The organism is Microbacterium sp. (assembly GCF_047606385.1).
Taxonomy (GTDB): Bacteria; Actinomycetota; Actinomycetes; order Actinomycetales; family Microbacteriaceae; genus Microbacterium.
Genome location: NZ_JASGEL010000126.1, coordinates 1 through 42,393 on the forward strand (window position 1 = coordinate 1; position 42,393 = coordinate 42,393).

The window sequence follows — 42,393 nt, forward strand, 5'->3', positions numbered from 1 at the left end:
AGTAAGGTGGGGCAACGTCGAGGTCTTCCGTCGGACGGTCGTGTAGGAACTTCCATCCTGGAAGACCTCGACCCCTACCCGACGTCGCCCGACCGCCCCACGACTACACCCCTAAATGCGAAGAGCCAGATTCGGTCCTCACCGTCGGGCTGGCCAGAACCCCGTCAGCCGTGCCGGTCCTCGTCGAAAGCGGCGACAGCCGTGTGCCGATTTTCGCGCCCTGACACCAGCTTCGCGCGCAACTCACCGAAGCGATATAGACCCATCATTCGAAGAAAATACCAGGCCCTTATCCATACTTTTTTTTGAGCATAGAATCGAATGCGGAAGATCTGCTGCCGAAGAATGCGAACATCCTCGGCCGTAAGCGAAGGCAAATGCTTCTTGAGGTATTTCTCCGTGCCGGCGGCTCTTTTTTCGGTTCTCGCCGTGAGTTGACCTGACTGGTGCTTTCGCTGCAGCACCAAAGCGTTTTTCACAGTGCCATAACGCACTCCGCTGCGCAGCACTCGATAGAGGAAGTCCGTATCGTTCTTGACTTTGAGCTCCTCGTCGAAGCCGCCGACTGCGCTCCAAGATGTTGCACGTATGACCATGTTGCTGCCAGTCGCACCGGGATTGATCGACGCAACCTCTTGCGCTCGCATTCCATCCGGCATCCGTGGGCCACCTCGTAAATCATCTCCTAGGAACTCGGTAATCCAAGTGACCACCAGATCGAGATTTCGCTCCTCCACGAGATCGGCCACGGCAGACAGATAGGTCTGTGCCCACAGGTCATCGTCGTCGAGAAAAGCTAGATAGTCTCCCGAAGCCGCCTCGGCTCCGCGATTTCGTGAAGATGAGGCGCCACCGCGACCATCGAGATTCTCGATATAGTTCAAAGGAATCGGCGAGACACGCGTCAAATCTGCGCATACCTCTTGGGCAGCCGGATCCACACAATCACTCACGACAATTATCTCGATCGGCGCATAGTCCTGTTCGAGGACGGACTTCAGCGCGAGCGATAGAAATTCACTTCGACGGTGGGTCGGGACGACACACGTGAATGTGACCATCAGGTCTTCCTCCTTGCCAACGCCAATCGCATGAATTGCAGCAAACTACCAGCGTCGTTTCGCACCCAGGGGAAAAGCCCCCACGCCACGGCCAACCATGCGGCAGCGCAGACCAAACCAGCCCCTACCTGAGCGAGATTTCCGAACGATGCGACAGCGTTAGATCCGAGAAACGACACGACCGCGATCGGAACGCCGAGCAAGCCAACCGCCCTTAGAGCATCAAGATACAACACGCCCAATTTGAGCTTCGATACCCTCATGGCCCACGCCAGCGACGCCGCCCATAGAGCCGCGTACCCGATCGATTGAGCCGCGGCGACGCCGACCGCGCCCCACGGCAAGCCGGCGAGAATGACAACGATCAATGCGGGCTGAGCAACCAGATAGAAGCGGAGCTGGGCGGAAGCGAGGCCTCTTGACATGTAGACCCAGAAGACGATCTGCACTAGTGAGCGAAACACTCCGCTGATCGCGAGCACGCTGAGCAACACGCCGGAGAACTCCCACTCCTCGCCCAATACCAGGACAACCAAGGGCGTGGCCAACGCGGCGAGCAAGCAAAACAACGTCGATGTGACATACAGCGCGACCAGTTGCGCACGCCGTAGATAGGCTACGTATTGCGCTGGCTCATCAACTTTCCGCGACAAAACCGGCACCGCCACTCGCGAAAGCGGTGTATTGATCTGGTTAATCGGCAACCCTAGAAGGCTGAATGCGCGATCATAATATCCGAGAGCGACGTTACCCCAAACACGTCCGATCGAGATGCTATCGACATTACGGGTGGCATATGCAACTAACTGTGTTGCCGCGAAACTCACGCCGAATGACAACAATCCACGCATCGGAACGCGATGAGGGAGACCAGGCCACCAGCGACTTAAAATGACGGAAAGCGCGAGGGTCATCAGGGCGATGACCAATTGTTGCGCAACTAGCGCCCAGTATGTATGCAATGTAAACGCGATACCGGCAGCGATGAGAAAACCTAGGAAATATGGCAGCAGATCTATGACGGAAAGTGCCGTAAATCTTAATTCACGGTTTATCGATACCTTGAATTGCGTACTTAAGCCGTTAAGAAAGAACGTGACAGCTAGGGCCTGCGTGATCTGCACGACTTCCGGCTGCCCATAGAAAGCGGCGATTAGGTAGGAGCCTGCAAAGAAGACAATCGCCAGAACCGCACCGACTCCGGCATTGATCCAGAACAGATTGCTCTGCTGATGGCGCGTAAGTTCTTTCGCCTGCAAAGCTGCCATGGAGAGACCGAAGTCGCGGAATATCTCTCCTACGCCGACGATGGCCACGACCATCGCAACCAGACCATAGTCGTGTGGTGACAGTAGTCTGGCGAGCAGCACGGTCGAGAGCAGCATGATGCCGATCTTGATCAGCTGGGCTGTGATGGTGATCGCTCCACCCCGTGCAGCGCGGGACGCGAGGCTCATAGGCCTACCTCTCGACAATCTGGCGGACCATGACATCTGACAGATCGTCGAGCCTCCGATGCGCCTGTTCGACGATCTGCAAGACACGCCCCGCGATAGCTGCCGGTTCCGAGATCCCGACGTACGAGAGCTCGTCATATCCGGTCAGGAAGTCGACGACTCCAATCGGATCAAGCGTGCGTCTCAACTTCGGGGACATGGCAGGAGGCGCTCCAAGCGGACCTGCTCCCTCTGTTGCTCCGATAACCAGTGCATGCAGTCTGTCGCTGACCACGTAGAGCGAACGTCTGAACTCGCGACGAACGATGCGCTCTTGCGCCGCATGCGGCACACCCGGTTGCCACGGCACAAGCTCTGCGCTCAGCCGTGCGGCGAGCTCCTCGGCTCGCTGGCTGTCCCGGCGAACCTGGACGACGATGATCGGCGTTAACCTCCGTTCCTCCGCAAAGCGACGGATCGCGTCTATCCAGCTCTGACTCGGCGCAGGCCGATCTCCACGCAAGCTAATGGCGATCCTAGATCGCGGCTCGGGATCGATTTCAACACTTGATCGGGCGCTCGTGGAGATGGCCCAGTCGGGCGACACCTCACCGACACCAGCATGCGCACGACTGTCAGCATCTCGCCACGTGACGACATCGAAGAAGCGAAGTGCGCTCATTTTGCCGGCTCCGCTGCGTTCGACATGCCGAACGCCTACTCCCGACTGCAGAAGCGCGCCGCCTCGCATCCGCACGCTTGCGAGCGCCCGAAGCTGCGCCGCGCCGAGGTGCCGCATTCCTCGTACCTGGGCGATCTCACCTGCATTGGCAAGAAAAGAGGTGACGCCGCGACCGCGGTTTAGCCGCATGCTCGACAGCCATTGCGCGCGATCGCGATAAACGACGTCCTGCGCTCCTAGACCCACGTTTTGGACATAATCGTCGGAGTTTGCGCCGATGTAAGCGTGCAATTGAATCGGCGGTCGATGAACAGATGTGATCAACCCGCGCCGTAGGACCGAATCACCAATGTTGTCGTTCTGGCCGACCACCGACACGAACAAACTCTTCATGACACCACTCTCAGGTTGTTCGGTCTCATGCCGTAACTGACGAGCTCAGACCACGCGGCGCAGGGGCACGTCCCGATATTCGATCGCCGGCGCGCCGTAGCGGGCGTGGAACATCCAAGACGCCGACAGCCAGCCCGATCAGCATCCAATAGTGAATCTCGTTGTAAAAGGCCGAGGTCAGCGCAAAGGTCCACACCAGCAGCATGACGCCGACCGCGACCGGCTTGAGCGGGCCGAGGCCACGCCAGAACATCGACGCCAAAACTAGACCCGTGATGATCAAGAACACGACGAACAGCACGATGCCACCTTGATACCAGGCCCTGATCAACATATCGTGCACAACCACGGAGCCATATACCGCCTGATTCGTCCCGTCCATGCCCCACCCGATGATGGGCGACAACTGAATCCTCGCCCATCCTTCCGCCCATGTGGCTTGCCGGATTTCCCATGACGCCACACCGTCGCCTTGACCGGTGACGTCGAGCACACGGGCTTGAGTATCGTCAAACAGCGCGGTCAAATCGACACCAAGAAAAGCCGCCACTACTGTCACGACAAAGATCAAACACACCAGGCCGACGAAGACCTTCCACATCGCGGGACTCAACAGTAGAAGCGCCACCAAGCCGACCGCGAGGACGAGGAGCGCACTCAGGCTTCCTGAAGCGATCAGCGCGAGGAAATTCACGACGATCACAGCGAGGATAACGACACGTGACGCGAGCCTGTGAACTCGTGAAAGTGCCCACGCGAGCACGACGATCACAACAGTCGACATCAGCGCGAGTACGTTCGGATGCCCCGCGAGACCGTTGGCCCGACCGTCGCGCGCCATATTTCCCGCGACCTCGATTCCGAGGTAGCTCTGTGCGAGCCCTGCGAGCGCAGACGCCGTCTGCACCGAGACGAATCCCCAAACACCGATATACAGCGATCGCGAGTGAAATTCACGAAGAAACCGCATCACGTAGGGCAGAAGGGCGACAAGGAGCGCGAGACCGATCGCTGTGCGGAAACTCGCGGACACGGAAGTTGCAGTTCCCGAGACAAGGCCAGCAATAAGCGTCAGCACACCCGCGACAAGCCAAAGAGGCCCCCCGAACGGCCGGCGCACCATTCCGAGCAATGCGGTGACCACCAACAGTATTTGAAAACCCAGTGTCAGCCTGGTACCTAGTTCATTGCCGAGCGTACGCCACAGCGGAACAAGAATGATACATAGCGTCCATACAGCCGCGACGATCTGCCGCAGATGTGTACCGACCCCACTACTCGCCGAGGATCGCGCCAGTTGATTGCTCACTGGCTTAGTTCCGGTTCCAGGGTCGGGATGCCAGTGTCTTGAATGAAGCAGTTGGATTGCGTAGCATCCACTGGCCGAGCGTAATTGCTGCCCGCACACGGCTGCCACTCGACCATTGGGCCCGCGCGGTCCGAACCAATGCTGCTCTCGCAACATCGTTATGACTCATCAGATCAATCGAGAGACCACAAAAGTCTGCGTAGTAGGCGCGGATGTTTTCCTTACTCATAATGGCACTGTCGGCTGCTCTCGCGGATTTCCCTCCAACGAGCCGATACTTCGCCGCAGGAGTCTCGTGCACCTTTATACCCCCGACTATGGACAGCCGAATGAGCAACTCGTAGTCCTCAGCGTATCGGGGTGACAGCGGAGGGGGCGCCATCTGAAGCGTCGCCTCGTAGGCTGCGCGTCGCAGCACTGCGGCCGCCGGCGGCCAGGGACCATACCCCTCACGTAGCAGAGTCTCTGTGGTTACCGGGCTGTACCTAATTGGAAAGGCAACCTCGCGGTGAGAGCCGACACCGATGATTGTGCCCGCGCATACCGCCAACGATGGCTCACGCACAAGTTGCGTCACCGATTCGCGCACGCCATTGGGAACGAGTTCGTCATCTGCGTCGAGAAATACAAGATATTCACCGGTAGCGGCTTCAGCTCCGACACGCCGAGCAGCAGAAGCACCGCTATTCTCCTGACGAATAATCACCGCACCGAGCGCAATCGACACTTCCGCTGTAGCGTCCGTAGAGCCGTCATCCACCACGATGACTTCCGAAGCTCCCGACGATACAGCAGAACGCACTGCTGCCTCGATCGTTGACTCCGAGTTATACGCGGGAATTACCACTGAAAACACGCCACTACCTCTCGCCCGATGGCAGGAAAATTTGTCTAACCTAATCCTCTTTCATCACGACTCGACCGGGTCACGTGAGTGTAGATGATGTTCGGGGCTTCACATGAGTGCCCCGGGCGAGATCCACGCGTGTTCGCAACCATTCCTTTGCAAACCACGTGTTTCTGATCCAAAAAAGAGGGAGCTCCCAAAATGCACTCTTAATCTTTCTCAGAAACGACGCGTCGGACCCTAAGTCGACATCGATTGAGAAGTTTTCGGCGACGACTGCCTTTCGCGTCACCGGTCCCCGGATGCCATTCATCATATTTCCGTCATGAATGACCTGCGCCCACATCGGCGCATCTATGATCTGGAGGATGTCGGCATGTTTTCGAATCTGAGTGTGCTTCATGTGGAATACCGTGGCAGGGACACCGCCCTGCGGTATACGCTCGATTAGAGAGACAAACGGATTAGAATTGGCGTCGTACCGATAGACCTGGCCGCCCGGCACAATCTGAATACCACGGACAAAGTTGAGGTACAGCAGGTCCTGACGAGCAAATCTTGACTGCACGGCCTGAATGTAGTCTCGACTCAACGCGTCATCGTTGTCCACGCGGGAGGTGATTATGAAATCACTATCAGTCAGTGGCGCTATACAACGCGACACAAGCTCACCATCGAAGAATTCGTTAATCCATACGGGCTCGAAGTGGGCGCGTGATGCGAGACCTTCGACGCGCTGTCGAAAATCGTCGCTGACATCGTCTTGGAAGAAGACCAACCATCGAAAGCGCTTACTCGTCTGAGAATTGAGCGACGGAACAGCGGTCCGGCTGAACAAATCAAGCCTACGGTCAAGCCATTCGGACGACGGTCGCGCGACCTGACTGCGAGCGAATCGCACGTTAAACCGCGTAATAACGAAGTGACTGAATTCTTCCGCCACTGCTCTCCCTCACGGCTCGTCGTAACAACCCGACAGCAGCCCGGGGTCTACCTGCCGAGCCGCTGGCTAAGGGCGGCATCGAAGGCACCCACGATGACATAGTGACGGCGAGGGGCTGCGCTCGTCAATCTGAGCTCGTCGTCTCGCACAGATGAGCGGGCTATTCACAGCGTCGACGACCAGGCAGCGTCACAGGATCGACGACCGGCAGCGCTAGGTTCGGAATCTCGATCGTTAAGCGGCCTAGCAGGCCCCAAGAATCGGTTCCGCCCGAGAACCCCGCTGCTGCGCCACCGGCCGGCCGAACCCCCGGCCAGACCTTGCGCCCTCGCGTTGGCGGCGTCTGCTGGGCCCTGCGCCTTCTGAACGGCCGCGCCCCGAGCCTTCGAGCGATATCGCGGTCGCAACGCTCGCCGCCGGCGGTCCGCAGTCTGAAGCCACGACCTCGTTTACAGGACGGATACGTATGTCTGGTAGGAACGTTTAGACCTCAAGAGCGGTCATTCAGAGGTTTGCGTCTACGGGGAGATCCATGAAGCTTTCGGTCATCGGTTGCGGTTACCTGGGGGCCGTGCATGCGGCGGCGATGGCGTCGATCGGCCACGAGGTGGTCGGAATCGACGTGGACCAGCGCAAGATCGACGCGCTGTCCAAGGGCGAGGCGCCGTTCTTCGAGCCGGGGCTGCAGGAGATCCTCACCGCGGGCATCGAATCGGGCAACCTGCGGTTCACGACCGACCTCTCGGCCGCCGCCGGAGCGAAGGTGCACTTCATCGGCGTAGGCACTCCGCAGCAGAAGGACGGCTATGCAGCCGATCTCACCTACGTCAACGCGGCCGTCGACGGGCTGCTGCCGTTCCTGGCCGAGGGCGACATCGTCGCGGGCAAGTCGACTGTGCCGGTCGGCACGGCCGCCGTGCTCGCCGAGCGCGTCACCCCGACCGGAGCGACCCTGGTGTGGAACCCGGAGTTCCTCCGCGAGGGCTTCGCCGTGCAGGACACCGTCGACCCGGACCGGCTGGTCGCGGGCGTTCCGGCCGGCGACGAGGGCGAGCAGGCCGCATCCATCCTCCGGGAGGTGTACCACCCGTCAGTCGCGAAGGGCACCCCGTTCATCGTCACCGACTATGCGACAGCCGAGCTGGTGAAGGTGTCGGCGAACGCGTTCCTGGCGACGAAGATCTCGTTCATCAACGCGATGGCCGAGATCGCGGAGGTCACCGGGGCCGATGTCACCCAGCTCGCGGACGCGATCGGGTACGACGCCCGCATCGGACGCCGCTTCCTCGGCGCCGGCATCGGGTTCGGCGGTGGCTGCCTGCCGAAGGACATCCGGGCGTTCTCGGCACGCGCGGAGGAGCTCGGGCGCGGAGAGTCCGTCGCCTTCCTGCGCGAGATCGACGAGATCAACCTCCGTCGCCGCGACCGGGCCGTGCAGCTCGTGGTCGACGGGCTCGGCGGATCGGTCTTCAAGAAGAACGTCACCGTGCTCGGCGCCGCGTTCAAGCCCCATTCCGACGACATCCGTGACTCCCCCGCGCTCGACGTCGCCGTGCGCCTGCACGGCCTCGGCGCCTGGGTCACCGTCACCGACCCCGCCGCGATCGAGAACGCCCGCCGCATCCACCCCCAGCTGAACTATGTCGAGGACCGCGACGAAGCCCTGCGCGGCGCGGACGCCGTCATCGTCGTCACCGAATGGGATGAGTACCGGCGCGAGCTCGACCCCGCCTATGCCGCATCCCTGACCGCCGGCAGCGTGATCGTCGACGGCCGCAACTGCCTCGACGCGACCGCGTGGCGCGCTGCGGGATGGGACTACTACGGCATGGGGCGGCCGTAACGGCACACGTCGTCACCGTGGCGGCGCCTGACGAGTGTTCCAACAAGGGTGGCTTTCTTCCATTCGGGCTACCATGAACCCGTGACCCTCAACATCAAAGATGCGGAAGCCGACCGACTCGCCCGCGAGCTCGCCGCGGCGACCGGCGAAAGCATCACGGTGGCAGCACGCACGGCGCTCGCGGAGCGCCTCCAACGCGTGCGAGGACGCGCCGTCGCTGCAGACACCTTGACCGACCTGGAAGCCATCGTCGCGCGCGCGCGCAAGCGCGCCACCATCGACGCCCGCCCCGTCGACGAGCTCCTCGGCTACGACGAGCAGGGGCTGCCGTCCTGATGCCCGTGGTCATCGACACCTCCGCGCTCATGTCGATCGTCCTGGGCGAGGACGACGCGCCGGCCTTCGCACGCGCTATCGCCGCACATGTCGGCGACCTGAGCATCAGCGCAGCGACCCTCGTCGAGTCGACGATCGTCGCGGAGACCAGGCAAGGCCTCGGCGCCACGCAAGACCTGGAACTCCTGCTCCACCGCGCACGAATCGAGGTGATCCCCTTCGACGCGGCACAGGCCTCGATCGCCGCCGGCGCCTGGCGCCGCTTCGGCAAGGGGCGACATCCCGCCGCCCTCAATCTCGGCGACTGCTACTCCTACGCGCTCGCCCGTCACCTGAACGCCGAACTCCTGTTCAAGGGCGACGACTTCACGCAGACCGACGTCGCCGCTGCCCTGTGAGCCGGCAAGCGCACACGTTGCATCAGCGCCTGCTCCTCCCCAGGGCGGTGCCGCTGGATCGTTTTCCACCGCCCTTCGCTCCCGGGCTCGCGGGGCGCGCGAGGATGGCACGCTGACGGCGTCCGGTTCACAATGGGAGGATGCACGTGTCTACCGAGACGATCGCGACCATCATCAGCGCGGCCGCCCTGCTGCTCAGCTTCTTCGTCGCGTTCTTCGGCGGCTTCAGCTGGCTGATACGACGCACCGACGCGCAGCTGGGCGAGGTGAAGCAGGAGGTCAGCGGGCTCAGACACGACCTGGGCGAGGTGAAACACGAGCTGGGCGAGGTGAAGATCGCGATCGCCCGCATCGAGGGGCCGCCACGCCACCTGCTGCGCGCACGCTGACGCCCCGGCAGACGCGCAGCCGGCCGCGGAATCGACGTCGAACGTCGCGTTAACGCGCTAGTGAGTGACGATCCAGCGCACCGTGAGCTGACCGCGGAGCCCAGCGAACTCGTCGGCGTTGCGGGCGACCTCTCGGCGCGGGGCGACCTCCGCGATGGGCTCGCCGTGGTCGGTGATGACGTAGACAGCGCCGGCCTTGACCTCACGCAGCATCCACGTCGGGTTCTGGCGCAACTCGCCCACGCTGATCCTGTTCGCGGGGAAGAGCCGACTACCGCGTGCGACGCGTGCTACATTGACGCCATGCCGACCATCAGCCATCGAGAGATGCGCAACCAGAGCAGCAGGGTGCTGCGCGAGGTCGCCGCGGGCGAGTGCTTCACCGTGACCAATGACGGCGTCCCGGTCGCGATCCTCGCCCCCGCGGCCGCGACACGTGCAGAACTCACACCCGCACGCCCGGCGACACGCCACGGCGGCATCGGATCGCTCCCCCGTCACCGCCTCGACGGCACCACCCTCGCGGAGACGCTCGACGACCTGCGAGACGGACGTTGACCCGCGCCTACCTCGACACCTCCGCGGCGGGAAAGCTGCTCATCGACGAAGACGAGTCCGCCGCACTGGCCGCGTGGATCGAGGAGAACGACGCCGAACTCGTCTCCACGCTTCTCGTCGAGACCGAGCTGCGACGCGTGGCGGCCAGACACGACCTGCCGCAAGCCGACGTCACCACGGTGCTCGACTACGTCTCGCTCTACGAGATGCCACCGAGCCTCTACCGCGAGGCGGGGCTGCTGCCGGGGGCATCCCTTCGCTCGCTCGATGCGCTGCATCTCGCCGGCGCCATCCGGATCGGCGCGCAGACCGTCCTCACCTACGACACACGCCTCGCCCAGTCGGCACAAGCCCTCGGACTCCACGCCCTCGCACCCTCATGATCCGCGCGTGGCTGCGCGCGAAGGCGACCCGATGAACACCCATGGGCACAGCCCCCCGAGGTCGTGCGATGCCGAGGACGGATGCCGCGATAGGGGCGTTTACATGCAGCTTCGATGAGCACATCATTGCTCGCATGGGTTTGATCCACGTGAGGCGCTCGGCGCGACCCTGGTGACCAGCGATGCTCGACTCGCGCACGCTCCGGGAAATCAAGCGGAGATCGACCTCGTCACCGGCTGATCGACGAGAGGTCTCCGTCGGTCCACCGCCGTAGACGCCGACGCAATGAGGTCGAGCACCCGACCTGAACCGCATAGTTCGCATGCGTGAAACGTGCCAGTAGTCCGCCGAAATCTGGCACTGGGAGTCTTCCCAGCAGACACATCACCTTCGGAGCGCCGTCGCTCGCACAGCCCCATCGTGCGGCAGCGCTCACCTCCCCTCATCGAGAAGGATCTGCGCACGCATGCCTGAAAACACGCACGCCCCTCGTCCGAGACGGCGCCTGGCAGCTTTGCTGGCCGCCGTCGCCGCAGCGGGCCTGGCCCTGGTCGCCGCCCCCGCCGCGCATGCGGCATCCGACCCGTACACGGCGATCACGGTCACCTCCGACGCGTCCGTGACCGTCGGCGACACGGTCACCGTCGCGGTCGACGCCACCGGGCTGCTCGACGCCTACGCCTACACGGTCACGCTCGGCTACGACCCCGCACTGCTGTCCTTCGACACCACCAGCCCCGTCTACCCGGCCGGGGGCTACGGCGCCGCGACCACCGGCACCGGCACGGTGACCTTCTCCGCGACGCGCCTGGGCACCTCGCCCGGCCTGACCGGCGACCAGAACCTCGTGACGTTCACCTTCACCGCTCTCAGCGCCGGCACCGCGACCATCACCCTCACCGACGGCAGCATCGTCGCCTCCGACGACACGACGTCCGCCATCACCACCGGCACCGCAGAGCTCACGGCCGAGACCACGATCGCAGCCGCGCCGGTCACCGACGACGGCACCGGAACCGACGACGGCACCACCACGGGCTCCGAGACCACCACGACCTCCGGCTCGACGGCATCCGACGGCTCGCTCGCCGTCACCGGTCAGGATGCTGCGCCCTGGGTCGCCACCGGCGCCTTCGCCCTCACCCTCATCGCACTGGGCACCGTGCTCGCGCTGCGCCGCCGCGGGGCGACCCGATGAGCGCCCGTCACCGCGAGCACACCGCATCCGCTCTCGACCCGAGGAAGACCATGTCCATCAGGCTCACCCGCGCCCTCGCCGCCTCCGCCGTCCTCGGCGTCGTGAGCGCCGCCCTCGTGGCGACTCCTGCGCTCGCCGACGACTCCGCCGACTACTCGACCGCGGCGATGCTCGCCCCGTACTACACCGACCTCGACCTGACCGGCGACGACCAGGTCACCACCGCCGACCTCGACGTCGCCTTCGCGCAGCTGGGTACCACCAGCGCCGACCCATCGTGGTCGACCGTGTCGGTGATCGACGAGGACGGCGACGGCGTGATCACCATCACCGACCTCGCCGACCTGTCGCAGCGCATGATCTACGACGACGGACCGTTCGAGCTCGTCGAGGCCGATGTCGTCGACATGCAGGCGGCGATGAACGCCGGCGTGACCACCTCCGTCGAGATCACGCAGGAATACCTCGACCGGATCGCCGCGTACGACACGACCGTCGTCTCCGGCGGCACGCGCGCGCTGCACTCGATCATCAGCACGAACGACGAGGCCCTCGCTGCGGCGGCGGCCGCCGACGAGACCCGCGCCGAGCAGGGCATGACCAGCATGCTGCTGGGCGTGCCGATCGCGCTGAAGGACAACTACGACACCTACGACATGCCCACCACGGCCGGCTGCGGCTGCTGGGACGACAACCAGACCACCACCGACGCGGCGATGGTCACCGGGCTGCGCAACGCCGGTGCGGTGATCCTCGCCAAGGCCAGCCTCGACGAGTTCGCGTACGGCTTCGTGTCCGAGTACTCCTCCTTCCAGGATCCGGGTCAGACCACCCTCGTCGCCAGCCCCTACGACACGAGCAAGACCGCCGGCGGCTCCAGCGGCGGCACGGGAGCGGCGATCTCGGCCAACCTCGCCGGCATCGGGTTCGGCACCGACACGGGCGGCTCGATCCGAGTGCCGTCGTCGTACAACCAGCTCGTGGGCATCCGTCCCACCGTGGGCCTGACCAGCCGCGACGGCATCGTGCCGCTCGCCCTCACTCAGGACACCGGTGGTCCCATCGCCCGCAGCGTGACCGACGCGGCCGTGGCCCTGGACGCGGTGGTCGGCGTCGACGAGGCCGACCCCATCACCCAGGAGCAGGAGGGCAACGTGCCGGACTCGTACACCGAGTACCTCGACGCCGACTCGCTGCAGGGCGCACGCATCGGCTACGTCGCGTCGATGCTGGGGTCGGATGCCGCGACCATCGCCGCGTTCACCGCTGCCAAGGCTGCGCTGGAGGCGCAGGGGGCGACGGTCGTGGAGATCACGCCGCCGACCGGGTTCAGCGCCGTGCTCAGCGAGGCCTCGGGCTCGACCAACGAGTTCAAGCACGACCTCACCGAGTACATCAACTCGCATCTGGCCGAGAACGTGACGGCGCGCAGCATCACGGACATCCTCGCGACCGGCAACTACGTCACCTCGCGCACGAGCACCTACAACCAGCGCAACGCCGTGACCGAGGAGACCTACGAGGCGTGGGCGGGCACCGACGGCACCCACACCACGGCGATCGCGAACGGGAACACGCTCGTGACGGCGATGCTCGACGACAACGACCTCGACGCGCTGATCTACCCGAGCACGAACTCGTACTCGACGATCGGCACCAACATGCGCCTGAGCCCCAACACCGGCATGCCTGCCGTGACGGTGCCGATGGGCACCACGGGCACCGGCGAGGGCGGGTCGAGCGTCGGCGTCAACCTCGAGTTCCTCGGGCGCGACTACTCCGAGGGCCCGCTGATCGGACTCGCCTACGCGTTCGAGCAGGCCACACAGGCCCGCACGACGCCGGCGCTGTACGGCGCACTGCAGTAGCACGCGGCGGGCTCCCCTCGGGCCCGGATTCCGCTCACGCGGGTCCGGGCCCGAGCGCACGTAACGGTTCGCCTCTAGAAACAACCTGTTCACACCCCATCCATAGGGTGGAACAGTGACTCGCGAACCGATCAAGACCGTCATCCCCGCCGCCGGCCTGGGCACCCGCTTCCTGCCCGCCACCAAGGCGATGCCGAAAGAGATGCTGCCGGTGGTCGACAAGCCGGCCATCCAGTACGTCGTCGAAGAGGCCGTCGCGGCCGGCAGCGACGACGTGCTGGTCGTCGTCGGACGCAACAAGAACGCGCTGGCCAACCACTTCGACCGCGTCACCGAGCTCGAGCACACGCTCGAGCGCAAGGGCGACGCGTCCAAGCTCGAGAAGGTCATGGCCGCCAGCCGGCTCGCTGACATCCACTTCGTGCGCCAGGGCGACCCGCTCGGGCTCGGCCACGCCGTGCTGCGCGCACGCAAGCACGTCGGCGACGAGACCTTCGCCGTGCTGCTCGGCGACGACCTCATCGATGCACGCGATGTGCTGCTCTCCCGCATGATCGACGTCTCCCGCGCCGAGTCGGCGACCGTGATCGCGCTCATGGAGGTCGAGCCGTCGCAGATCCACCTCTACGGGTGCGCCGCCGTCGAGGAGACGGGCGAGCCGGATGTCGTGAAGGTGAAGTACCTGGTCGAGAAGCCGGCCGCATCCGACGCCCCGAGCAACCTCGCGGTCATCGGCCGCTACGTGCTCAAGCCTGAGATCTTCGACGTGCTCGAAGAGACCGGTCCGGGCAAGGGCGGCGAGATCCAGCTGACAGACGCGCTCGAGGCGCTGGCGGCCGACGAGCAGATCGCCGGCCCGGTGCTCGGCGTCGTCTTCCGCGGACGCCGCTACGACACCGGCGACCGGCTCGACTACCTCAAGTCGAACCTGCTGCTCGCCCTCGACCGCGACGACCTCGGCGCGGAGCTGGGCCCCTGGCTCAAGGAGCTGGCCGGGCAGCTGTGACGCGAACGGCTCATTCATCGATGACGTCCGCGCCCGAAGAACGCATCCCGCCCGTGCAGGCGAATGCTGCTTCACGTTCGTTGAGTCGGTCCTCGATACGGCGCAGCCGTGATTCGGCGGCGTCGATGCGGATCCGCGCGACGGCACTCGCGAACGTCGATCGTCGGTAACGACGCCACGGTATCGCCCCCAGCACACTCAGCCCTCCTCCGGTGAAGAGAACGACTGCGAGCCAGCCGAGGGCAGATGACGATGCGAGGGAGGCCCACCAGGTCACGATCGTCCCGAGCGTGAACCATGGCACGACCACGAAGCTATAACCCACGACACGAACTAACACGGCCCAGCCCCCGCGAGCGCCGACGACAAGAGCAACGATCCCCGCACCGTATAGAACGCCGAGACCCAGTAGCGACAACTGTGATCCCAATTCGATGCTTTTCGAATCAGGCACTCCGGCAGCGCGCAACAGCACGCCCCCGACCACCGGCAGCACGATCGTCGTCGCGAGGGACCACATGAAGACAGTCGCCCACGCGCCGCGCGTGCTCGACTGCGCACGTTGCGCCAGCTCCGAAATCGTCGCCCGCAGACGGTCGCGCTCTTTCAACACCTGATGCCGTCGCTGGGCCGGGCTCCCCCACTTGAGTTGCCTCAATTCGTTTGCGGCGACGGCGCCGATGCTCCACAGCAGCCAGGCGAAGACGGCCGTCGCGGGCGCTCCTGCAGACACGAACACATCGATCGTCACCGCGCTTGCGGCAAACGATCCACCGGCGAGCACCAGGACGACGAAAACACCGAACCTGCGCTGAGCACCATCGACCTCGGAATCCACGCTGTTCTCGCTGAGCCCGTAGAACTGCGGAAGGCGACCAGCCAACAGCAACGGAACGATCACCGCCAGGCCCGTCAGCGCGGCTCCTGTCGAGCCGGAGTAGAAGAACCGCCAGGCTTCCGTCGCATGCTCGTCGCCTCTCACCATCCCCCAGACGGCGATGGGGAGGACGACGGCAGCCACGAATATCACACCGACGAATGCGAATGTCGCCGCGGTTACCGACGCCGTACGCCCGTTACTCAGTTCACCAGCGGTGCGCGTCATAGGATGTGCCCTTCTCGTATCACGGAACGCGTCCACGTTCCTCGTTCCTTTTCGTTTTTTGTTCCTCAGTCGGGGGCGACGACGGCGAGTCCTGGGAAGTACGTGCGATAGCGAGCGGCATCCCGAGTCAACAGCGTGTAGTCCGAGACGAGCGCGTGAGCACCGATGTAGAAATCCGGCAATGGAGAGGTACGTGTGCCGCCGGAGCGTTGATAGGAGAAAAACGCCTTGCCCGCGATGAAGCCTGCGCTGAACGGCAGCGGCTCTCGGCGAAAGATCTTGTCCGGAACGGCGATGTCCGTGTCCTCGACGCTCTCAAAACGAACGGAGACTTCGGCGTAGACGATCGGATCGATGACCAGGACGCCACGCCGCGCCGCTCGAGCGAGAGCGTCGGACGACCAGGATGCCCACGCGATGTCGTCGGTGAGCACGTCAAGGATGACGCTCGAGTCGACGAGGGTCGTCTCACTCACCGCGTGTGAGGTCCAAGAGCTCGTCGGTCGTCATTCCTTGACGCGCAGCGCCGCGCGCGTCGCGGATCCATCGATCCGTCGGACTGAGTTCGGGCGTACTGTGCACGATGCGCAGGGTCGCTCCGTCCTGCACCACGTCGACCTCGTCACCTTCGACGAACCCGAGTTTGTGACGCAACTCGGCGGGGATGGTCACCTGGCCCTTGCTGTTGAGCTTCATCTCCCGCCTCCGCGTATTACGGTATGAACGATTAAGGTATTACGCAACGGCCCGGCTCTTCGGTCACCGTGCGGGGGCGCACCCGTCGAACAGCACCTCGAGCGGTTCTCGGATCGACCAGGTCAGACTCGCCCCGGCGGGCAGGCTCGCCCACAACGACGACGCACCGTGCGCGATCAGCCAGAAGGAGACCGTCAAGACGAACGGATCCCCCACGAGCTCGCCGTTCTCGACCCCGCGGCGCACCGCTCTGCCGATCGGATCGTCTTCGCGCATCCTCCGCATCAGATGCTCGACGCCCGTGGCACCCCCGCTCGCAGCCCCGTGGAAGACGAGGGCGTACAGTCGCGGATTGTCCACGCCCCACTGCCAATAGGCCAGGCACAGCGCGAGGATGTCGTCTCGGGCGCTGCCGGTCAGGGCCACCGAGTCCTGGACGTCGACGATCATCGCGAAGATCCGCTCGAAGACCGATCCGAGAAGGAACTCCTTGCTTCCGAAGAGGGTGTAGATCGCCGTGGTCGTGGTGCCCTCGGACGCCGCAAGCGCACGAAGCGAGAGACCCTCCGCGCCGGATGACGCGACGACGTCCATCGCGCGCGAGACGAGGCGGTCGCGCAGGTCGTCGTCATAGACAGGGGCTCGCGCCATGGCATGAACCTTCCGCCGGTCGATGACCGGCTCTCAGTCCGCGAGCGCCTCCGACGACCGTCGCCGTCCGGCCCGCTGCGCCGCCCAGAGCAGCAGCAGCCCGACGACGGGGAAGAGCGCGTCGTAGATCCACGTGCCGCCGACGTTTCCGACGGCGGCATCGCCCTGAGCGAAGTTGACGAGATGGTTGATCAGGTCGATGTAGAGGAACGCGCCGTATGCGATCATCACCAGCCAGCGGGCGCGCTGGTCGAGCCAGATCGCACCGATGCCCAGGATGGCCCAGCCCACGTTGGCCGCCGCCTCCTCGATCTCCGACTGGCTGTACTCGTAGCCCAGCGCGGCGGCGAACTGATGCGGCAGCAGGATCTCGTACACGGCCACCTGCAGTGCCAGCAGGGTCATGCCGGCGCCGAACCACCAGCGGATCCAGATCTCCAGCCGTCCCCCGGGTGACGTCGGCTTGCGGACCGCGACGGTGATCAGCGCTCCGACCACGGCAACCACCAGCGGCAGGCACGACGCGACCGAATTGCCGATGTAGTCGCCGATCTCCGTCTCCGACATCCCCGCTCCCCTCCGGATGCTCGAATGATAACAGCGTTATGCGCCGGTCTCAGCACGACGCGTCACAATGGAGACGATGCACGCGAATCGACCGCACACTCAGGGCGACATCTTCGTCGCCGGAGATCCCGGCTACGCGGACGCGGTGGCCACGTGGGACACGTCGGTGAGCATGCGGCCGTCGGTGGTCGTCACGGCGGCATCCGTCGACGACATCGCCGCCACCGCGTCCTGGGCCGATGCGCGCGGGCTGGACATCGCCGTGCACAACACCGGGCACGGCACGTTCACCGACGCCGTCGACGCCGCGCTCATCGACGTCAGCCGGCTCCGCGGCGTGCGAGCGGATCTCGAGAATCGGACCGTCGCCGTCCAGCCGGGCGCTCGCTGGTCCGATGTGTCCGCCGTCGTCGCCCCGCACGGGCTCATCGGACTCGCCGGCGGCTCGCCGGGCGTCGGAGTGGTCGGCTACACGCTCGGCGGCGGTCTCAGCCCCATCGGGCGCACGTTCGGGATGGCAGCCGACCGGGTCCGCGCGGTCACCGTGCTCGACGCCGACTGCGGTCCGCTTCGCGTCACCGCACAGACCGAGCCCGAGCTGTTCTGGGCGCTGTGCGGCGGCGGCGCGCTCGGCATCGTCACCGAGCTCGAGTTCGAGCTGGTGGCGTTGCCCTCGCTCTTCGGCGGCGGCGTGTACTTCCCGGGCGAGGAGGCTCCCGCGCTCCTCACCGCGTACCGCGACTGGGTGCCGTCGCTGGACGAGCGGACCTCGACCTCGATCGCCCTGCTGCATCTGCCGGCCCTGCCGCAGCTGCCGGAGGCACTGCGCGGCCGCTACGTCACGCACCTCCGGGTCGCGCACGTCGATCCGAGGGATCCGGACATCGAGGCCACCGGCCGACGACTGCTGGCCCCCATGGTCGCCGCCGGCACCGTGATCGACGACGACACCCGCGTCATGGGGCCGGCGGACCTGCCCGACATCCATCGTGATCCCGTCGCGCCGACCGCCACCTCCTACCGAGGCGGACACGTCGACCACATCGACGACCGCACGATCGCGACGATCGCCGCCGCTGCCGACGCGCGCGAGCATCCGGCTCCCACCCTGATCGAGCTGCGCCACCTGGGCGGGGCGTACGCCCGCACCACCCGGGATCCCAACAGCGCCACCGCCCGAGGATCGGCGTTCAACCTCTACGTCTCGGCCCACTGGGGACCGAACGGCCCCGACGGGGCCCGCTCGCTCGCCGACGACGTCGCCGCGCGCATCGGGTCGGGCGGAGTCGGCGCCCAATTGAACTTCTTCGGACCCGCGCCGCACCCGGGCGACCTGCTGAGGCTGTGGCCGGATGCCGACGCCGACCGCATCCTCGCCGCCCACGCCCGGCTCGATCCGCGCGGCCGCCTCCGCACCGGCCGGCCGCTGCGCTGACGCGTCGCCGCCCCGTCCGGTTCTGCACCGGCTCTCAGGGAACGCCGGCATCCACCGTTCTCGCCTCGGTGGCGGCGCAGAGCGTCCGCCGGCCTACCCTGGCCCGCACCCGCAGAGGCACAATGGAGGCGATGTACATGTCGACGGAAGTGCTCACCATGCTCGGTTGCACCGCCACCGTGCTGATCGCCACGATGTCCGGCTTCGGCTGGCTCGTCATGCGAATGGACCGGAAGTTCGAGCGCGTCGATGAGAGATTCGACGCCCAGGCCCGAGAACTCGGCGACCGCATCACCGGAGTCGAACGGGAGCTCATAGAGGTCAAGATCGCTCTCGCCCGCCTCGAAGGGCCGCCCCGACGCCTCCTCAGCGCACGATGAGCAGGGTTCCCATGTCCACTCGCGTGATGATCTTCGGCGGCCACGGCAAGGTGGCCCGCCTGCTCGAACCGCTTCTCGTGGCCCGCGAAGACGCGGTCACCGCCGTCATCCGCAACCCGTCGCACGAGGCCGAGGTCGCCGCGACCGGCGCCACTCCCCTCGTGTTCGACGTCGAGGCGTTCGACACCGACCACCTGGCGAACCTCGTCGGCGGCAACGACGTCGTCGTCTGGTCCGCGGGCGCCGGGGGCGGGGACCCTGCGCGAACATACGCGGTCGACCGGGATGCCGCGATCCGCTCAATCGACGCGGCGATGGATGCCGGCGTGCGACGGTACGTCATGGTCTCGTACTTCGGCGCGCGGCGCGACCACGGCGTCCCCGCCGACGATCCGTTCTTCGCCTACGCCGAGGCCAAGGCCGCCGCGGACGATCACCTTCGCGCGAGCGGCCTGGACTGGACCATCGTCGCGCCGAGCCGGCTCACGCTCGACGACCCGACCGGTCGCATCGATCCCGATGCGACCGGCTCCCGCTCGGTGCCCCGCGGCGACGTCGCGGCCGTGATCGCGCAGATCATCCCGGATCCCGCGACCTATGGCCGCACCCTCCGCTTCAACTCCGGCGACGTTCCGATCGGCGACGCCTTCCCGGTATGAGCCGGATTCGACCCGCCGGCGTCAGGCCTCGTCCGGATCCTCGAGCCGGAACCCGACCTTCAACGTGACCTGGTAGTGCAGCACCGACTGCTCGTCGGCGTGACCGCGCACCGACACGACCTCGAACCACTCGACGTTGCGCAGGGTCTTGCCGGCGCGCTCGAGCGCCGACCGGATCGCGGCATCCGTGCCTTCCGACGACGTGCCGACGATCTCGCTGACGCTGTAGGTGTGTGCCATCTCGATTCCTCTCCTCGGGCCCTCCCCGAGGTCGGGTCGGCCGGTGCTTCTCAGTCTGACGACATGGGAGCCCCCAGACGAGCCGTTTGACATCCGATGACGAATGCCGTTCGCTCCGCCACGGGATCGCCTTCATCGCCTCATCCACGAGCTGACCGAGGTGCGCCACATGCCCGGGCGCAGGTCCACCGGGACGCAGCCGCGGCCGCGTCGACTCAGACGTCGACGATGATGCTCGTGATGCGGCCGTCACGGCCGAGGAAGAAGGCGACTGCGTACTCGTCCTCGTCGCCGTCGGCGAGATGCGAGCACGTGATCGTGATCACGATCACGTCGCCGTCGATGTAGCTGTCGCCCACCGAGGTGGCGATCCGCGGATCGCGGACCCTGCTCTCGAACCAGCGCGAGACGTCGGCGACGCCGGCGAGCCTGCCGACCGACGACGTGGTCAGAACGACATCGGGATGCAGCATCGAGATCAGCGGCGCCGTCACACCCCGCTCGACCGCCTCGCGATACGCCGCGACGACCCGATCCATCGTCAACCCCCTGCGCTCCCCGGCGCTGTCACCCCGTCCGGCGGCGGGTGGAACGCCCGCCGCCGGTATATATCAACGTTATACACCCTCGGCGGCGAGGATCGCATACCGTGCCGCATCGCGCATCGCTCGCGCCAGGCGCGGATCTGCGTCCCCCTTGGAGATGAGATGGAGCACCAGCCCGGTCAGCGTCGCGAGGATGTGCTCGACCGCGACCTCGCTCGTCACGGCGAGCGCTCCCGCCGCTTCGGCGGGAGCGAGAAGACGCGCCAGCAGCTCGGCCGGTCCCTCCCAGCCCGGAGCCCGACGGCCCGGTGCGACCCTTCCGTACATGAGCACATAGAACGAGGGATGCGTGAGGCCGTACTCGACATGGGCGTCGCACGCCGCCCCGACCCGGCGGCCGACATCGTCGGGAATCGCCTCCGCGGCCGCGGTCATGGCACGGGTCAGCTCGTCGGAGCCGTAGGCGGTGACGGCGTCGATCAGGCCCCGTTTGCTCTGGAAGTAGTGGTACAGCGTCGGCAGCTGCACGCCCGCGTGCCCGCAGATCTCCCGCACCGAGACGTTCTGGTCCACGTCCTCGCTGATGAGCGAGGCAGCCGCCTGAAGCAGACGCTCTCGCGTGGACTCTTCGCGCCGAGGCGCCGCCATCTCGTGCTCCACATCGGGCCCGGTGAACAGGGGACGCCACTCTACCCCAGCGCCGCGCGGGATGTCACGCCCGCACAGCCGTCGTCGACAGCTCCGTCGCCCCGCCCTCTGCCCCGCCGAGCCGTGGGGCGCGCGTGCTGCACGTCGTCGGAACAACGCGTCTCGTAGGATCGCTTCGTGTCCTCCTCCGCCACCCCGCCGCAGTTGCGCTCGGCCGGCCGCGTGTTCGCGATCGTCCTGGGGGCGCTGCTGGTGCTGGCCGTCGCGATGCTCGTGTGGGTCGGCATCCGCGGATACATGGCCTACAACCACCTGCAGTCCGCGCAGCAGACGGCGGCCGGCGCCGCCGACAAGCTGTCCGACCCGTCCGAGGCGCCGACGCTCATCGACGACCTCTCCGCCGACACGTCGGCGGCCCATGCGCTGACCTCCGACCCGATCTGGAGCATCGTCCAGACGCTGCCGTGGATCGGACCGCAGCTGAACGCGGTCTCGACCGTGGCGGCCGCCGCCGACCAGGTCGGGAGCACGGCGCTCGCCCCGCTCGGCGATGTCGCGGCGACGTTCTCCGTCGACTCCCTGAAGCCGGTCGACGGCCACATCGACATCAGCGTGTTCACCTCGATCCAGGATGCGGCGGCCACGAGTGCCACCGCCAGCGCGCAGGCGGCCGCGTCGGTGCAGAGCCTCGACCGCTCGGCGCTGCTGGGCCCGGTCGCCGACGCCATCGACGAGGTCGGCGACACGCTCGACGCGATCGCCGAGACCACCACGGCCATCCAGAAGGTGAGCGTGCTGCTGCCGGCGATGCTGGGGCAGGACGGGGCGCGCGACTACCTCATCGTGTTCCAGAACAATGCCGAGTGGCGCTCGCTCGGTGGCATTGTCGGGGCCATGGCGGTCGTCCACACCGACGGTGGCTCGATGAGCCTGACCACTCAGGACTCCAGCAGCTCGTTCCGCGAATACGCTTCGCCGGTGCTCCCGCTCAGCGACGACATCCTGCAGGTGTTCGGCGAACGTCCCGGCAAGTGGATCCAGAACGTCACGCAGATCCCGGACTTCGAGGAGTCGGGACCGCTCGCGCAGGCGATGTGGTCGCAACAGCACGGCCAGACCGTCGACGGGGTCATCTCGGTGGACCCCGTCGCCCTGAGCTACGTGCTGGCGGCCACCGGTCCGGTCACCCTGCCCACCGGCGACGTGCTCACCAGTGACAACGCGGTGCAGCTCATGCTCAACGAGGTGTATCTGCGCTACCCGAAGTCGGCCGACCAGGACGCGTTCTTCGCCGAGGCGACCGCGGCCGTGTTCGACAAGCTGAGCTCCGGCGACGTCGACCCGGCGAAGCTCGTGACCGCCCTCGCGAAGGCCGGCGAGGAGGACCGGCTGCTGATCTGGAGCGACCACGCCGAGGACCAGGCGGAGCTGGAGGGCACGACGCTCGCGGGCGGCCTGCCGGCATCCGACGCCCAGTCCGCCGGGTTCGGCGTGTACCTCAACGACGGCACCGGCTCGAAGATGGACTACTACCTCGACGCGTCGACCACGCTCGACTGGGACCAGTGCACGACGCTCGCGACCGGACAGGCCGCCGGCGCCGCCACCCTCTCGGTGACCGTCACCAGCAACGCCCCGGCGGATGCCGCGACCCTGCCCTCCTACATCACGGGCGGCGGCAGCTTCGGCGTCCCCGCCGGCACCGCTCGCACCCTCGTCTACGTGTACCTGCCGGAGAGCTTCACGCTCGCCGGCGCCGACCGCAGCGACGGCGGCGGGTTCGGCGGCGGCACGCACGAGGGACGACGGGTCGTCAGCTTCCAGGTCGATCTCACGCCCGGGCAGTCGATGACGGCGACGATCACGGCCTCCACCGACGCCAGCGCGCCGACCCTGACGGTGAGCCAGACGCCGGGCGTAACCTCCGTTGACACTCCTGTAACGACCTGTGGCTAGAATCACTGCATGTCCTCCCCCCGGACCGCGCTTTTCGCGACGGCACTTTCTGCAGCCCTGGTGCTGAGCGCGCCCGCCGCGTACGCAGCCACCATCTATCCCCCGACCGGCTCCTGCTCGGTCTCGTCGACGACGGTCTCGCCGGGCGGCACCGTCGTGCTGAGCTGCCAGGCCGCCACGTTCTCGGCCAACGAGACGGTGACCATCACGGTCAGCGGCGAGAACGGCTCGGGCGCCACGATCGGCATGATCAGGACGGCCGTCAGCACGGCCAGCGGCACCGCGACCTCCGCAGCCGACGGCTCGCTGCCCGGCGTGGACATCACGCTTCCGTCGAACGCGAGCGGCACCTACAACATCGCCGCGTTCTCGACCTCCTCGGCCGGGGGCACCGCTGCGCTGACGATCACCGGCGCGAGCAGCGGCGTGCTCTCGTTCACCGGCGTCGACTCGGGGATGACGACGGCGCTGCTCATCGGCGGCGGCGCGGTGCTGCTGGCCGGCATCGCCCTCATCGTGGGCGCCATCCTGCGTCGCCGCAGTCGCTCCTGACCCCGGCGAGCCCACTTTCGCGTGCTGCGGGGAATCTGACAGGATCATAGGAACACGCTTCCGTGATCCGATCGGAGAGCACGATATGAGTTCCGCGGCTCCCGCCGTTCCCGGCACTGCCGTGGTGATCGAGGACGAGGCGGACGTTCGAGCGCTGATCGCGCAGATCCTCGTGGGCGCCGGGTTCACCGTCGTCGAGGCGCCGACCGGGATGGACGGCATCGCCGCCGTCGAGGAGCATCGACCGGAGCTCATCACGCTCGACGTGAACATGCCCGGCATCGACGGGTTCGAGACCGCCCGCCGCATCCGAGCGCTCAGCAAGGCGTACATCGTGTTCATCACGGCGTTGAACGACGAGGCCGACGTCGTGCTGGGGTTCAGCGCGGGCGCCGACGACGTGGTCATCAAGCCGTTCCGCGTGCGGGAGCTGCGCGCCCGGCTCGAGGCGCTGCTGCGCCGTCAGCGACCCATGGACGACGACGGGGATGCCGCGCCCGCGTCCCCGGCGTCCCCGGCGGCGGACGACAGCATCCGCCACGGCGATCTCGTGGTCGAGATCTCTCGCCGGACGGCCACGCTCGACGGCGAGCCGGTCGTGCTGACGCGCACCGAGTTCGATCTCCTCGTCATCCTGCTGGAGGCCGCCGGCGAAGTCCGCAGTCGCGCCGATCTGGTGCTGGCCGTGCGCGACGAGGGCTATCTGGGCAGCGGCGGCGTGACCGACGCCGACGAGCACGCCATCGGCTCGCACATCACGAACCTCCGCCGCAAGCTCGGCGAGACCGGCGCCGAGCCGCGCTTCATCGAGACGGTGCGGGGCATCGGCTATCGGGCCACGCCCACCGGCAACGGACAGGCGTACGACACGTCCCGGTAATCCGCACCCCCTAACGTCGCGATCATGCCGAGTCTTCGCACCCGCACCCGACGCGCCGTCCGTCGCGCGGGGCAACGGGGGATGCAGTGGTGGGGCTGGGTGCTGCTCGCCCTGTTCGCCGTGGCCGTGATCGCGCTCGCCGTCTACGCGTACAAGGCGGGGTGAGTCGGCGCGCCGCGTCCCGCGTCCTCCGCGGCCTCGCGCGTCCTCGCGCGCTCGCGCGCGCAGAACACAGGACGGGGCGGGCGGACGCGGCCTGCACCGCCCGCCTTCCCGGCGTGTCGCCGACGGCGTCCTGAGTTTTGAACCCGGGGCGGGTACGAGGTGACCGACCGGAGGTCAGCTATGCGCCCGCGGATGCGTGGTCGATCGCGTCGCTCGGCGCGATGCTGACGCCACCTGACCGGTTCGCGGTCGCGGCGAGTTGCGCGATCCATGCGGGATCGAGCGTGGACGGCGCCGGATCCGCGAACACGAACCGCAGCGGGATCGCGGGATGCAACCAGATCGTGGACCGTCCGGAGCCGTCCGGGTGCGCCCACGACAGGATGAATGACTCACCTCGGCGGAGCTTCGTGGCGATCACGACCTTCAGGTGCGCGAGCAGGCCATCCTCGATGGTGAGGGGTTCGGCGCTCCCGCCGTAGTGCAGAGTGCCCATCAGGCACCGCCTAGCGCGAGGAAAAGGATGCCCCCGCATTCGTGGCCCGGCCGACCAATGAGATAATTCCCGACGCGAAGCGCCGGACCCCGTCATATCCCATCGTCCTCTCCGAGGCAACCGACGTCGCACTCCTCCCGGGGCATGCAGCATGGTGCTCATGCGATGCGTGACATATGCCGGCGAGACCGTGACCACCACCGACGATGTCGCGGAGGCGCTGGTCATACTGACCGCGGCCGTCGCAAGCCAGCGAAGCGCCGAAGCGGTCGGCATCCCCATCGTCAAGGACGCAGCCGGCACCGTCGGAACGGCGGAGCTCGTCATCGGAGTGGGCAACGACGTGCTCTCCGCCCCCACCGAATGGGACGGGGACGAACCCGACTTCTCGGATGCTGCGCGCACACTGCGTGAACACCGCCTCTACCCGAAGGCCGCGCCCCTCACGCTGGTCGAGGACGAGGACCCCGCCGTCGTCGCGGATCGGACCTGGGATCCCGACCTCGACGGCTACCTGAACGCCTGACGCGACGCCTCGACACCGCGTCCATCGAGGACGCCGGCGTGGGGAGGGATCACGCGGATTCGCTGTGATCCTCGACATCCGGAGTCGCACGGGCGACGTCGGCGATCTCTTCCTCCGGACGTGGGGCGACGGTCTCGTCCACCTCGATCTCGGGCACGCTCCGATCGTCGGGAGCTGGGCGCGACATGCCCGGACCTCACCGCTTCTTGTTGCGGGCCCGTTGCCGCAGCGCGCCGAAGATCGCGGTGCCGATGAAGAGCACGATCCCGATGATCGCCAACCACAGCAAGCCCTTGAACGCGAATCCGACGACCGAGAGGATCACCCACGCCACGAGCAGGATCAGAAGCACCGTCCACATGGCCATCACCGTACGCGAAAGCCACCGGCATCGCGAGATTGACCTGAGGACATCGGTGCCCCTGGAGGGACTCGAACCCCCAACCCTCTCCTTAGGACGGAGCTGCTCTTCCATTGAGCTACAGAGGCAGGCCCGTCGAGTCTAGCGGCGGCGCGGCATCCGACACCGAATCATCGACGCGAGACGCCCCGCCGTAGCGCCGCCGCGGCGCACCAGGCCGCGAGCGCGCACAGCGCGGCGACCGCGCCCACGACCCCGGCCCACCCGGACCCCGCGAACACGAGTCCGAGCGCCCACCCGAGCGCGCTCGATCCCGCATAGTAGGCCAGGTAGTACAGCGAAGACGCCTGCGCGGCAGTGCCGGCCGGGGCGGACGCGGGCGTCCATCCCGAGGCGATGGCGTGGGCGCCGAAGAAGCCGGCGGTGAACACGACCAGTCCCACGACGATCACGACCACCGACGGCACGAGCGTCAGCAGCACCCCCGCACCCATCACCGCGGTCGATCCGAGCAGCACCGGCAACCGTCCGATCCGGCCGGCGAGGGCTCCGGCGCGCGGCGACGAGACGGTGCCGCCGAGATAGGCGAGGAACAGCAGACTCACGATCCACTGCGGAACGTCGTAGGGCGGCCGCGCCAGCATGAACCCGAGGTAGTTGTACACCGCGACGAATCCGCCCATGAGCAGGAACGCCTGCGCGTAGAGCGCGAGCTGCGCCGGCGAGCGCAGATTCGCCCGGAGGCGCCGCCCGAGCGCGCGCAGCCGCACCGGCGCCGGCGTGAACCGGCGTGCCCGCGGCGCCAGCCACAGGAACAGCGCGGCGCTCCCGGCACACGTGGCCGCCGCGGCGAAGACGCCGACCCGCCACATCCCCCACTCGGCGAAGGGTCCCGCGATCAGACGCCCGGCGAGTCCGCCGACCGTCGTGCCCGCGATGTAGCTGCCGGCGGCGCGGACGACATGCCCGGCGTGCACCTCCTCGCTCAGGTATGCCAGCGCCACCGCGGGCACCGCGCCGAGGGCCGCCCCCTCCACGAGCCTCGCAGCCAGGAACAGCCCGATCGACGGGACCAGCGGCGCGAGCAGACCGACCGCGGTCGCCGTGACCACCCCGACCGACATCGTCGTGCGTCGCCCGAACCGGTCGGCCGCCACCGACCACGGGATCACCGCGACCGCGAGCCCCAGCGTCGACGCCGACACCGCCAGCGCGGCGGTCGCCGGCTCCACGCCGAGGTCGGCGGCGAGGAACGGCAGCACCGCCTGCGGCGAGTACAGCTGTGCGAATGTCGCGACGCCGGCGAAGAACAGCGCGGCGATCAGCCGCCGGTAGGCGGGCTCGCCCGGCCGGTGCCCCGCGAACTCCGCCACTCCTCCACGCTACGCGGCCGATCGGGCACGCGCGTCACCATGCCGAGCCCGTCGACCCAGTTCTCCCGCAGGTTCAGCGCATCGTCCCGGTAGACGCGGCCGTCGGTGTACTCGACGACGCGCACGGCGCGAGCCCATTCCCGGCGCTGCCGGGCCTGCGGGTCAGGCAGCCGACCAAGGGTCGATCAGCTCGACGCCGAGGTCGGTGAAGTGGCGGATGCTCCTGGTGGCCACGGCGAAGCCGCGGGACGCGGCGCTCGCCGCCATGACTCCACCTCCCACGTCATGACAGCATTCTCCCCCCAGTGCTGTCACGTGTTCTTCAGCCGGCGGACGACGAGGCGGTGCCGAGGAAGCTCGTGAAAGCGTCGGAGTCGTCCATCGCCCCGGAGTAGGTCTGGCCGGCCGCGACGATCACGGGCGAGTCCGAGACGGCGTGCACCGTCAGCAGGCCCTCGGCGTACGGCACCGACTCGGCGGCGCGCGTGCTCACGTCCGCGGCCCACGAACGGAACCCGCCGTCGGTGATGCACTTCTGCGTGTCGGTGCCGGTGACCCCCGCGCTCGTGGCCAGCGACAGCAGGGTGTCGCTGCTCGGCGGGGACCCGGCGGCGGTCGCCGTCAGCATCGCGGCGAGATAGTCCCAGGCGACGTCGGGCTCGGTGTCGGCGACGCAGCCGAACGCGGCGACCGCGGCGATGCCGGCATCGGAGTTGCCGAACGCGACGGGATGCAGCTCCACGGTGACCGCCGACTCCTCGAGATACGTGACGAGCGAGCTGGCGTTGGTCGACCAGAAGGTGGCCGAGGCGGTGTCGGTCGGGTCGAGATACAGCTGGATGTCGAGCACACCGGTCGACGCGACGTCGGAGGTGTTGACCGTCGGCGTGTCGCCCCACGCGAGCGCCGCCGTCGACGCCGCCGTGTAGGTCGAGCCGTCGCCGGAGCCCTCCTCGAGCAAGCCGTCGCTGAGCATGTTCTGCGGCCCGCGCATGCCGTCCCGCACCTGCGCGACCACCACCACGACGACGATCGCGAGCACCACGACAGCGGCGGTCGGGCCGACGATCCAACCGACGATCCGGCGGCGGCGCCGTGCGATCGCGGCACGTTCCCGCTCCTCGCGCGCGTACTCGCGCTGCAGCTCGCGGCGCTCCTTCTTCGACAGTTCGCGCGCCCACGACCGGTCCAGTCTCGTCTTAGCCACGTGGCCTCCCGCCCGTCAGGGTAGCGGGCCGCGGCCGCCGTCACGTCAGCGACGCCTATGAGCGCACGATGAATCCGCGTCAGCCGAAGATCCGCCGCCACACGTTCGTGTCGGCCAGGTCGAGCAGCTCGTCGCCGCGCCCGGACATCACGGTGCGCAGCGCCCAGAGGGTGAACCCCTTCGCCTGCTCGGCGGTGATCGAGGGCGGGATGGACAGCTCCTCCCTCGCCACCACGACGTCCACCAGCACCGGACCGGGATCCGCGAACGCCCGCCGCAGGGCCGGTTCGAGCTCGGCGCCGTGTTCGACCCGGATGCCGGTCAGCCCGCACGCGGTCGCGACGTCCGCGAAGTTCGGGTTGTCCAGGTGCGTGCCGAAGTTCACGATGCCGGCCGCCTTCATCTCGACCTCGACGAAGCCCAGCGACGAGTTGTTGAACACGACGATCTTCACCGGCAGATCGTTCTGACGGATCGAGAGCAGGTCGCCCAGCAGCATCGCCAGTCCCCCGTCGCCGGCGAGCGCCACGACCTGCCGGTCGCGGTCCACGGCCTGCGCTCCCAGCGCCTGCGGCATCGCGTTCGCCATCGACCCGTGCGTGAACGAGCCCAGCAGCCGCCGCTCGCGCGTCATCCGCAGGTAGCGGGCGGCCCAGACCACGGGCGTGCCGACATCCGCCGTGAAGACGGCATCCTTCGCGGCCAGCTCGTCGACCAGCCGCGCCACGTACTGCGGATGCAGCGGGGTCTTGCCGTCGTCGTCGGCCAGGCCGTCGAGCTCCCGCCGCGTCTTCGCGTAGTGATCGACCGCGTCGCGCAGGTGCTTGCCGTCGCGGTCGCCGGTCACCCGCGGCAGCAGCGCCGCCGCCGTCGCGCCGACGTCCCCGACCAGACCCAGGTCGATGGGCGTGCGCCGGCCCAGCTGCTCCCCGCGGATGTCGACCTGCACGATCCGCGCCTTCTCCGGATAGAACTGCCGGTAGGGGAAGTCCGTCCCGAGCATCAGCAGGGCATCGCACCGCTGGATCGCCCGGTATCCCGACGCGAACCCGAGCAGCCCGGTCATCCCGACGTCGTAGGGGTTGTCGAACTCGATGTGCTCCTTGCCGCGGAAGGCGTGCACGATCGGGGCCTGCAGCCGCTCGGCGAGCGCGATCACCTCGGCGTGGGCGCCCGCGACACCCGCGCCGGCGAGGATCGTCACCCGCTTCGCGTCGTCGAGGATCTGCGCGGCCTCCGCGAGCTCGTTCTCGCTCGGCACGACACGGGGCGTGGTCGCCCGGATCGGCGCGGATGCCCGGCGTGCCGGCGCCGACTGGAAGAACACGTCGCCGGGCACGACCACGACCGCCACCCCGCGCCGCTCCACGGCGGTGCGCATCGCGGTCTCGAGCACCCATGGGATCTGCGTGGGGTCGCCGACCAGCTCGGTGTAGACGCTGCACTCACGGAACAGCTCCTGCGGGTGGGTCTCCTGGAAGTAGCCGCTGCCGATCTCGGCCGACGGGATGTGCGACGCGATCGCGAGGACCGGCACGCGGGAGCGCTGCGCGTCGAAGAGGCCGTTGATGAAGTGCAGGTTGCCGGGGCCGCAGCTGCCGGCGACCACGGCGAGCGATCCGGTGACCTCGGCCTCCGCGCCGGCGGCGAACGCCGCGGCCTCCTCGTGCCGCATGTGCAGCCAGCGGAGCCGGCCGTCGCGCCGCAGCGCATCGGTGAACGCGTTCAGGGAGTCGCCGGGCACGCCCCAGATCCGCTCCACGCCGGCCCGGACGAGCGTGTCGACGAACAGTTCCGCGATGTTCTGAGCCATGCTCGCAGGCTACGACGAGTCGGCGGCGGCGTCCACGACGCCCTGCGCGGTGCGCTCCAGCAGCGCGACGATCTCCTCCGCAGCTCGATCCGTGCCCAGCGCGAGCTCGATGAGCACCTCCTCCGCGAGCGCGATCCATGCCCGCAGCGTCACGCGCAGCAGCACGGTGTCCGCCGCGCCGAGGTCGAGGAACACCCGCGTGACGCGCTCGGCGTGCTCGTCCCGCGCCGCGTCCACGGCGGTGCGCACCACGGCGTCGCCGCTGGCGACGCCGCGCACGAGCGAGAAGAACGTGCCGCGATGGTCGCGCACGAACGCGACGATGCGGCCGAGCGTGTCTCGCAGCCGCTCGCGCGGGGCGAGGTCGTCGCGCGGGGCGGATGCGGCGAGCATGGCCGCCGCCGCCGTGGTCACGACCTCGCGATGCAGTCCCTGCTTCGACCCGAAGTAGTGGAAGACGAGGGCGCGTGAGATGCCCGCCTGCTCGGCGAGCTCCTCGATCGTCAGCTCGTCCAACGGCCGATCGACGAGGAACCCGACGCCGAGCGCGACCAGCTGTGACCGGCGCTCCTCGGGTGTGAGACGCCGGCGGCGGTCCGCATCCATGCTCTGACCATACTGACGGCCGTCGCGACGCGGGCGATGAGAGTGTTCTCACACTCTATTGACACTCTGTCAACGACGTCTATCGTGGAGCAGCGACGGCACCGGCGCCGTCCCGCACCCCGGAGGACCGATGAAGCTCCGCACCATCACCCGCTCCCGCACCGGACGCATCCTGCTCGCGGCCGTGCCCGTGGCCGCCGCCTCGACCCTGCTCATGGGCGGGGTCGCGCAGGGCGCCGTCCCGGTCTCGTTCTCGGTCTCGGGCAGCCAGTTCCAGATCAGCGCGTCGCGACTGGACGGCACCGGCTTCTCGCAGTACGCGGGCGTCACCCAGGACACGGCGGGCGGCGAGCACGCCGTCGCGATCGCCAACATCGGCTCGGCGACGCTGTCGGATCTGTGCCAGTCGGTCGTCACCGAGACGCCGCTGGGCACGGTCGGCATCCTCATCACCGCCGGCGGCGGCGGCACCCCGGCGTCCGCGTCCGACCTGCAGATCGGGATGACCGGGCTGGCAGGTGACTCGTCGTTCACCAACATCCGCATCGGCGTCGACGCCTCGACCGTGAACACCGCCGCCAAGGGCAGCGCCGGCGACTTCGCCCAGGATGCCGACGCCGTCACGATCACGAACCTGCAGCAGACCGCGTGGAGCACCCAGGCGTCCGTGTTCACGCTGACCGGCATGACGGTGCAGCTGACGGACGGTCAGACGTGTTTCTGACCTGGAGCCGGCAGCGGCCGCTGATCGGCGGGATCCTCGTCGTCCTCGGCGGCGTCGAGATGTTCTTCTCCAGCCAGCTCGACCTCGGCAACCTGCACATCCAGCTCGGCATCGAGGGACTGCAGGCCACGGTCATCCCGATCGCGCTGGTCGCCCTCGGCGTCCTCTCGATCGCGATGCCCGCGCACCGCATCTTCTACGGCGTCATCGCCCTGGCCGTGGCCGTGTACTCGCTGGTCGGCGTCAACCTCGGCGGCTTCTTCCTGGGGATGCTGCTGGCCTGCGTCGGCGGCGTGCTCGTGGTCTCGTGGCTGCCGAGGCGGGTCGCTCCGGATCCCGTCGAGGAGGCGACGCCCGCACAGGAGACCGTCTCATGATGCGGCCGCTGGCCGGAGCGGGCCTCGTCGTCGCGGCCCTGGTCGTCGCCGGCGGCCTGACCGGCGCGGCGGCTCCCCGACCGGCGGACATCTGCATCCCGATCCCGTTGATCTGGGAGTGCGACGACGATGACGGCGCCACCGATCCGACGCCCACCCCGACCGACACCTCGCTCCTGCCCGATGTGACGGTGCCGGAGGCCGACGACGCCGCGACGCCCACGCCGACAGCCACCCCGGCCCCGACACCGACGGACTCCTCCTCGGTCGAGGCGACGCCCGACGACGGCGCCCCCGTGTTCACGCAGCCGCCCGCCCAGCTGGGCTCCGACTCGCTGTCGTTCACCGGGCTGAGCGGCGTCGAGCTCGTGACGGTGCCCCTGGCGGACGGCTCGCGCGTGCCCGCGCTGAAGATCTCGGCCGACAGCATCACCATCACCGGGTTCGCCCTCACCGTGCAGGGGTGGACCGGCGCGGCGCTGGCCACGACGGCCGACACGATGACCCTGCGCGGCCACGTCGAGGTGTACCTGGACTCGCTGACCGCGACCACGCAGAGCGGCGGGTCGTTCACGCTCGGCTCCGACACCCCGCCGCCGGCCGACGGCATCGAGCCGATGCTGCTGCGGGTCACGTTCGGGCTCGTGGGTGCGACCGCCGACTCGATCTCCTACACGAACACCGACCAGCGGCTCTCGGAGTAGAGCGCCGAGGTGGGAGTTCGCTGGGTATCGGCGTGCATGGTTGCGAGACGCCCGGATTCTCGGAATCGTGGCCGGCTCCGCACCATCGATGGAAGGAGAGCACCATGCTCACACTGACGGAGAACGCGGCCACGGCGGTCAAGACCATCTCGGCTCAGATCCCGGCCGAGAGCGGCGGTCTGCGCATCCGGGACACCGGCGCGCAGACCGGCTTCGAGCTCGTCCTCGTGCCGCAGCCGGAACCCAGCGACACGGTCGTGGAGACCGACGGCGCCCGCGTGTTCGTGGAGGAGGCGGCCAGCGTCCTCCTCGACGACCGGGTGCTCGACGCCGAGCTCGGCGCCGACGGCTCGGTGCGATTCGCCCTCGGCGCCGTGGTCTGAGACGGCTCTGACGGCGGCCCGGGGCATGCGCTCCGGGCCGCCGCGCAGGTTCAGCGGAAATCGCGCGAGCGGTGCTGCACGCCGACCCGCAGGTCTTCGAGACGATCGGCGACGATGTTCGCGACGCCTTCGGCCGAGCGCTCCAGCATCCCCCGCACGATGAGCGCCGGCGCATCGCGGGCGAGCCGGCGGTGGCGGTTCCACACCCCGACCGAGCAGATCACGTTCACGAGGCCGTGCTCGTCCTCGAGGTTGACGAAGGTGATGCCGGATGCCGTCGCCGGCCGCTGCCGGTGGGTGACGAGCCCGGCGACCTCGATGCGCCGCCCCGCCTCGTGCGTGCGCACCTCGGCGGAGGTGAGCACACCGCGCGCGTCGAGCGCCGCCCGGTAGTGGGTCAGCGGATGGTCGTCGGTCGACAGGCCGGTGGCCCACAGGTCGGCGGCGAGCAGCTCGTAGGCCGACGGGTCGCCGAACAGCGGCGGCTGCACAGCCGTCACCGAGTCGGGCAGGTACTGCGCCCGGTCCTCGGCGGCGGAGCCCGCCAGCCAGATCGCCTCACGCCGGCTCAGGCCGAAGCACGCGAACGCACCCGCCGTGGCGAGGGCCTCGAGGTGGGCGGCGGTCAGATCGGCGCGGCGCACCAGGTCGCGCAGGTCGCGGTACGCGCCCCCGCGATCGCGCTCGGCGACGATGCGGGTCGCGACCTCGGCGCCGATGCCGGTGACCTGCCCGAGCCCCAGCCGCACCGCGAAGACGCCGTCGCGGCGGTGCGCAGCGGACTCGTCCGGCGCCTCCGGGAGGAACCTCCCCGGTTTCGGCTGCGGCCGGTGCACGCAGCCATCGAGCCCGGTCGGGGCGCGGGGCCCGGCGGCATCCGCCGGCTCGAGCCCGGCCTGCGCGCCGGAGCGCTGCAGATCGGGACGGCGCACCTCGACGCCGTGGCGGCGCGCGTCGGCGGTGAGGGTCGCCGCGGAGTAGAACCCCATCGGCTGCGCCCGCAGCAGTCCCGCCAGGAAGGCGGCCGGATAGTGCAGCTTCAGCCATGACGACGCATAGACCAGGAGCGCGAACGACAGGGCGTGGGACTCGGCGAACCCGAAGTTCGCGAACGCCTGGATCTTGGCGTAGATCGCGTCGGCCTCCTCCTCGTCCAGACCGTGGGCGGCCATGCCGGCGTAGAGCTTGTCGCGGATGCTCTCGATCTTCTCCAGCCCTCGTTTGGAGCCCATCGCCCGCCGCAGCAGGTCGGCATCCGCCGCGGAGAGGTCGCCGATGACCATGGCCATCTGCATGAGCTGCTCCTGGAACACCGGGATGCCCAGCGTCCGCTCGAGCACCGGCTCCAGCTCGGGATGCGGATAGGTCACGGGCGAGGGCTCCGTCACCTGCTCTCCTCTCCGCCTGCGCGCCGCCTGCTCCGCCAGCTTCTCTTTGCGACGCACGAAGGGATGCACCGCCCCGCCCTGGATGGGGCCGGGCCGGATGAGCGCGATCTCGATCGCGAGCTCGTAGAACTCGCGCGGGCGCAGCCGCGGCAGCAGCCCCATCTGCGCGCGCGACTCCACCTGGAACACCCCGACCGCGTCGGCCCGGCACAGCATGTCGTAGACCGCGGCCTCCTCCTTCGGGATCGTGTCGAGGTCCCACCTCTCCCCCGTCGCCCCGTGGATCAGGTCGAAGCAGTGCTGCAGGGCCGCCAGCATCCCCAGCCCCAGCAGGTCGAACTTCACCAACCCCATCCAGCTCGCGTCGTCCTTGTCCCACTGGATGACGGTGCGATCTTTCATGCGGGCATGCTCGATCGGCACGACCTCCCCGACCGGCCGTTCGGTGAGCACCATGCCGCCGGAGTGGATGCCGAGATGCCGGGGCGCCTTCAGCAGCTCCGTCGCGTAGGTGATGACCCGGTCGGGGATGTCGTGTCCCTGGGCCGAGGCGATGTCGCTTCCCCACCTTTCCACCTGCTTCGACCAGGCGTCCTGCTGGCCCGGCGAGTAGCCGAGGGCACGGGCCATGTCGCGCACCGCGTTCTTCGGCCGGTACTGGATGACGTTCGCGACCTGCGCGGCGCGCTCACGGGTGTACGTCCGGTAGACGTACTGGATGATGTCCTCGCGGCGGTCGGAGTCGAAGTCCACGTCGATGTCGGGCTCCTCGTCGCGGATGCTGGAGAGGAACCGCTCGAACGGCAGGTTGAACCCGATCGCGTCGATCGCGGTGATGCCCAGCACGTAGCAGACGGCGCTGGCGGCCGCCGACCCCCGGCCCTGGCACAGGATGCCTCGATCCCGGGCTTCGCGGACGATGTCGTGCACGATGAGGAAGTAGCCCGGGAAGTCCTTCTGCTCGATGACGTCGAGCTCGCGCTCCAGACGCCGCCGATGCCCCTCGGGCAGCTCCGGGTACTTCCACGCCGCCCCCTCCCAGACCAGCTTCCGCAGGTGCGACATGGGAGTCTCGCCCGCCGGCACCTCCTGCCGTGGGAGGGCGGGACGCACCCGGCGCAGCGAGAAGGCGAGCTCGTCGGCAAGGGTCACGGTGCGCGCCACCGCTCCGGGATAGCGGGCGAACCGCTCGGTCATCTCGGCGCCGGAGCGCAGGAACGCGCCGCCGTGGGCGGGCAGCCAGCCGTCGAGCTCGTCCAGGCTGCGGTTCGCCCGCACCGCGGCGATCGCCGCCGCCAGCACCCGCTTCTCCGGCACCGCGTAGTGCACGTTCCCGGTCGCGAGCACGGGCAGACCACGGTCGGCGGCCAGCGCGGCGAGCACGTCGTTGTCGCGGGCCGCCGTCGGGTCGCCGTGGTCGAACAGCTCGACCTGCACCGCATCCGGCCCGAACAGGTCGACGAGCAGATCGAGCTGCTCGGCCGCGGCGGCGGGACCGGAGGCGGCGAGCGCCTGTCGCACGGCGCCCTTGCGGCATCCGGTCAGCACCGCCCAGTGGTCGCCTGCCCGCTCGGCGAGCTCGCGCAGGTCGTAGACCGGGCGTCCCTTCTCCGCCCCGCGCAGCTGGGCCGCGGTGAGCGCTCCCGCGAGCCGGTGGTACCCCTCCTCCTGCCGGGCGAGCACCAGCAGATGGGTGCCGGCCGGATCCGCCTCGCCCTTCTGGGGCGCGGGCAGGCCGAGCGAGAGCTCGGCGCCGAACACGGTCCCCACCCGACGGTGCTCGGCCGCCTCGGCGACGCGCACGATGCCGTAGAGGCCGTCGTGATCGGTCACCGCGAGCGCGTGCAGCCCGAGCCGCTCGGCCTGCTCGACGAGCTCCTCCGGGGAGGAGGCCCCGTCGAGGAAGGAGTAGGAGCTGTGCGCGTGGAGCTCCGCATAGGGCACCGCATCCGGGGGCGGCTCGATCTCCTCGCCCACGTACGGCCCGCGTTTGTGCGAGAACGCCGGGCTATCGCCGCCGTCGACGCCGGGCGGCCGGGGACGACGCGTCTCGCTGAGGGTGCGTTCCAGCTCAGACCACGGCACCGACGGCCCGTTGCTCCAGCCCATCAGTCGTACCGTGCTTCCGCTGCCCAGAGCCCGTCGGAGATCATCAGCAGCCAGGCCTGCTGCGCCTCGTCGACGACCTGGAACCGGTGCGCGAGGCGGCAGTGCGCCGTATCCCACTCCCGCTCGATGACCGGCCAGGGCCCCGCCCACGACGCGATCGCCCGCATCCGCCCGCAGGTCGCGAGCCGAGCGGGCGGCGCCGAGAGCCCCCCGCGGTCGTCGACGGTCACCGGCGCGCCGTCGGATGCCGTCACCCGCGCCGCCTGCGGCCGCTCGAACACGGTCGCGGGCAGCGGCGACGGCAGCGATCCCGGCCAGGGGCGGTCGGGCGGCCGCTCGGTCACGGCGCGATCGCCCCACGGCACCAGCACCTGCCGTTCGCCGAGCCACCGACCGCCGCCGAGGGCGGGGGTGAGAACCCCGCGGTGCCCGAGCATCGCCTGCACCCGCGAGAGCGCGTGGTGCACCCGTTCCTGCCCGCTGCCGCCGAACAGCGCGGGGACATGGCCGGCAGCGGCATCCACCGCCTCGGGCGCGATGCGCACCCGGCTCACGCCGCTGCGCAACGCCGGGGCCTCGGCGAGCTGCCATCGCACCCGGTCGACCACGGCGGACGCGTCGAAGGTGCCGGGATGCAGCCACACGCGCTCGCTGCGCTCCCCGAGCTCGGTCTCCAGCTCCACCCGCAGCTCGGTGCACACGAGCCGCTCGGCGTCGAGCCGGGCGATGAACTCGGAGGCGGTGATCCGCATGCCGAAGGCCACCTGCTCGGAAAGCTCCACCGGAGGATCGAACCAGGTCTCGCGATCGAGCTCGGCCGGCGGCACCCGCGGCGTGACCTCGCGCGGGTCAACGCCTGCGGCGAGCGCGTGCAGCCTCACGCCGCGCTCCCCGAGCCGCTCACGCACGCGCTCCGCCGGCAGCTGCGCGAACTCGCCGAGCGTGCGGACGCCGAGCCGCGCCAGCAGGTGCGCGAGGTCGGCGTCGTCGAGGGCGGTGGTCGGCAGCGGGGCGAGGAAGGACGCGGCCTGGCCCGCCGGCACGATCGTCACCGGCTGCGACGGGGCGGTGCGACGGGCGGCGTGCTCGGCGGCGAACGGCCCGTCGGCCACCCCTGTGCGCACATCGGCGATTCCGAGGCCGGCGAGCGTCTCGCGCAGCACGGCGGCGGCGGCCTCCTCTCCGCCGTAGAAGCGCGCGGGACCCCGTGCCTTCAGCGCGCACAGGCCGGGACGCAGGATCTGCACATGCGGCGCCCGCTCTTCGAGCGCCGCCACCAGCGGGGCGAAGAGCCGGTGGTCGCGGGCCGTGTCGGCAGCCACCACCCGCACCCCGGCACAGCGGGCCTGCGCGTCGCGGCGGCGCTGCCCGCGGCGCACGCCCTCGGCGCGGGCAGCCGCCGAGCAGGCCACGACGACGTTCTTCTCGATCACGACGAGCGGCTCGCCCACGGCCGCCACGCCCTCGCGCTCGAGGGCGATGACCGGCCAGTCCGGGCACCACACCACGAGGCTGCGCACGGCCATTCATCCCACCGCCCGCAACGGCACGGGAGCGGCGACGGGCGCCCCGATGCCGGTCAGCGAACCCGCCGGGTCGGGCAGCAGCATCCGCGCCCGGCGAGGCGCCGCGGCGCGACGGGAGCGCACGCTGACGGTCACCTCGCGCTCGGCGAGGTAGCCGTGGCCCTGCCCGAGCCCGCTCCAGTGCGGGTCGGAGATCTCGAGCACCGCCTCGGCCTGGGGCCAGCCGCCCTGCACGAGCAGCGCGGCACCACGGTCGCGGAGGCGGGCCTGCAGGCGGGAGGCCTCGGCATCCGTCGCCCGCGCCCCGGGGCGCACCGCGACGATCGTCATGACCTCGGCCAGGGTGGCGGCGACGGCCACCCACCGCGGCCCCGGCTCGGGCACGAGCACGAGCCGGTCGAGCACGACCCCGTAGCCGGCGGCGGCCTCGGCGCCCAGATCGGGCATGCCCACCGCCGCACACCATGATCCGGCGCGCGTGGGCCGGGCCAGCAACGACAGCAGCAGACCCGACGACGACGGCAGCGCATAGGCGGCACCGGCCCGCAGGCCGCCGCCCGGCAGCAGATCGGCGAGGACGGGGGGTGTGGGCAGCAGGGGAGCCTCGAGCCGCCGCCCCTGCATGCGCTCGAGCTGCGCCCGCAGGCGGTGCAGGTCCGCCGCCTGCTGCACCTCTTCCCGCACGATCGTCCTCACCCTGACAGGGTAGAACGTATGTTCTATCTCTTCAATGTCAGGATTCGAATCTACGCACTCCCTCCGACATCGGTTCCGCCACCCCGTCCTGCCCCGAGCCTGCTGTTCATCTGAGCGCCGACACTGCTTCACCTTCAGGCTTCGAACCGGTCCGTCCCGATCAATACAACGAGATGTCGCCCAGAGGCGGCACATCGTCCGGTGACAACAGAGGTCCAGATAATGCGTATGAACAAGAGCGGGCCACGGTCCGCGGTCGTGACGATCGGAATCCTGGCGATCATCGCCGGCCTCACCGTCGCAGGGGTCACCGATGCTCCGGCCCGCGCCGACACCGCCTCCCCCCTCGCCCTCACGGCGGCGAAGGCGGTCGCGGCCGCGGACGAGACGGCGGCCGACGCCGCAGCACGCGTCAACATCGCCAAGGCGATCGTGCGCGCACGGCAAGGGGAGACCGCGCAGGCCCTGGCGTACGCCGACAGCGTCGCAGAATGGTCGGCCGCCACCGGCGCGAGCCTCACGAACGCGATCGAGCAATGGGCGGATCTCGACGACGGAGGCCTGGAGTTCGCAGATCCGACGACGACGCAGCCCTCGCAGGGGCACGTGTTCGTGGTGCTCGGATATGCCTTGGCGAACGACGGATCAATGCAGGACACGATGCTGCAGCGGCTCCACGTGGCCCTGACCGCTCTGGCGGCGAACCCCGACTCGCTCGTGCTCGTCGCCGGCGGCGCCCCGAAGAACGGGAACACCGAGGCTGCGGTGATGCGCTCCTGGCTCATCGACCAGGGCGTGAGCGCCGACCGCATCCTGACGGAGGACGAGTCGACCGACACGCCCACCAATGCCGTGAACTCGATGGCGGTGCTCTATGCGCAGGGTGAGATCAGCAGCTACACCCTGATCTCGAGCGCGACCCATCTCCGCCGCGCGTCGGTCCTGTTCACCGCGGCCTCCGGACTTCAGCAGGCCGACAGCGACGCCGACACCCTGATCGTGGCGACGACACCGCTCGCCTACATGGACTCCACGACCGCGGCCGATGCCCCCACGGGGGCCGAATCGAGCACCATCGCGCAGAACCTCGCAAAGGTCTTCGACGTCTCGAGCGAGTATGCGACCTACACCGGCGGGAGCTGGACCGACGACGATCCGTCGTCCGACGACTCGAGCGACGGCACCTACACCATCAGCACGGCGGCCGATCTCGACCTGATCGCCGCGCATCCGGCCGCGGACTTCGTGCTCGCCGCCGATCTCGATCTGGACGGAGCGAGCTGGACCCCGGTCGACTCGTTCAGCGGCACCTTGGACGGCGCGGGGCACACGATCTCCGACCTCGTGATCGACGGCGGCGGGTCCAAGGCCTTCTTCCTCGAGAACACCGGCGTCATCCGCGACCTCGGCCTGACCGATGTCATCTCCCGTCTCGACGGCAGCTATACGCAGGGCGTCGTGGTCGGGGCGCTGGCGGTGAAGAACACCGGGACCATCGAGCAGGTATGGGTGAGCGACGCCGACGTGTCCGGCGGCTGGGAGGGCGCCGCCATCGTGGTCGACAACTACGGCACCGTGCAGGATTCGGCCGTGGTCGACTCCTCCGTCCACGCGAACTGGGAGGTCGGGGAGATCGCCGCAGTCAGCCGCAGCGGCAGCGTGCTGCAGCGGACGTACGTCGCCGGATCGACGACGACGAGCGATGTCAGCAACGGCGGCATCGTGACGGGCTGGACCACCTCCGGAGCGACGATCAGCTCCTCCGTCGTGATCAGCGGGACGCTGGACGTTCCGACGACGGGCAACCGGGGCCGAATCGCCGGACAGGAGAAGAACGGGTCCCCGACCTATTCCGACGACCTCGTGCTGGCGGGCACCAAGATCGGCGACACCGAGGTCACGACCGGCACGGCGCAGAACAAGAACGGTCTCGACACCTCGGCCGAGGCGCTGGCGGAGCAGGCCACGTACGAGGGCATCGGGTGGGACTTCGACAGCGTGTGGCACTGGGATGCGGCGCTCCTCCGCCCCGTGCTGCGCACCATGGTCACCGCTCACACCCCCGTCGTGTCCGTCACCGCACAGACGCTCGTCTACCCGGTGGGCGCCGCTCCGACGGACGACGAGCTCCTGACCGCATCCGGCGCCTCGACCGACAGCGGGACGCTGAGCGTCGACGCCAGCCAGGTCGACTTCTCGCAGGCGGGCAGCTACGCCATCGCCGTCTCCGCCACCGGCGCGACCGGCTACACCTCGGACGTCGTCACGGTGCCGCTCCTGATCATCGACCCGCAGATCAGCGCGGTGGACGGCACGACCGTCGCGCCGGGCTCGCAGCTCCACCTCACGGGCATCGGTTTCGCGCCGGGAGCCGACTACACGGTGGAGCTCCACAGCGTCATCGTGACCCTCGGGCCGGTGACGGCGTCGGCAGCCGGTGACATCGACGTGGTCCTGACGATCCCGCTGAACGCCGAGGCGGGCTCGCACGAGATCGACGTGGTGGATGCCGCCGGTGACTCCGTGCTGGCGTCGCCGCTCTCGATCACCGTGGCCCTGGTCGGTTCCAGCACCTCGACGGCATCATCCGACTCGAGCACCGACGCCGCGACAGCGGACTCGACGTCGACGACCGGTCAGCTCGCCAGCACCGGCCTGTCCGCCGACCTCGCCCCTCTCGGCGGGGCGATGCTCGCCGTGCTCGCCCTGGGCCTGGGTCTGTCGATGCTCGCTCGCGCGCGAGCCCGGCGAGGCGAGGGCGGCAGGCCGTAGCGCGGCGGGTGGCGCCCGCAGCGCGTCCGACGGCCCAGCCGAGCCCCGGATCCCCCGCGAGACTTCGCACATGTCACGAAAACGGCCGTCCTCGCCGCGCCTCCGGCTGAGGTCTGACGCTCCGAGATCCCTGTCACTCGTGGCGGGTCACGCGGTGCGAAAACAGCCACGACTGCCGGGGATCTCTCCCCGAAGCCGCCAC

The 42,393-nt window shown here is 68.5% G+C and carries 47 protein-coding genes and 1 tRNA gene; 22 read left to right on the forward strand and 26 right to left on the reverse strand.

Going from position 1 to position 42,393, the window contains the following annotated elements; genetic code table 11:
* Nucleotides 1-164: 164 nt before the first annotated feature.
* The 6 genes from QM626_RS12340 to QM626_RS12365 all read right to left on the reverse strand — a co-directional run bounded on the left by QM626_RS12340 (nucleotide 165) and on the right by QM626_RS12365 (nucleotide 6,671).
* Entirely contained in the window at nucleotides 165-1,061 is an 897-nt protein-coding gene (locus QM626_RS12340) for a glycosyltransferase family 2 protein (RefSeq protein WP_415077248.1), read from the reverse strand.
* On the reverse strand, nucleotides 1,061-2,518 hold the full coding sequence (locus tag QM626_RS12345; RefSeq protein WP_415077249.1) for a lipopolysaccharide biosynthesis protein: 1,458 nt from the start codon (nucleotides 2,516-2,518) through the stop codon (nucleotides 1,061-1,063). The genes QM626_RS12340 and QM626_RS12345 overlap by 1 nt, the downstream gene beginning before the upstream one ends.
* Before the next feature lie 4 nt (nucleotides 2,519-2,522).
* Complete coding sequence (locus QM626_RS12350; protein WP_415077250.1) at nucleotides 2,523-3,572, reverse strand: polysaccharide pyruvyl transferase family protein; 1,050 nt, start codon at nucleotides 3,570-3,572, stop codon at nucleotides 2,523-2,525.
* A gap of 25 nt (nucleotides 3,573-3,597) precedes the next feature.
* On the reverse strand, nucleotides 3,598-4,716 hold the full coding sequence (locus QM626_RS12355) for an O-antigen ligase family protein (RefSeq protein ID WP_415077251.1): 1,119 nt from the start codon (nucleotides 4,714-4,716) through the stop codon (nucleotides 3,598-3,600).
* A gap of 169 nt (nucleotides 4,717-4,885) precedes the next feature.
* Nucleotides 4,886-5,737, reverse strand: a complete 852-nt coding sequence (locus tag QM626_RS12360) for a glycosyltransferase family 2 protein (RefSeq protein WP_415077252.1) — start codon at nucleotides 5,735-5,737, stop codon at nucleotides 4,886-4,888.
* Between the two features lie 70 nt (nucleotides 5,738-5,807).
* Nucleotides 5,808-6,671, reverse strand: coding sequence for a glycosyltransferase (locus tag QM626_RS12365; RefSeq protein ID WP_415077253.1), 864 nt, complete (start codon nucleotides 6,669-6,671; stop codon nucleotides 5,808-5,810).
* A 532-nt stretch (nucleotides 6,672-7,203) separates the two neighbouring features.
* On the opposite strand from QM626_RS12365, the gene QM626_RS12370 reads away from it, so the two are divergent.
* From QM626_RS12370 to QM626_RS12385, 4 genes are all read left to right on the forward strand, one after another.
* On the forward strand, nucleotides 7,204-8,514 hold the full coding sequence (locus tag QM626_RS12370; protein ID WP_415077254.1) for a UDP-glucose dehydrogenase family protein: 1,311 nt from the start codon (nucleotides 7,204-7,206) through the stop codon (nucleotides 8,512-8,514).
* Nucleotides 8,515-8,595: 81 nt separating this feature from the next.
* Entirely contained in the window at nucleotides 8,596-8,850 is a 255-nt protein-coding gene (locus QM626_RS12375) for a type II toxin-antitoxin system VapB family antitoxin (protein ID WP_415077255.1), read from the forward strand.
* Entirely contained in the window at nucleotides 8,850-9,248 is a 399-nt protein-coding gene (locus QM626_RS12380) for a type II toxin-antitoxin system VapC family toxin (RefSeq protein WP_415077256.1), read from the forward strand. Before QM626_RS12375 ends, QM626_RS12380 begins: the two co-directional genes overlap by 1 nt.
* Before the next feature lie 140 nt (nucleotides 9,249-9,388).
* A complete protein-coding gene (locus tag QM626_RS12385) occupies nucleotides 9,389-9,637 on the forward strand; it encodes a hypothetical protein (protein WP_415077257.1) in 249 nt (82 codons plus the stop codon).
* Nucleotides 9,638-9,694: 57 nt separating this feature from the next.
* Here QM626_RS12385 and QM626_RS12390 read toward each other — a convergent pair whose 3' ends face one another.
* The gene (locus tag QM626_RS12390; RefSeq protein WP_415077258.1) at nucleotides 9,695-9,880 is read right to left on the reverse strand and encodes a type II toxin-antitoxin system Phd/YefM family antitoxin; all 186 of its coding nucleotides are present in this window, start codon (nucleotides 9,878-9,880) and stop codon (nucleotides 9,695-9,697) included.
* Between the two features lie 60 nt (nucleotides 9,881-9,940).
* Here QM626_RS12390 and QM626_RS12395 point away from each other — a divergent pair, with 60 nt between their 5' ends.
* From QM626_RS12395 to galU, 5 genes are all read left to right on the forward strand, one after another.
* Complete coding sequence (locus QM626_RS12395; RefSeq protein WP_415077259.1) at nucleotides 9,941-10,195, forward strand: type II toxin-antitoxin system Phd/YefM family antitoxin; 255 nt, start codon at nucleotides 9,941-9,943, stop codon at nucleotides 10,193-10,195.
* Nucleotides 10,192-10,578 (forward strand): type II toxin-antitoxin system VapC family toxin, encoded by a 387-nt coding sequence (locus QM626_RS12400; RefSeq protein WP_415077260.1) that lies wholly within the window; start codon nucleotides 10,192-10,194, stop codon nucleotides 10,576-10,578. The genes QM626_RS12395 and QM626_RS12400 overlap by 4 nt, the downstream gene beginning before the upstream one ends.
* Nucleotides 10,579-11,045: 467 nt before the next feature.
* Nucleotides 11,046-11,777 carry a cohesin domain-containing protein gene (locus QM626_RS12405; RefSeq protein ID WP_415077261.1) on the forward strand — a complete coding sequence of 244 codons (732 nt, stop codon included), beginning with the start codon at nucleotides 11,046-11,048 and terminating at the stop codon, nucleotides 11,775-11,777.
* Nucleotides 11,778-11,827: 50 nt separating this feature from the next.
* Entirely contained in the window at nucleotides 11,828-13,645 is a 1,818-nt protein-coding gene (locus tag QM626_RS12410; RefSeq protein ID WP_415077262.1) for an amidase family protein, read from the forward strand.
* A 115-nt stretch (nucleotides 13,646-13,760) separates the two neighbouring features.
* A complete protein-coding gene (gene galU, locus QM626_RS12415) occupies nucleotides 13,761-14,651 on the forward strand; it encodes a UTP--glucose-1-phosphate uridylyltransferase GalU (RefSeq protein WP_415077263.1) in 891 nt (296 codons plus the stop codon).
* A gap of 10 nt (nucleotides 14,652-14,661) precedes the next feature.
* Here the strand turns inward: galU and QM626_RS12420 are convergent, their stop codons facing one another.
* The 5 genes from QM626_RS12420 to QM626_RS12440 form a co-directional block, all read right to left on the reverse strand.
* Nucleotides 14,662-15,756 carry a hypothetical protein gene (locus QM626_RS12420; RefSeq protein WP_415077264.1) on the reverse strand — a complete coding sequence of 365 codons (1,095 nt, stop codon included), beginning with the start codon at nucleotides 15,754-15,756 and terminating at the stop codon, nucleotides 14,662-14,664.
* Nucleotides 15,757-15,821: 65 nt separating this feature from the next.
* The gene (locus QM626_RS12425; RefSeq protein ID WP_415077265.1) at nucleotides 15,822-16,232 is read right to left on the reverse strand and encodes a type II toxin-antitoxin system VapC family toxin; all 411 of its coding nucleotides are present in this window, start codon (nucleotides 16,230-16,232) and stop codon (nucleotides 15,822-15,824) included.
* Nucleotides 16,225-16,452, reverse strand: coding sequence for an AbrB/MazE/SpoVT family DNA-binding domain-containing protein (locus QM626_RS12430; RefSeq protein WP_415077266.1), 228 nt, complete (start codon nucleotides 16,450-16,452; stop codon nucleotides 16,225-16,227). Before QM626_RS12430 ends, QM626_RS12425 begins: the two co-directional genes overlap by 8 nt.
* A 63-nt stretch (nucleotides 16,453-16,515) precedes the next feature.
* The gene (locus QM626_RS12435) at nucleotides 16,516-17,103 is read right to left on the reverse strand and encodes a TetR/AcrR family transcriptional regulator (protein ID WP_415077267.1); all 588 of its coding nucleotides are present in this window, start codon (nucleotides 17,101-17,103) and stop codon (nucleotides 16,516-16,518) included.
* A gap of 33 nt (nucleotides 17,104-17,136) precedes the next feature.
* Nucleotides 17,137-17,670, reverse strand: a complete 534-nt coding sequence (locus tag QM626_RS12440; protein ID WP_415077268.1) for a DUF6790 family protein — start codon at nucleotides 17,668-17,670, stop codon at nucleotides 17,137-17,139.
* A gap of 76 nt (nucleotides 17,671-17,746) precedes the next feature.
* Here QM626_RS12440 and QM626_RS12445 point away from each other — a divergent pair, with 76 nt between their 5' ends.
* From QM626_RS12445 to QM626_RS12455, 3 genes are all read left to right on the forward strand, one after another.
* Nucleotides 17,747-19,105, forward strand: a complete 1,359-nt coding sequence (locus QM626_RS12445; protein WP_415077269.1) for an FAD-binding oxidoreductase — start codon at nucleotides 17,747-17,749, stop codon at nucleotides 19,103-19,105.
* 137 nt (nucleotides 19,106-19,242) lie between these two features.
* A complete protein-coding gene (locus QM626_RS12450; protein ID WP_415077270.1) occupies nucleotides 19,243-19,485 on the forward strand; it encodes a response regulator in 243 nt (80 codons plus the stop codon).
* An 11-nt stretch (nucleotides 19,486-19,496) separates the two neighbouring features.
* Nucleotides 19,497-20,144, forward strand: coding sequence for an SDR family oxidoreductase (locus QM626_RS12455; RefSeq protein ID WP_415077271.1), 648 nt, complete (start codon nucleotides 19,497-19,499; stop codon nucleotides 20,142-20,144).
* 21 nt (nucleotides 20,145-20,165) lie between these two features.
* On the opposite strand, the gene QM626_RS12460 is transcribed toward QM626_RS12455, so the two are convergent.
* The 3 genes from QM626_RS12460 to QM626_RS12470 form a co-directional block, all read right to left on the reverse strand.
* Entirely contained in the window at nucleotides 20,166-20,384 is a 219-nt protein-coding gene (locus tag QM626_RS12460) for a dodecin (RefSeq protein ID WP_415077272.1), read from the reverse strand.
* Between the two features lie 215 nt (nucleotides 20,385-20,599).
* Nucleotides 20,600-20,923, reverse strand: coding sequence for a nuclear transport factor 2 family protein (locus tag QM626_RS12465; RefSeq protein WP_415077273.1), 324 nt, complete (start codon nucleotides 20,921-20,923; stop codon nucleotides 20,600-20,602).
* A 78-nt stretch (nucleotides 20,924-21,001) separates the two neighbouring features.
* Entirely contained in the window at nucleotides 21,002-21,577 is a 576-nt protein-coding gene (locus QM626_RS12470; RefSeq protein ID WP_415077274.1) for a TetR/AcrR family transcriptional regulator, read from the reverse strand.
* A 177-nt stretch (nucleotides 21,578-21,754) separates the two neighbouring features.
* On the opposite strand from QM626_RS12470, the gene QM626_RS12475 reads away from it, so the two are divergent.
* The 4 genes from QM626_RS12475 (at nucleotide 21,755) to QM626_RS12490 (ending at nucleotide 25,130) form a co-directional block, all read left to right on the forward strand.
* Nucleotides 21,755-23,533 carry a DUF4012 domain-containing protein gene (locus QM626_RS12475; protein ID WP_415077275.1) on the forward strand — a complete coding sequence of 593 codons (1,779 nt, stop codon included), beginning with the start codon at nucleotides 21,755-21,757 and terminating at the stop codon, nucleotides 23,531-23,533.
* Nucleotides 23,534-23,542: 9 nt separating this feature from the next.
* On the forward strand, nucleotides 23,543-24,085 hold the full coding sequence (locus tag QM626_RS12480) for a cell wall protein (RefSeq protein ID WP_415077276.1): 543 nt from the start codon (nucleotides 23,543-23,545) through the stop codon (nucleotides 24,083-24,085).
* 85 nt (nucleotides 24,086-24,170) lie between these two features.
* Entirely contained in the window at nucleotides 24,171-24,965 is a 795-nt protein-coding gene (locus QM626_RS12485) for a response regulator transcription factor (RefSeq protein WP_415077277.1), read from the forward strand.
* A gap of 24 nt (nucleotides 24,966-24,989) precedes the next feature.
* Entirely contained in the window at nucleotides 24,990-25,130 is a 141-nt protein-coding gene (locus QM626_RS12490; RefSeq protein ID WP_415077278.1) for a hypothetical protein, read from the forward strand.
* 178 nt (nucleotides 25,131-25,308) lie between these two features.
* Here QM626_RS12490 and QM626_RS12495 read toward each other — a convergent pair whose 3' ends face one another.
* Nucleotides 25,309-25,626 carry a hypothetical protein gene (locus QM626_RS12495; protein ID WP_415077279.1) on the reverse strand — a complete coding sequence of 106 codons (318 nt, stop codon included), beginning with the start codon at nucleotides 25,624-25,626 and terminating at the stop codon, nucleotides 25,309-25,311.
* 160 nt (nucleotides 25,627-25,786) lie between these two features.
* Between QM626_RS12495 and QM626_RS12500 the strand changes: the two genes are divergently transcribed.
* Nucleotides 25,787-26,152, forward strand: coding sequence for a hypothetical protein (locus tag QM626_RS12500; protein WP_415077280.1), 366 nt, complete (start codon nucleotides 25,787-25,789; stop codon nucleotides 26,150-26,152).
* Nucleotides 26,153-26,348: 196 nt separating this feature from the next.
* On the opposite strand, the gene QM626_RS12505 is transcribed toward QM626_RS12500, so the two are convergent.
* The 7 genes from QM626_RS12505 to QM626_RS12535 form a co-directional block, all read right to left on the reverse strand.
* Complete coding sequence (locus QM626_RS12505) at nucleotides 26,349-26,513, reverse strand: hypothetical protein (RefSeq protein WP_415077281.1); 165 nt, start codon at nucleotides 26,511-26,513, stop codon at nucleotides 26,349-26,351.
* Between the two features lie 56 nt (nucleotides 26,514-26,569).
* A tRNA-Arg gene (locus QM626_RS12510) sits at nucleotides 26,570-26,641 on the reverse strand.
* A 42-nt stretch (nucleotides 26,642-26,683) separates the two neighbouring features.
* Complete coding sequence (locus tag QM626_RS12515) at nucleotides 26,684-27,886, reverse strand: MFS transporter (protein ID WP_415077282.1); 1,203 nt, start codon at nucleotides 27,884-27,886, stop codon at nucleotides 26,684-26,686.
* Nucleotides 27,835-28,011, reverse strand: coding sequence for a hypothetical protein (locus QM626_RS12520; RefSeq protein WP_415077283.1), 177 nt, complete (start codon nucleotides 28,009-28,011; stop codon nucleotides 27,835-27,837). The genes QM626_RS12515 and QM626_RS12520 overlap by 52 nt, the downstream gene beginning before the upstream one ends.
* Before the next feature lie 197 nt (nucleotides 28,012-28,208).
* Nucleotides 28,209-29,093: a DsbA family protein gene (locus QM626_RS12525; RefSeq protein WP_415077284.1), complete on the reverse strand. Its 885-nt coding sequence runs from the start codon at nucleotides 29,091-29,093 to the stop codon at nucleotides 28,209-28,211.
* Between the two features lie 79 nt (nucleotides 29,094-29,172).
* Nucleotides 29,173-30,906, reverse strand: coding sequence for a ubiquinone-dependent pyruvate dehydrogenase (gene poxB / locus QM626_RS12530; RefSeq protein WP_415077285.1), 1,734 nt, complete (start codon nucleotides 30,904-30,906; stop codon nucleotides 29,173-29,175).
* A gap of 9 nt (nucleotides 30,907-30,915) precedes the next feature.
* Complete coding sequence (locus QM626_RS12535) at nucleotides 30,916-31,512, reverse strand: TetR/AcrR family transcriptional regulator (RefSeq protein ID WP_415077286.1); 597 nt, start codon at nucleotides 31,510-31,512, stop codon at nucleotides 30,916-30,918.
* Nucleotides 31,513-31,642: 130 nt separating this feature from the next.
* Between QM626_RS12535 and QM626_RS12540 the strand changes: the two genes are divergently transcribed.
* The 4 genes from QM626_RS12540 (at nucleotide 31,643) to QM626_RS12555 (ending at nucleotide 33,700) form a co-directional block, all read left to right on the forward strand.
* The gene (locus QM626_RS12540) at nucleotides 31,643-32,236 is read left to right on the forward strand and encodes a DUF6230 family protein (RefSeq protein WP_415077287.1); all 594 of its coding nucleotides are present in this window, start codon (nucleotides 31,643-31,645) and stop codon (nucleotides 32,234-32,236) included.
* The gene (locus tag QM626_RS12545; RefSeq protein WP_415077288.1) at nucleotides 32,227-32,613 is read left to right on the forward strand and encodes a DUF6114 domain-containing protein; all 387 of its coding nucleotides are present in this window, start codon (nucleotides 32,227-32,229) and stop codon (nucleotides 32,611-32,613) included. The genes QM626_RS12540 and QM626_RS12545 overlap by 10 nt, the downstream gene beginning before the upstream one ends.
* Nucleotides 32,610-33,317, forward strand: a complete 708-nt coding sequence (locus QM626_RS12550; RefSeq protein ID WP_415077289.1) for a hypothetical protein — start codon at nucleotides 32,610-32,612, stop codon at nucleotides 33,315-33,317. The genes QM626_RS12545 and QM626_RS12550 overlap by 4 nt, the downstream gene beginning before the upstream one ends.
* Nucleotides 33,318-33,421: 104 nt before the next feature.
* Entirely contained in the window at nucleotides 33,422-33,700 is a 279-nt protein-coding gene (locus tag QM626_RS12555; RefSeq protein ID WP_415077290.1) for an iron-sulfur cluster biosynthesis family protein, read from the forward strand.
* A 50-nt stretch (nucleotides 33,701-33,750) separates the two neighbouring features.
* On the opposite strand, the gene QM626_RS12560 is transcribed toward QM626_RS12555, so the two are convergent.
* The 3 genes from QM626_RS12560 to QM626_RS12570 are packed head-to-tail and all read right to left on the reverse strand — an operon-like array spanning nucleotide 33,751 to nucleotide 39,419.
* Nucleotides 33,751-37,197, reverse strand: coding sequence for an error-prone DNA polymerase (locus tag QM626_RS12560; protein WP_415077291.1), 3,447 nt, complete (start codon nucleotides 37,195-37,197; stop codon nucleotides 33,751-33,753).
* The gene (locus QM626_RS12565; RefSeq protein WP_415077292.1) at nucleotides 37,197-38,723 is read right to left on the reverse strand and encodes a DNA polymerase Y family protein; all 1,527 of its coding nucleotides are present in this window, start codon (nucleotides 38,721-38,723) and stop codon (nucleotides 37,197-37,199) included. The genes QM626_RS12560 and QM626_RS12565 overlap by 1 nt, the downstream gene beginning before the upstream one ends.
* Nucleotides 38,724-39,419, reverse strand: coding sequence for a hypothetical protein (locus QM626_RS12570; RefSeq protein WP_415077293.1), 696 nt, complete (start codon nucleotides 39,417-39,419; stop codon nucleotides 38,724-38,726).
* Between the two features lie 258 nt (nucleotides 39,420-39,677).
* On the opposite strand from QM626_RS12570, the gene QM626_RS12575 reads away from it, so the two are divergent.
* A complete protein-coding gene (locus QM626_RS12575; RefSeq protein WP_415077294.1) occupies nucleotides 39,678-42,191 on the forward strand; it encodes an ElyC/SanA/YdcF family protein in 2,514 nt (837 codons plus the stop codon).
* Nucleotides 42,192-42,393: the final 202 nt, after the last annotated feature.

Bases quoted from the DNA above. Each gene is read 5' to 3' on its own strand.
- QM626_RS12535 (WP_415077286.1), bottom strand. From the start codon at position 31,512: ATGGATGCGGACCGCCGCCGGCGTCTCACACCCGAGGAGCGCCGGTCA.
- QM626_RS12460 (WP_415077272.1), bottom strand. From the start codon at position 20,384: ATGGCACACACCTACAGCGTCAGCGAGATCGTCGGCACGTCGTCGGAA.
- QM626_RS12350 (WP_415077250.1), bottom strand. From the start codon at position 3,572: ATGAAGAGTTTGTTCGTGTCGGTGGTCGGCCAGAACGACAACATTGGT.
- QM626_RS12495 (WP_415077279.1), bottom strand. From the start codon at position 25,626: ATGGGCACTCTGCACTACGGCGGGAGCGCCGAACCCCTCACCATCGAG.
- QM626_RS12380 (WP_415077256.1), top strand. From the start codon at position 8,850: ATGCCCGTGGTCATCGACACCTCCGCGCTCATGTCGATCGTCCTGGGC.
- QM626_RS12550 (WP_415077289.1), top strand. From the start codon at position 32,610: ATGATGCGGCCGCTGGCCGGAGCGGGCCTCGTCGTCGCGGCCCTGGTC.
- QM626_RS12410 (WP_415077262.1), top strand. From the start codon at position 11,828: ATGTCCATCAGGCTCACCCGCGCCCTCGCCGCCTCCGCCGTCCTCGGC.
- QM626_RS12565 (WP_415077292.1), bottom strand. From the start codon at position 38,723: ATGGCCGTGCGCAGCCTCGTGGTGTGGTGCCCGGACTGGCCGGTCATC.
- QM626_RS12505 (WP_415077281.1), bottom strand. From the start codon at position 26,513: ATGTGGACGGTGCTTCTGATCCTGCTCGTGGCGTGGGTGATCCTCTCG.
- QM626_RS12485 (WP_415077277.1), top strand. From the start codon at position 24,171: ATGAGTTCCGCGGCTCCCGCCGTTCCCGGCACTGCCGTGGTGATCGAG.
- QM626_RS12490 (WP_415077278.1), top strand. From the start codon at position 24,990: ATGCCGAGTCTTCGCACCCGCACCCGACGCGCCGTCCGTCGCGCGGGG.
- QM626_RS12420 (WP_415077264.1), bottom strand. From the start codon at position 15,756: ATGACGCGCACCGCTGGTGAACTGAGTAACGGGCGTACGGCGTCGGTA.
- QM626_RS12430 (WP_415077266.1), bottom strand. From the start codon at position 16,452: ATGAAGCTCAACAGCAAGGGCCAGGTGACCATCCCCGCCGAGTTGCGT.
- QM626_RS12540 (WP_415077287.1), top strand. From the start codon at position 31,643: ATGAAGCTCCGCACCATCACCCGCTCCCGCACCGGACGCATCCTGCTC.
- QM626_RS12560 (WP_415077291.1), bottom strand. From the start codon at position 37,197: ATGGGCTGGAGCAACGGGCCGTCGGTGCCGTGGTCTGAGCTGGAACGC.
- QM626_RS12385 (WP_415077257.1), top strand. From the start codon at position 9,389: ATGCACGTGTCTACCGAGACGATCGCGACCATCATCAGCGCGGCCGCC.
- QM626_RS12500 (WP_415077280.1), top strand. From the start codon at position 25,787: ATGCGATGCGTGACATATGCCGGCGAGACCGTGACCACCACCGACGAT.
- QM626_RS12395 (WP_415077259.1), top strand. From the start codon at position 9,941: ATGCCGACCATCAGCCATCGAGAGATGCGCAACCAGAGCAGCAGGGTG.
- QM626_RS12440 (WP_415077268.1), bottom strand. From the start codon at position 17,670: ATGTCGGAGACGGAGATCGGCGACTACATCGGCAATTCGGTCGCGTCG.
- QM626_RS12465 (WP_415077273.1), bottom strand. From the start codon at position 20,923: ATGGATCGGGTCGTCGCGGCGTATCGCGAGGCGGTCGAGCGGGGTGTG.
- QM626_RS12450 (WP_415077270.1), top strand. From the start codon at position 19,243: ATGTCGACGGAAGTGCTCACCATGCTCGGTTGCACCGCCACCGTGCTG.
- QM626_RS12345 (WP_415077249.1), bottom strand. From the start codon at position 2,518: ATGAGCCTCGCGTCCCGCGCTGCACGGGGTGGAGCGATCACCATCACA.
- QM626_RS12445 (WP_415077269.1), top strand. From the start codon at position 17,747: ATGCACGCGAATCGACCGCACACTCAGGGCGACATCTTCGTCGCCGGA.
- QM626_RS12480 (WP_415077276.1), top strand. From the start codon at position 23,543: ATGTCCTCCCCCCGGACCGCGCTTTTCGCGACGGCACTTTCTGCAGCC.
- poxB (WP_415077285.1), bottom strand. From the start codon at position 30,906: ATGGCTCAGAACATCGCGGAACTGTTCGTCGACACGCTCGTCCGGGCC.
- QM626_RS12470 (WP_415077274.1), bottom strand. From the start codon at position 21,577: ATGGCGGCGCCTCGGCGCGAAGAGTCCACGCGAGAGCGTCTGCTTCAG.
- QM626_RS12555 (WP_415077290.1), top strand. From the start codon at position 33,422: ATGCTCACACTGACGGAGAACGCGGCCACGGCGGTCAAGACCATCTCG.
- QM626_RS12455 (WP_415077271.1), top strand. From the start codon at position 19,497: ATGTCCACTCGCGTGATGATCTTCGGCGGCCACGGCAAGGTGGCCCGC.
- QM626_RS12435 (WP_415077267.1), bottom strand. From the start codon at position 17,103: ATGGCGCGAGCCCCTGTCTATGACGACGACCTGCGCGACCGCCTCGTC.
- QM626_RS12370 (WP_415077254.1), top strand. From the start codon at position 7,204: ATGAAGCTTTCGGTCATCGGTTGCGGTTACCTGGGGGCCGTGCATGCG.
- QM626_RS12340 (WP_415077248.1), bottom strand. From the start codon at position 1,061: ATGGTCACATTCACGTGTGTCGTCCCGACCCACCGTCGAAGTGAATTT.
- QM626_RS12405 (WP_415077261.1), top strand. From the start codon at position 11,046: ATGCCTGAAAACACGCACGCCCCTCGTCCGAGACGGCGCCTGGCAGCT.